Source organism: Spirulina subsalsa PCC 9445, assembly GCF_000314005.1.
Taxonomy (GTDB): domain Bacteria; phylum Cyanobacteriota; class Cyanobacteriia; order Cyanobacteriales; family Spirulinaceae; genus Spirulina_A; species Spirulina_A subsalsa.
Genome location: NZ_JH980292.1, coordinates 4987236 through 5044906 on the forward strand (window position 1 = coordinate 4987236; position 57671 = coordinate 5044906).

51 protein-coding genes and 4 pseudogenes (2 of these 55 cut by a window edge) are annotated in these 57671 nt (G+C 46.9%); 28 read left to right on the forward strand and 27 right to left on the reverse strand.

The features are described from left to right. Nucleotides 1–262, forward strand: the 3' portion of a protein-coding gene (locus SPI9445_RS0122730; RefSeq protein WP_017307099.1) for a SulP family inorganic anion transporter. The gene continues 1448 nt to the left of window position 1, outside the view; only the last 262 of its 1710 coding nucleotides appear in the window; the start codon falls outside the window, past its left edge; its stop codon occupies nucleotides 260–262. Between the two features lie 132 nt (nucleotides 263–394). Here the strand turns inward: SPI9445_RS0122730 and SPI9445_RS0122735 are convergent, their stop codons facing one another. The 9 genes from SPI9445_RS0122735 to SPI9445_RS0122775 all read right to left on the reverse strand — a co-directional run bounded on the left by SPI9445_RS0122735 (nucleotide 395) and on the right by SPI9445_RS0122775 (nucleotide 8815). Then, on the reverse strand, nucleotides 395–1339 hold the full coding sequence (locus tag SPI9445_RS0122735; protein WP_017307100.1) for a F0F1 ATP synthase subunit gamma: 945 nt from the start codon (nucleotides 1337–1339) through the stop codon (nucleotides 395–397). A gap of 138 nt (nucleotides 1340–1477) precedes the next feature. Further along, a complete protein-coding gene (gene atpA / locus SPI9445_RS0122740; RefSeq protein ID WP_017307101.1) occupies nucleotides 1478–2995 on the reverse strand; it encodes a F0F1 ATP synthase subunit alpha in 1518 nt (505 codons plus the stop codon). A gap of 38 nt (nucleotides 2996–3033) precedes the next feature. Then, on the reverse strand, nucleotides 3034–3585 hold the full coding sequence (gene atpH, locus SPI9445_RS0122745; RefSeq protein WP_017307102.1) for an ATP synthase F1 subunit delta: 552 nt from the start codon (nucleotides 3583–3585) through the stop codon (nucleotides 3034–3036). Between the two features lie 4 nt (nucleotides 3586–3589). Continuing rightward, nucleotides 3590–4114: a F0F1 ATP synthase subunit B gene (locus tag SPI9445_RS0122750; RefSeq protein WP_017307103.1), complete on the reverse strand. Its 525-nt coding sequence runs from the start codon at nucleotides 4112–4114 to the stop codon at nucleotides 3590–3592. Nucleotides 4115–4133: 19 nt separating this feature from the next. Further along, nucleotides 4134–4631: a F0F1 ATP synthase subunit B' gene (locus SPI9445_RS0122755; RefSeq protein WP_026080029.1), complete on the reverse strand. Its 498-nt coding sequence runs from the start codon at nucleotides 4629–4631 to the stop codon at nucleotides 4134–4136. Nucleotides 4632–4740: 109 nt separating this feature from the next. Continuing rightward, nucleotides 4741–4986 carry an ATP synthase F0 subunit C gene (gene atpE, locus SPI9445_RS0122760; RefSeq protein WP_017307105.1) on the reverse strand — a complete coding sequence of 82 codons (246 nt, stop codon included), beginning with the start codon at nucleotides 4984–4986 and terminating at the stop codon, nucleotides 4741–4743. A 144-nt stretch (nucleotides 4987–5130) separates the two neighbouring features. After that, entirely contained in the window at nucleotides 5131–5892 is a 762-nt protein-coding gene (gene atpB, locus SPI9445_RS0122765) for a F0F1 ATP synthase subunit A (protein ID WP_017307106.1), read from the reverse strand. Between the two features lie 233 nt (nucleotides 5893–6125). Continuing rightward, nucleotides 6126–6611 (reverse strand): ATP synthase subunit I, encoded by a 486-nt coding sequence (locus SPI9445_RS0122770; protein WP_237748001.1) that lies wholly within the window; start codon nucleotides 6609–6611, stop codon nucleotides 6126–6128. A 251-nt stretch (nucleotides 6612–6862) separates the two neighbouring features. Next, nucleotides 6863–8815: a CHASE2 domain-containing protein gene (locus SPI9445_RS0122775; RefSeq protein WP_017307108.1), complete on the reverse strand. Its 1953-nt coding sequence runs from the start codon at nucleotides 8813–8815 to the stop codon at nucleotides 6863–6865. Nucleotides 8816–8930: 115 nt separating this feature from the next. Between SPI9445_RS0122775 and SPI9445_RS26700 the strand changes: the two genes are divergently transcribed. The 5 genes from SPI9445_RS26700 to SPI9445_RS0122800 all read left to right on the forward strand — a co-directional run bounded on the left by SPI9445_RS26700 (nucleotide 8931) and on the right by SPI9445_RS0122800 (nucleotide 17048). Then, on the forward strand, nucleotides 8931–10340 hold the full coding sequence (locus SPI9445_RS26700) for a folate/biopterin family MFS transporter (protein WP_017307109.1): 1410 nt from the start codon (nucleotides 8931–8933) through the stop codon (nucleotides 10338–10340). A 248-nt stretch (nucleotides 10341–10588) separates the two neighbouring features. Beyond that, nucleotides 10589–11470 carry a hypothetical protein gene (locus tag SPI9445_RS26705; RefSeq protein WP_017307110.1) on the forward strand — a complete coding sequence of 294 codons (882 nt, stop codon included), beginning with the start codon at nucleotides 10589–10591 and terminating at the stop codon, nucleotides 11468–11470. A 282-nt stretch (nucleotides 11471–11752) separates the two neighbouring features. Beyond that, the gene (locus tag SPI9445_RS0122790; RefSeq protein WP_017307111.1) at nucleotides 11753–14029 is read left to right on the forward strand and encodes a GumC family protein; all 2277 of its coding nucleotides are present in this window, start codon (nucleotides 11753–11755) and stop codon (nucleotides 14027–14029) included. 77 nt (nucleotides 14030–14106) lie between these two features. Beyond that, nucleotides 14107–15540 (forward strand): SLBB domain-containing protein, encoded by a 1434-nt coding sequence (locus SPI9445_RS0122795; protein WP_164674582.1) that lies wholly within the window; start codon nucleotides 14107–14109, stop codon nucleotides 15538–15540. A 188-nt stretch (nucleotides 15541–15728) separates the two neighbouring features. Next, nucleotides 15729–17048, forward strand: a complete 1320-nt coding sequence (locus tag SPI9445_RS0122800) for a hybrid sensor histidine kinase/response regulator (protein ID WP_017307113.1) — start codon at nucleotides 15729–15731, stop codon at nucleotides 17046–17048. A gap of 140 nt (nucleotides 17049–17188) precedes the next feature. Here SPI9445_RS0122800 and SPI9445_RS0122805 read toward each other — a convergent pair whose 3' ends face one another. Beyond that, the gene (locus SPI9445_RS0122805) at nucleotides 17189–17461 is read right to left on the reverse strand and encodes a DUF3143 domain-containing protein (protein WP_017307114.1); all 273 of its coding nucleotides are present in this window, start codon (nucleotides 17459–17461) and stop codon (nucleotides 17189–17191) included. Between the two features lie 19 nt (nucleotides 17462–17480). Further along, nucleotides 17481–18026 (reverse strand): J domain-containing protein, encoded by a 546-nt coding sequence (locus SPI9445_RS0122810; protein WP_017307115.1) that lies wholly within the window; start codon nucleotides 18024–18026, stop codon nucleotides 17481–17483. 242 nt (nucleotides 18027–18268) lie between these two features. On the opposite strand from SPI9445_RS0122810, the pseudogene SPI9445_RS26710 reads away from it, so the two are divergent. From SPI9445_RS26710 to SPI9445_RS31760, 4 genes and pseudogenes are all read left to right on the forward strand, one after another. Continuing rightward, a pseudogene (locus SPI9445_RS26710) lies at nucleotides 18269–19042 on the forward strand (RNA-guided endonuclease InsQ/TnpB family protein); the annotation flags it as partial. Nucleotides 19043–19216: 174 nt separating this feature from the next. Beyond that, nucleotides 19217–20821: pseudogene (locus SPI9445_RS26715) on the forward strand (glycoside hydrolase family 57 protein); the annotation flags it as partial. 62 nt (nucleotides 20822–20883) lie between these two features. Beyond that, nucleotides 20884–21744 carry a fructosamine kinase family protein gene (locus tag SPI9445_RS0122825; protein WP_017307118.1) on the forward strand — a complete coding sequence of 287 codons (861 nt, stop codon included), beginning with the start codon at nucleotides 20884–20886 and terminating at the stop codon, nucleotides 21742–21744. Between the two features lie 230 nt (nucleotides 21745–21974). Further along, nucleotides 21975–22970: a DnaJ C-terminal domain-containing protein gene (locus SPI9445_RS31760; RefSeq protein ID WP_017307119.1), complete on the forward strand. Its 996-nt coding sequence runs from the start codon at nucleotides 21975–21977 to the stop codon at nucleotides 22968–22970. A 100-nt stretch (nucleotides 22971–23070) separates the two neighbouring features. On the opposite strand, the gene SPI9445_RS26720 is transcribed toward SPI9445_RS31760, so the two are convergent. Continuing rightward, nucleotides 23071–24054 carry a substrate-binding domain-containing protein gene (locus tag SPI9445_RS26720; RefSeq protein WP_017307120.1) on the reverse strand — a complete coding sequence of 328 codons (984 nt, stop codon included), beginning with the start codon at nucleotides 24052–24054 and terminating at the stop codon, nucleotides 23071–23073. 128 nt (nucleotides 24055–24182) lie between these two features. On the opposite strand from SPI9445_RS26720, the gene SPI9445_RS0122840 reads away from it, so the two are divergent. Both SPI9445_RS0122840 and SPI9445_RS0122845 read left to right on the forward strand, forming a co-directional pair. Continuing rightward, nucleotides 24183–24728, forward strand: coding sequence for a hypothetical protein (locus SPI9445_RS0122840; RefSeq protein ID WP_017307121.1), 546 nt, complete (start codon nucleotides 24183–24185; stop codon nucleotides 24726–24728). A gap of 85 nt (nucleotides 24729–24813) precedes the next feature. Continuing rightward, complete coding sequence (locus SPI9445_RS0122845; protein WP_017307122.1) at nucleotides 24814–25323, forward strand: type IV pilin-like G/H family protein; 510 nt, start codon at nucleotides 24814–24816, stop codon at nucleotides 25321–25323. A 52-nt stretch (nucleotides 25324–25375) separates the two neighbouring features. On the opposite strand, the gene SPI9445_RS0122850 is transcribed toward SPI9445_RS0122845, so the two are convergent. Both SPI9445_RS0122850 and SPI9445_RS0122855 read right to left on the reverse strand, forming a co-directional pair. Further along, on the reverse strand, nucleotides 25376–25819 hold the full coding sequence (locus tag SPI9445_RS0122850) for a DUF488 domain-containing protein (protein ID WP_017307123.1): 444 nt from the start codon (nucleotides 25817–25819) through the stop codon (nucleotides 25376–25378). Between the two features lie 6 nt (nucleotides 25820–25825). Next, the gene (locus tag SPI9445_RS0122855) at nucleotides 25826–26467 is read right to left on the reverse strand and encodes a DUF488 domain-containing protein (protein ID WP_017307124.1); all 642 of its coding nucleotides are present in this window, start codon (nucleotides 26465–26467) and stop codon (nucleotides 25826–25828) included. Between the two features lie 213 nt (nucleotides 26468–26680). On the opposite strand from SPI9445_RS0122855, the gene SPI9445_RS0122860 reads away from it, so the two are divergent. After that, a complete protein-coding gene (locus tag SPI9445_RS0122860) occupies nucleotides 26681–28753 on the forward strand; it encodes an NAD-binding protein (protein ID WP_017307125.1) in 2073 nt (690 codons plus the stop codon). 126 nt (nucleotides 28754–28879) lie between these two features. Here the strand turns inward: SPI9445_RS0122860 and SPI9445_RS0122865 are convergent, their stop codons facing one another. Together SPI9445_RS0122865 and SPI9445_RS0122870 are read right to left on the reverse strand one after the other, a co-directional pair. Further along, a complete protein-coding gene (locus tag SPI9445_RS0122865) occupies nucleotides 28880–29110 on the reverse strand; it encodes a photosystem II protein, Psb35-related (RefSeq protein WP_017307126.1) in 231 nt (76 codons plus the stop codon). A 93-nt stretch (nucleotides 29111–29203) separates the two neighbouring features. Beyond that, a complete protein-coding gene (locus SPI9445_RS0122870) occupies nucleotides 29204–30631 on the reverse strand; it encodes a DUF2079 domain-containing protein (RefSeq protein WP_026080031.1) in 1428 nt (475 codons plus the stop codon). 38 nt (nucleotides 30632–30669) lie between these two features. On the opposite strand from SPI9445_RS0122870, the gene SPI9445_RS0122875 reads away from it, so the two are divergent. From SPI9445_RS0122875 to SPI9445_RS0122890, 4 genes are all read left to right on the forward strand, one after another. Continuing rightward, nucleotides 30670–32157, forward strand: coding sequence for a hypothetical protein (locus SPI9445_RS0122875; RefSeq protein WP_017307128.1), 1488 nt, complete (start codon nucleotides 30670–30672; stop codon nucleotides 32155–32157). Between the two features lie 143 nt (nucleotides 32158–32300). Continuing rightward, the gene (locus tag SPI9445_RS26725; RefSeq protein WP_017307129.1) at nucleotides 32301–32834 is read left to right on the forward strand and encodes an acyltransferase; all 534 of its coding nucleotides are present in this window, start codon (nucleotides 32301–32303) and stop codon (nucleotides 32832–32834) included. 364 nt (nucleotides 32835–33198) lie between these two features. Continuing rightward, a complete protein-coding gene (locus SPI9445_RS0122885) occupies nucleotides 33199–33831 on the forward strand; it encodes a lysophospholipid acyltransferase family protein (protein ID WP_026080032.1) in 633 nt (210 codons plus the stop codon). A gap of 15 nt (nucleotides 33832–33846) precedes the next feature. Beyond that, nucleotides 33847–34140 (forward strand): DUF2288 domain-containing protein, encoded by a 294-nt coding sequence (locus tag SPI9445_RS0122890; protein WP_017307131.1) that lies wholly within the window; start codon nucleotides 33847–33849, stop codon nucleotides 34138–34140. On the opposite strand, the gene SPI9445_RS0122895 is transcribed toward SPI9445_RS0122890, so the two are convergent. The 6 genes from SPI9445_RS0122895 to glpX all read right to left on the reverse strand — a co-directional run bounded on the left by SPI9445_RS0122895 (nucleotide 34103) and on the right by glpX (nucleotide 43502). Next, on the reverse strand, nucleotides 34103–34756 hold the full coding sequence (locus tag SPI9445_RS0122895) for a YdcF family protein (RefSeq protein ID WP_026080033.1): 654 nt from the start codon (nucleotides 34754–34756) through the stop codon (nucleotides 34103–34105). The two genes, SPI9445_RS0122890 and SPI9445_RS0122895, sit on opposite strands and share 38 nt — an antisense overlap. An 88-nt stretch (nucleotides 34757–34844) precedes the next feature. Next, entirely contained in the window at nucleotides 34845–35534 is a 690-nt protein-coding gene (locus SPI9445_RS0122900) for a hypothetical protein (RefSeq protein ID WP_017307133.1), read from the reverse strand. Nucleotides 35535–36053: 519 nt separating this feature from the next. After that, complete coding sequence (locus SPI9445_RS26730; RefSeq protein ID WP_017307134.1) at nucleotides 36054–37610, reverse strand: DUF2130 domain-containing protein; 1557 nt, start codon at nucleotides 37608–37610, stop codon at nucleotides 36054–36056. Between the two features lie 18 nt (nucleotides 37611–37628). After that, the gene (locus tag SPI9445_RS0122910; RefSeq protein ID WP_033374029.1) at nucleotides 37629–40718 is read right to left on the reverse strand and encodes a UPF0182 family protein; all 3090 of its coding nucleotides are present in this window, start codon (nucleotides 40716–40718) and stop codon (nucleotides 37629–37631) included. 205 nt (nucleotides 40719–40923) lie between these two features. Beyond that, nucleotides 40924–42210, reverse strand: a complete 1287-nt coding sequence (locus SPI9445_RS0122915) for a glutamyl-tRNA reductase (protein WP_017307136.1) — start codon at nucleotides 42208–42210, stop codon at nucleotides 40924–40926. A 254-nt stretch (nucleotides 42211–42464) separates the two neighbouring features. Continuing rightward, nucleotides 42465–43502, reverse strand: coding sequence for a class II fructose-bisphosphatase (gene glpX, locus SPI9445_RS0122920; protein ID WP_017307137.1), 1038 nt, complete (start codon nucleotides 43500–43502; stop codon nucleotides 42465–42467). 223 nt (nucleotides 43503–43725) lie between these two features. On the opposite strand from glpX, the gene SPI9445_RS0122925 reads away from it, so the two are divergent. From SPI9445_RS0122925 to SPI9445_RS0122975, 11 genes are all read left to right on the forward strand, one after another. Then, complete coding sequence (locus tag SPI9445_RS0122925; protein ID WP_017307138.1) at nucleotides 43726–44448, forward strand: energy-coupling factor ABC transporter ATP-binding protein; 723 nt, start codon at nucleotides 43726–43728, stop codon at nucleotides 44446–44448. A gap of 74 nt (nucleotides 44449–44522) precedes the next feature. Then, the gene (gene cmr1, locus SPI9445_RS26735; RefSeq protein ID WP_017307139.1) at nucleotides 44523–45698 is read left to right on the forward strand and encodes a type III-B CRISPR module RAMP protein Cmr1; all 1176 of its coding nucleotides are present in this window, start codon (nucleotides 44523–44525) and stop codon (nucleotides 45696–45698) included. Next, nucleotides 45682–46944, forward strand: a complete 1263-nt coding sequence (locus SPI9445_RS0122935; protein ID WP_017307140.1) for an AAA family ATPase — start codon at nucleotides 45682–45684, stop codon at nucleotides 46942–46944. Before cmr1 ends, SPI9445_RS0122935 begins: the two co-directional genes overlap by 17 nt. Nucleotides 46945–46946: 2 nt before the next feature. Further along, nucleotides 46947–47717 (forward strand): hypothetical protein, encoded by a 771-nt coding sequence (locus tag SPI9445_RS0122940; protein ID WP_017307141.1) that lies wholly within the window; start codon nucleotides 46947–46949, stop codon nucleotides 47715–47717. Nucleotides 47718–47832: 115 nt separating this feature from the next. Beyond that, nucleotides 47833–49182, forward strand: a complete 1350-nt coding sequence (locus SPI9445_RS31520) for an RAMP superfamily CRISPR-associated protein (protein WP_237748003.1) — start codon at nucleotides 47833–47835, stop codon at nucleotides 49180–49182. A gap of 31 nt (nucleotides 49183–49213) precedes the next feature. After that, entirely contained in the window at nucleotides 49214–49555 is a 342-nt protein-coding gene (locus SPI9445_RS0122950; RefSeq protein WP_017307143.1) for a nucleotidyltransferase family protein, read from the forward strand. Next, nucleotides 49542–49889, forward strand: a complete 348-nt coding sequence (locus SPI9445_RS0122955) for a HepT-like ribonuclease domain-containing protein (protein ID WP_026080035.1) — start codon at nucleotides 49542–49544, stop codon at nucleotides 49887–49889. The genes SPI9445_RS0122950 and SPI9445_RS0122955 overlap by 14 nt, the downstream gene beginning before the upstream one ends. A gap of 55 nt (nucleotides 49890–49944) precedes the next feature. Then, nucleotides 49945–52758 carry a CRISPR-associated protein Csx11 gene (locus tag SPI9445_RS0122960; RefSeq protein WP_017307145.1) on the forward strand — a complete coding sequence of 938 codons (2814 nt, stop codon included), beginning with the start codon at nucleotides 49945–49947 and terminating at the stop codon, nucleotides 52756–52758. 8 nt (nucleotides 52759–52766) lie between these two features. After that, the gene (gene cmr4 / locus SPI9445_RS0122965) at nucleotides 52767–53810 is read left to right on the forward strand and encodes a type III-B CRISPR module RAMP protein Cmr4 (RefSeq protein ID WP_017307146.1); all 1044 of its coding nucleotides are present in this window, start codon (nucleotides 52767–52769) and stop codon (nucleotides 53808–53810) included. Next, entirely contained in the window at nucleotides 53803–54273 is a 471-nt protein-coding gene (locus tag SPI9445_RS0122970) for a hypothetical protein (RefSeq protein ID WP_017307147.1), read from the forward strand. Before cmr4 ends, SPI9445_RS0122970 begins: the two co-directional genes overlap by 8 nt. Continuing rightward, nucleotides 54270–55130, forward strand: coding sequence for a hypothetical protein (locus SPI9445_RS0122975; RefSeq protein WP_026080036.1), 861 nt, complete (start codon nucleotides 54270–54272; stop codon nucleotides 55128–55130). Before SPI9445_RS0122970 ends, SPI9445_RS0122975 begins: the two co-directional genes overlap by 4 nt. Before the next feature lie 44 nt (nucleotides 55131–55174). Here SPI9445_RS0122975 and SPI9445_RS32300 read toward each other — a convergent pair. The 5 genes and pseudogenes from SPI9445_RS32300 to SPI9445_RS0122995 form a co-directional block, all read right to left on the reverse strand. Then, a pseudogene (locus tag SPI9445_RS32300) lies at nucleotides 55175–55388 on the reverse strand (zinc ribbon domain-containing protein); the annotation flags it as partial. A gap of 17 nt (nucleotides 55389–55405) precedes the next feature. Further along, nucleotides 55406–55639 (reverse strand): annotated as a pseudogene (locus SPI9445_RS30945) (helix-turn-helix domain-containing protein); the annotation flags it as partial. Between the two features lie 364 nt (nucleotides 55640–56003). Next, nucleotides 56004–56468, reverse strand: a complete 465-nt coding sequence (gene aroQ, locus SPI9445_RS0122985; RefSeq protein ID WP_017307149.1) for a type II 3-dehydroquinate dehydratase — start codon at nucleotides 56466–56468, stop codon at nucleotides 56004–56006. A 277-nt stretch (nucleotides 56469–56745) separates the two neighbouring features. Continuing rightward, the gene (locus SPI9445_RS30850; protein ID WP_017307150.1) at nucleotides 56746–56889 is read right to left on the reverse strand and encodes a hypothetical protein; all 144 of its coding nucleotides are present in this window, start codon (nucleotides 56887–56889) and stop codon (nucleotides 56746–56748) included. Nucleotides 56890–57093: 204 nt separating this feature from the next. Next, nucleotides 57094–57671: the final stretch of a competence/damage-inducible protein A gene (locus SPI9445_RS0122995; RefSeq protein WP_017307151.1), read on the reverse strand. It continues 679 nt past the right edge of the window; only the last 578 of its 1257 coding nucleotides appear in the window; the start codon falls outside the window, past its right edge; its stop codon occupies nucleotides 57094–57096.

Genomic DNA, 57671 nt, shown 5'->3' on the forward strand with positions numbered 1-57671 from the left:
TGGGGTAACAGCGGCTTTAGCCATTGAATCCATTGTTCAAGATGCGATCGCCAATCATCGTCAAGTGTGGATAGTGACTAATCCCGGACAAGTGCAGAACCGCATTGAACAACTAGAGTTAAATAAACTCACCAAACCGCGTAAAGCCAAAAAAGAGGTCGGGGCTTCTCCTCTTCCTCTCCCCCAAATCCATCAAATCACCAACCGTTCTCAAGCGTTACAATCTGCTTTTGAATATATTTGTCCCGAGGTATTGGTTTAGCTCATCGTCGGGAAGCGCCGCACTGTACGGTCGGTGTCGGGAGGATGTCACAAGCCCGAAAACCCAAGTAAAAATAGGGTGGAAACTTCCACCCTACTCCGAATCCGGGATCAAACCCGTTGATGGTTCAGACTACAGCGCGTTCGCCCCAGCCACCACTTCCAGCAATTCCTGAGTAATCGCCGCTTGACGCGCTTTGTTATAAGACAAGGTGAGGGTTTTCATTAACTCACTGGCGTTGTCGCTGGCGTTGTTCATCGCCGTCATCCGTGCCGCTAACTCACTGGCCGAGGATTCTTGTAAAGCCCGCAATAACTGGTTATTCAAATACAGGGGCAACAGTGCATCTAAAATCTGAACGGGATCCTGTTCAAAGAGCATATCTTTGGGCAGGGCTTTCACTTCAGAGGCGACGGTTTCCCGCTCAACGCTGAACTCTCCGCCTTTGGTGGTGAGTCGGAAAATTTCATCATCTCTCACTTCTAACCCTTGGGGAGATAAGGGTAAGAGGGTTTGCACCACCGGACGAGAACTGATCAAGGACACGAATTTAGTGTAGATCAATTCAACCCGATCCACCGTTTCCGAGAGGAAGAGGGAGAGTAAATAATCGGCAATTTTCGAGGCTTCGGCGGCGGAGGGGATTTGGTTTAATCCGGTGTAGGTTTGGCTGATGGGGGCTTCCCGACGCTCAAAGTATTGAGTGGCTTTACGTCCCACTAAAATTAATTGATGTTTTACGCCTTCAGCTTGTAATTCCTTCACCCGGGTTTCCGCCCGTTTGATCACGTTGTTATTGTAGCCCCCACACAAACCGCGATCGCCAGAAATGACTAAAATGGCGACGGTTTCCACCTCCCGCTCTTTCAGCAGGGGCAGGTCTACATCTTCAAACCGCAGACGGTTTTGCAGTCCATAGAGAACTTGGGCTAAACAGTCGGCAAAGGGACGAGTCGCCGTAACTTGTTCTTGGGCGCGGCGCACTTTAGCGGCGGCTACCAAGCGCATGGCTTCGGTGATTTTACGAGTATTTTTGACCGACTGAATGCGATCGCGAATAGCTTTTAGATTAGGCATGACAGTAGTTGAGAATGCAGAGTTGAGTAGGCATTAGGAGAGGGATGGGGGAGTTTCAAGCCCTAAACCTGATCTAGAGACTTTCTCATCCTTCCCTCCCTCTCCTCTGTTCGCTCACCTAGGGAACGAGAACGGCCATTAAGCGGACACTAAAAAGGCTTGCTTAAATTCAGCGATCGCCTCTTTCAGCATAGTTTCTGCCGCATCCGTGAGTTTCTTCTCAGACTTGATGATCTCAACGAACTCAGCTTTATTGTTCTTGATGTAGTCGCGGAAACCTTGGGTAAAGCGAGTCACTTGAGCCACCGGAACATCATCCATGTAGCCGTTAATCCCGGCATACACCAGCGCCACCTGTTCATAAACCGCTAAGGGAGAATATTGGGGCTGTTTGAGCAGTTCCCGCAGACGTTGACCCCGTGCTAATTGAGCTTGGGTGGCTGCGTCTAAATCCGAGGCAAATTGAGAGAACGCTTCCAACTCGTCGAACTGCGCCAGTTCTAATTTCAGCTTCCCGGCCACCTGTTTCATGGCCTTAATTTGCGCCGCCGATCCCACCCGGGATACAGAAATCCCGGCGTTGATGGCTGGACGTAAACCGGAGTTGAACAGGTCGGAGGATAAGAAAATCTGACCGTCGGTAATAGAAATTACGTTCGTGGGAATGTAAGCGGAAACGTCCCCAGCTTGGGTTTCAATGATGGGTAGAGCCGTCATGCTACCACCGCCCAGGTCATCACTGAGTTTCGCCGCCCGTTCTAACAGACGAGAGTGGAGATAGAACACATCACCGGGGTAAGCTTCCCGACCGGGGGGACGACGGAGTAACAGGGACATCTGGCGATAAGCTTGGGCTTGTTTGGACAAGTCATCATAAATCACCAAGGTAGCTTTCCCTTGATACATGAAATATTCTGCGATCGCCGCTCCGGTATAAGGTGCCAGATATTGCAGAGTCGCCGGGTCACTGGCGTTGGCTGCCACAATCACGGTGTAATCCAAAGCCCCCCGCTCTTCCAGCGCACCAATCACCTGCGCCACAGTGGAGGCTTTTTGACCAATCGCTACATAAACACAGACCACATCCTCTTCTTTTTGGTTGAGGATAGTATCAATCGCAATAGCTGTTTTCCCGGTTTGACGGTCGCCGATGATTAACTCCCGTTGACCCCGACCCACAGGAATCATGGCATCAATAGCCGTAATCCCAGTTTGCATCGGCTCATAAACCGAACGACGTTCCACAATCCCCGGTGCGCCGGATTCAATTAAACGGCTGTCAGTGGCGGCGATGTCTCCTTTGCCATCAATAGGACGAGCGAGAGCATCCACCACCCGGCCAACCATCGCGTCACCGACAGGAATTTGGGCAATTTTTCCGGTGGCTTTAACGGTACTGCCTTCTTGAATCCCGAAGCCATCCCCCATTAATACAGCCCCCACGTTGTCCTCTTCCAAGTTCAACGCGATGCCCACGGTGCCATCTTCAAACTCCACAAATTCCCCAGCCATGACTTTTTCTAAGCCATAAATCCGGGCAATCCCATCCCCCACTTGGAGAACGGTTCCTACGTTGGACACTTGAACATCTTGGTCGTAGGATTCAATCTGCTGGCGAATAATGTTGCTAATTTCGTCTGGTCTAATGCTAACCATGTTTCTCTATATTGACTGTGTTTTACAAGGGGTTGTCACTAGGCATTCAAAGTCATGCCAATACGCCGCAGTTGTCCGCGCAGACTGGCATCAATAATCTGAGAACCCACTTTGATAATCACGCCCCCTAAAATATCGGGGTCGATTTGGGTTTTCACTTCCACATCCCGGGCTTGGGTCATCCCTCTCACCCGGTCAATCACCGAGCGGATTTGCCCATCACTGAGTCCTCGGGCTGAGGTAACTTCGGCGAGTACGACGTTGTTCAACTTGCGCAACAAGGTCAAGTATTGAGCCACAATCGGCTCTAAAAACACAACGCGCCGCTTGTCCACCAGCAGCATTAGGAAGTTCATTAAGTAGGGGCTGGTGCGATCGCCCATGATCCGCCGCAGAATGGCTTTTTTATCTCCCTCTTGGACTACCGGACTACTGATAAAAAACCGCAACTCCGGGGAGGCCTCTAATAGACCCTCTAGGGAGCGTAAATCCTCACCAAACTCATTGGTTAAACTCTTGGATTGGGCAAGAGCCATCAACGCCTGAGCGTAGGGTTCAGCGATTTCACTGCTCAACAATGTGCTATTCATGGCGTTACCCTCCGATGCGAGCAATAGAACGGTCAATCAACTCACCTTGGATGGAATCATCCAGATGATCTTTGAGGTGGGCTTCAACCTTGGCCAAAGCAAGCGTTGCCACTCGTTGACGCAATTCTGCGATCGCCCGATCCTGTTCTGTACTCAAGTCGGCCGCTGCCGTCTCGCGAATCCGGGCAATTTCCGCCTCACCTTTGGCTAAAATTTCCGTTTTTAAACGCCCGGCCGTTGCTTCGGCATTGGCTCGAATTTTCTTCGCTTCATCTTGCGCTTGGGCGAGATTTTGCTGGGCTTCCGCCAATTGGGTCGCCGCCGTTGTCACCCGTTGTTCTGCCTCTTGAATGGCTTCACTAATTCTGGCTTGGCGTTGGGAAAGAATCGTCCCCAAAAATTGCCGTCCAAAATAAAACAGAACCGCAATGATAATGACTAAGTTAAAGAGATTGGTCTCTAGAATATCGAAATTCAGACCAAAGCCACGCTCTGCTCCTTCCGTGGCTAAATAAAAAACTATGCCCATGCTCCTTCTCTCAATCCTGTTATCTGACTAATTCCGGCCCTAGGAGTTTTTCTAGAATCTGGCGTGACAGAGCATCTACTTGTCCTTCTAACGAGGCAAAGGCTTCCGCTTTTTGCTGTTCAATCTCGCGAGCAGTCGCTTCTCGCTGCTGCTGGACTTGTTGCTGTGCTTCTTGCACCTTGCCCGCTACAATTTTTTGCGCTTCGCTTTGGGCTGAGGCAATAATATCTTGAGACTGGCGGCGAACATCCACCAATTCCTGCTCATACTTCTGCGCCAGTTCTTGGGCTTGGGCTAGGCGATCGCGTGCCGTTTGCTGTTTAGTGCGGATAAACTCCTCCCGCTCATCCAGTGCCTTCCCTAAAGGCTTATAAAATAGGACATTTAGGACTGCCACTAAAACCACGAATTGAATGGCCATCAAGGGCAGGGTGGCATCAAAATCAAACAATCCCCCGCCTTCTTCAGCTACAGTTTCAGCCACTTCTGTAGCCAATAAAACTGTCCAGTGCATCATTTTGATCAAACCTATAGCTTAACGTTCCGAATTTGGGGTAGAGACGTAGTTCACTACGCCTCTACTTTTTTTAGGTTTGACGAAGCCTTAACCCCGTCGAGCGGATGAATTAAGCAAAGGGGTTGGCGAACAATAACACCAGAGCAACCACCAAACCATAAATGGTCAGTGCTTCCATGAAAGCCAAGCTCAACAACAGGGTACCGCGAATTTTGCCTTCAGCTTCGGGTTGACGAGCAATCCCTTCTACCGCTTGTCCGGCTGCATTCCCTTGACCAATTCCAGGCCCAATAGCCGCTAAACCAATCGCTAAAGCAGCAGCAATCACGGAGGCGGCAGCAATTGTCGGATTCATAATCTTTCCTTCCTTTGACTCAATGTTTGAATTGTTGTTTCTATGCAACCAGCCAGACTCTCACGAATTGGCTGTTTAAAAATGGGTGTTTTTGCTCAACTGATTGCTCAACTGATTGATCAACCAACTAACCAGACAACCCGGCTAGTGGTGTTCTTCCCCACCATGACCTTCAATCGCTTCCCCGATATACGCACCAGCGAGGGTGGCGAAAATTAGCGCCTGAATCGCACTCGTAAACAGTCCCAACACCATCACAGGTAAAGGAACAATCAACGGCACCAAGAACACTAACACCGCCACGACCAATTCATCGGCCAAAATGTTACCGAATAGACGGAAGCTTAGGGAAAGAGGTTTGGTAAAATCTTCCAAGATATTGATGGGTAGCAAGATGGGGGTGGGTTCAATATACTTTTTCAAGTAGCCCAGCCCACGCTTACTAAAACCAGCGTAGAAATATGCTAAAGACGTAAGCAGTGCCAAAGCAACGGTTGTATTAATATCGTTGGTTGGAGCCGCTAACTCGCCTCCAGGAATTTCAACAAGCTTCCAAGGCACTAACGCCCCTGACCAGTTAGAAACAAAGATGAACAAGAACAAAGTACCAATAAATGGCACCCAAGGTCGATATTCTTTTTCACCGATTTGATTTTTGGCCAGATCCTGAATGAATTCTAAGGCGTATTCCATCAGGTTTTGGAAGCCCTTCGGAGCCGTTTGCACTTGGATATTACGGGTTCCAGCAAGGGCGGCGACAATTAACAGGGCAATGACAAACCAAGAAGTTAGGAAGACTTGCCCGTGTAATTGGAAATTCCCAATTTCCCAATAAAAGTGCTTGCCGACTTCTAATTCAGCTAGGGGGAAGGTATTGAATAGGCTCAAACCATCTAGAATTTCCATGCGGTGAGTTTTTCCCCAGAACTTCAGTAAACTTAAGACAACAGCAAAACAGCATCAATCCGGTCGCGCTTTCGGCTGACTATCAGCAGAAAAACGCTCACCCAATAATTAGGGGTTAGCCTAATTCTCTAGGTGTTGACCCCGGAGGGGAACACTGTTTCCTTTATTTACATCCCGGAAAAACGGCGCTCACGACGCGGACTTTGGCGAAAACGAGGCTTTCTGTACGGGATTTATCGCTGTGCTGGCAAGAGGGTAGTTTGCAGCACATAGACAACAATGGCGGCTTTGTAGGTCATAAATCCGAGGAAGATCGGGACAATCTGGAATTGATCCAGTTGTGTAGCCACTAACAAAACTCCGATAACCGGAGCCAAGCGGTTTATCCCTAACTTGCGTTTCTGTCCCCCAATTTTCTCTACGTCTTTAGCCAACATTCGGAGATACACCACGCCCACACAAGCCCCAATTAAATAATTCAGTCCTGTGTTGAGGCTGTAAGCTATCCAAACGCAAACAAAAATAAAGGCCGTTAACCCTAATGTCACAAGATACAAGGCGTTTTGCAGCTTGTAATACTCCTCCATTGAATCTCCGGCAGAAGCCGTCAAGTTCTCGTGGGTCGAGTTCTCGTGGGTTGAGTTCTCGTGGGTGGATGCTTCGGTGGAAGTGTCCTCCACGGAAGAGGTAGGTTTTAGTGAGGGTTCAGGAGAGTTCACGGGTTTTTATACGACAGATGTTCTCTAGATTTACGTTCCAGATAAAACCGAGCCATCTGCAATATTATCACGGGGGGGGACGTTGTTAAATAAATGTGAACAGTTGTTGGGACAGGGAGTAGGGAACAGAGGAGAGGTCAATTGAGGAATCTCCCTCTGGCAGGTTGGCTGATGACACGACAAGAGCTAGAAACTTCAACTCAGCAGTAGGGTGCGTTAGATAGTCAAGAGTTTTGGCGATTCACTAGCCACTATTCCCCCTCTCCCCTGCTCCCCTGCTCCCCCTGTTCCCTGTTCCCCTTGACCCGATAGACTTCCACCATTTGCTCTTTCCCCTTCAAAGCCAAAAAGCCCCAAGATTCCACCTCAAAGCGGTTGTCTAAATAGGCTAACGTTTCGGCCGCGATTAAAATTCGGCAGTCGGTGGGCTGACGCTCTTTCTCGCAACTTTCCAGACGGGCGGCCGTGTTCACACTATCCCCCAAAACCCCGTACTCCAAACGGTCTTTCCCCCCCAAAGACCCCACCACAACGGGGCCGGTGAAGATGCCGATACGCATTTGAATCTGGGGGAGATTCTTCTGTCTGCCCCAGTGATTAAAACGGTCTAGGAGTTGGCTAATTTCTAAGGCACAGGCAACAGCCCGTTGTGCATCGAGGGCGATTTCTGTGTGGTGGGTGCGGGTCATGGGAACACCAAAGACGGCCATCACGCCATCTCCAGTAAATTTGTTGACAATACCTTGTTTGGCTAACACTTCATGGGTGATGTCCCCTAGCAACTCATTGAGCCATTCTAATAGTTCTTCGGGGGACATTTTTTCAGAAATGGTGCTAAAGCCTTTAATGTCTAAAAAAAGCATGGTTGCGGTGAGACGAATTCCCGGTAGTTTTCCGGCTTTGAGCAGATGATCTCGCCCCCGCCAAAGGGCTTCGGCAATTTCGGGGGAGGTGTTTTGCCCGAGGAGTTTCATCACGATTTTTTGCCGTCGGTGATCATCATAGGATTGGTAGGTAATGACCAGAGCGAGGGTGAGGATTAAGCCGAAAGCGGGGGTAGCTAGGGGAATCCACCAAGCGAGGAGAAAGCCGCCAAAGCCAGTTCCCATGAGGACTAGACCACTGATGATCAGACTGAGTGCGATCGCCAACGGATGCCGAAAATGCCACCCAATCACCCCCCCCACCGTAGACCAAGCCAATAACCAAGCGATTTCGAGGGGATCTGACCAAAATTGAAACAAGGGACGAATTCCCAGGGCGGCATCAACAATTTGACTCACCATATGCCCATGAATCACCACCCCCGGCATTTTGGTATCCCCAGTCAAGGTGGGACTATAGGGCGTGAAAAAACGATCTTGTAAACTGGGGGCAGCGGAGCCAATTAACACCACTTTATCCTCGACCCATTGGGGGTCAAGGGAACCGGAAAGGGCTTCTGTAAAGGAGATTTCTCGCGCTACAGTTTGGGGGGAGCGATAGGTGAGCAAAATTTGATAGCCCCCATCATCTAGCTTGTGATAGCCCCCAGAATTGGGTTCTAAGGGCTTTAAGACCGCTTCCCCCAGTTGGAGATAGTCGGGATAAAGGGGGCTGTTTTGGGGTTGAATGCCTTCTGGGGCCAAGTAGAGGAGGGCAAGACGTAGGGTAAAGGAAAATAAGACATCACCTTCTAGAGTTTCGGCAAACAGTAGATTGCGACGCACGACATTATCTTGATCAACGGGAATGTTATTAAACCCCACTTGGTCGGGGGGAGAGGACCGAGGGGCGGGTGTTCCGGCTAAATCATCAATATTACGGATGGTGATGACGTTAGGGCGTTGTAGTTCTTGATTCAGGGCCTGATGACCCGGTTCAAGGGGAAAGTCACGATATAAGTCTAAACCAATGGCACGGGGATTATAACCTTGTAGACGTTGTAAAAGACGAGCAATGAGTTGATCGGCAAAGGGCCATTTTTCCTGATTCCGTAAGTCTTGCTCGGTGATGGTAATGATCAGTAAATGGGGATCTGGCTCTTGGACGGGACCCCAGCGCACCATCTGATCATAAAGGGCTTGTTCCGGGGCGTTCAGATATCCGGTTTCCCGGACTCCTAGCAGGGTGAGACTAACACTGAGGACAGTGAGGGTGACAATTTTAAGTCCGGTGAGGTCGGGGACAGAATACTCGATCTGTTGCGCTAACCGGGAGAGCATTGACAATTTCGTTTCCATACTGGCTTGTCCTGTGCTGTTACCTTGCTGTTGCCGCCTACCCACAACGTTCTAGGCGATCGCTATAATGAAAGTTCATAAAAGTTTAGAAATATTCATGATTAGTGCCGACCCCCCTTCTCGATCTCTGAAAACCTTCCTCACCGAGAAACTCTTCTTTGGCAATGAACCCACTCCGGAGTTACTGGCCATCTTAACGGTTTATTTTGTCCAAGGGATTTTAGGACTCTCGCGCTTGGCGGTGAGTTTCTTTCTCAAGGATGAATTACATCTTTCCCCCGCTCAAGTGGGAGCTCTGTTGGGAGTTGCCGCCCTGCCTTGGGTGGTTAAACCCCTGTTTGGCTTTTTATCGGACGGTTTGCCCTTATTTGGCTATCGTCGCCGTTCCTATTTAGTCCTGTCCGGTATTTTAGGAACATTAGCTTGGGTCGCCCTAGCCACTTTGGTCCAAGATGCTTGGACCGCCACTCTTGCCATTTTATTATCTTCAATCTCCATTGCTATTAGTGATGTTATTGCCGACTCAATTGTAGTGGAACGAGTACGGGGGGAATCTATGGCACAATCGGGGTCTTTACAATCCCTGACTTGGGCTGTATCAGCACTGGGGGGGTTAATTACAGCCTATCTCAGTGGTTGGCTATTGCAACAGTTTAATACTCAAACCGTATTTTGGATTACGGCGGCTTTTCCCTTGATTGTCTGTGGGGTGGCGGGGTGGATTGTGGAAACCCCTCTGTTGCCCAGTTTGGACGCTAAACGGCCAGTGATTGGCACTCAGATTAAACAAGTCTGGCAAGCGATGAAACAAAAGGCTATCTGGTTGCCGACGTTGTTTGTCTTTCTCTGGCAAGCCACCCCCAGCAGTGAATCGGCGTTTTTCTTTTTTGTGACCAATGATTTAGGCTTTCAACCGGAATTTCTCGGACGGGTGCGCTTAGTGACGAGTTTGGCGGCCTTGTTGGGGATTTGGCTATACCAACGGTTTTTTAAGGCGGTTCCCTTTCGGGTGATTTTGGGCTGGACTACGGTGTTAGCCTCTGCTTTGGGAATGACGACGTTATTGTTGGTGACTCATACCAATCGAGCGTTAGGAATTGATGATCATTGGTTTAGTTTAGGGGATAGTTTGATTTTGACGGTGATGGGACAGATTGCCTTTATGCCTGTGTTGGTGCTTTCGGCGCGTTTATGTCCTCCGGGGATTGAAGCGACGTTATTTGCTCTATTAATGTCGATTTGGAATTTAGCGGGGTTATTGTCCCATGAGTTGGGCGCGTTATTAACTCAATGGTTAGGGGTGACGGAGACGAATTTTGAGCAGCTTTGGCTGTTGGTGGTGTTAACCAATCTTTCAACGTTGTTACCCTTGCCGTTTTTGGGCTGGTTGCCGGGGGAAGATGAGGATCCCGTGGCGCAATTGTTCCCGCAAGAGGAGGAATCGCAAGTGTCACCCACGGAGAGGGAGTCTGAGCGGCAATTATTATCCGTGAGTCGTGAACAGTAAGAGGTGGGGAATCCGGTATCGGGTGTCGGGAATAGGTAATAGGGAATTGGGAGTAATGTCATTGCGTAGCAAACGCGTAGCGTGACCTAGGAAGGTACGAAGCAATAAGCGTCAGGAGTCGGGAGATTGCCTCTCCCCTGCTCCCCTGCTCCCTACTCGTTGATTCAGTGTGGGAGAATGTCAATAGACTACAATTAGGCCGGCAACAAACCCACCCACAAGGGGATGGGGTTTCTCGGAGGAAGATTATGAAAGTCAAGAAGCCCACCCAAATCATCAGAACCGATAAGCGGACATTGAACCCAAGCACCCAACAGCTTGTTCTGTTTGGCGAAACGGTGAAAGTCTACCGTCGGCCATTGAGTCAAAAACTCAAAGCCGGGGGCGTGCTTGCCCTTTTGAGCGTCATTTTCGGAGCCGTTGACCCCGTTTTGGGTAATCCTTCATCTCCCCCCCTCCAAACCCTTGGAAACGCATCAAAACAGTGGATCACACAGGCTTCTGAACCCCCGTCCACCCCCTTGGACATTGAGCCGGAGATTTTAGAAGAAAGTCCCGTTTTGCAACGATGGTCTGAAGAAATTCCCGATGTCCTCCACGACATCCGCCATGATCCTAGTTTTAAAACCCGTGTCCGTCTAGGTTATAGTCAGTTTCCCTCGACCCGTCATCACAGTGGCTGGAATATTGGGGTGGAGGATGTGTTTTTAGGGAAAACCGGGTTAACTGTTAGTGCTGAGTATCAAGGGACTTTTAAGGGTGATTCCTTGACTGGCGACCAACGCAGGACTTGGGGGGGAGATTTACGATACTATGTTCTCCCCTTGGGGAGTCGGGTCAATATTGCCCCGGTTTTGGGTTATCGGAACATCACCACCGGAGCCTATCAAACTGATGGGGTGAATGTGGGAGCCACACTAAAGTTAATTCCCTCCCGCACGGGGGCGGCGGATCTGTCCTTAACTCAAACCTTTGTCTCTCCCGGCAGTGGCGATGAGGTGGGCATTACCACCCTTTCCGTCGGTTATGCTATTACCCGTCATTTACGCCTCTCAACGGATTTGCAAAAGCAGAATTCTGTGGCGAAAAAAGATAGTCGTGTGGGGATTGTTTTGGAGTGGATGCCTTGACATACTCACCGTCCTAAAGGAGCGGTGATTCTTTGCGCTTCATTGGGATGTGCTGGTGTTCTGATCTCCAACATTCTCGATAAACTCAAGGGAGAAAAGCCGCCCCGAAATGCTTGTCCTGAGACAAGCGGAAGGGAAGGGGCTTCAGACCCAAAATCTTTGATGAACTACAGTTCACGACATTAGCGCGGATTCAGACATAGCGTAAGGTTTCCCAGACAGTCCCGAAAAATTGTGGCAGAATAGCAGCATATTGATCACTGATCATTGCATCTCTACCCTATGGTTTCTAATCTCAACCCTCAGTCATCCTTACCACCCGGCAGTCCAAGTCCTCAATCCCTGCCGAACAAGCTGATATTAGAACCACCTTTTGCCCCTAAAGCTGAGGAAGAATCCTTAAACCTGCGTCAGGCGTTGTCTGTGTTGCGGAGACGGTGGTGGGTGATGTTGCTGGTGAGTGGGGCGGTGAGTTGTGCGGTTGGTTTTAGAGTTCTCAATGAGGTGCCTCTTTATCGTAGTCAATTCCGCTTGTTGATTGAACCGATTGCCAGTGATGAGAGTTTCGACCAATTCAGTCAGCGCTTGATTGGACAGTATGCGGCTGAAATTGACTATGAAACGCAGATTGAGGTGTTGGTGAGTCCGACGGTGATTAATCCGATTTTGGGGGAGATTCAAACTCGTTACCCGGATATGGACTACAACGCTTTGGTGAGTAATTTGGGTATTGGACGGGTGGGGCCGACGAAGATTTTGGAGGTGAGTTATCAAGACTCTAACCCGGAAAAGATTCAGTTTGTGTTGGAGCGAGTTTCGGAAGGGTTTATTGAGTATTCCCAACGGGAACGGAAAACTGGGAATCAAAAGGGGTTGAATTTTGTCGAGGAACAATTACCTGTTTTGCAAAAGCGGGTGAATGATCTACAAATTGAGGTGCAACAGTTCCGCCAGAGACATAATATTTTAGACCCGAATGAACAGGGACAGGCTGCCGCAGGTCGTCTGAATGGGATTCGGGAGGAAATTGTGATGACTCAACGGGATTTACAAGAAACTCAATCGCTGATTGCTCAATTGCAAGAACAGTTAAATGTGGATCTCGGTCAGGCGCTGGTGATGAATGCTTTAAGTGAGGCTCCGCGCTATCAGGCCTTGTTAAGTCAATTACAGGAGATTGAAAGTCAAATTGCTTTAGAGTCGGCGCGGTTTACGCCGAATAGTCCCAATATTCAGGTTTTACAGGATCGGCGCAATAATTTACTGCCTTTGCTTCAGGCTGAAGCTCAAGTGGTGTTGGGTCGTCAGGGGATGCCTGGGGGGGGGCAAAACTTGGCGGCTTCTCCTAATGCGTTGCGATCGCAAACTACCCAGCAACTCATTGATACCCTCAATCGTCGTCAAGTCCTCACGGTGCGACAAGCGGCACTGAGTCAGGCCGAAGCCGCTCAAACGCGACAAGTCCAGAATTTCGCCACCCTCAGCCGTCAGTATGCGGACTTAATGCGGGAGTTAGATGTAGCCACAGAAGGGCTGAAACGCTTCCTCTCGGTACAGGAAGACTTACAAATTGAAGCCGCCCGACGGACGATTTCTTGGGAACTGCTCAATGCCCCCCAAATCCCCCTTTATCCTATTGCGCCTAATGTGCCTCGGGGGTTAACGATTGGTTTAGTGGCTGGAGTGTTGGCTGGGGCTGGAGCCGCCCTGATTGCGGAAAAACTGGACGTGCGCTTTCACTCCCCGGAAGATTTACGGGATGCGGTGGGTTTACCGATTTTGGGGGTTATTCCCTACCGCAAGGAAATTAAAGATAGCCGGGTGAAAGATCGACCCCTGCCCCGTTTGGGGGGCAGTCGTTACCGGGCTTCTCCCTTCTTGGAGTCTTTCCGCAGTCTCAACGCGAATTTATCTTTTTTTACCCCGGACAAACCCTTACAGGTTTTAGTGATAAGTTCATCTGTTCCACTTGAAGGTAAATCTACTACCTCGATTAATCTCGCTCAAGCGGCCGCGGCAATGGGGCAACGGGTGTTATTAGTGGATGCGGATTTGCGTCGCCCTCAAGTCCATGTGATGACGGATTTGCCTAATGTGTGGGGGCTATCCCATGCTATCTCGATGGATATTGAAGTGGAGGATATTATTCAACCGTTTCCCAGTAACAATGGGGGGACTGGTGGGGAGGATAATTTGTATGTTTTAACCTCGGGTCAAATTCCCCCGGATCCCACCCGATTACTCTCTTCCCAAAAAATGCGATCGCTCATTGACTATTTCCGTCAATCTTTCGACTTAGTGATTTTTGACACGCCCCCCATGTTAGGGTTAGCCGATGCCAAATTCCTCGCCGCTCAAGCGGATGTGATGTTGATGGTGGTTCGGTTAGGCTGGACAGACCGGGCGATTTTTAAACAAGTGATTGATGGGCTGAAAGTCTCCCAAACCTCGGCACTCGGTCTGATTGCTAACGGGGCTAAAGACTTTAGTTCCGGTTCTTATTATTACTATCATCGTTATTTTGCCACCGAAGAGGGGGCATCTCCCATAGACTCATGAACAGCAAGATTCATCTAGTGAGCAATCCATGCTTGAACGTCCGGTTGCTCCTTCCGGGGTCACTATTTCTGTCCTTGGTGCTTTCCCTACCCGTCCGGGGGCAAATCCCGACGTTTACGCCTCTGGATTTAGACCTTCCCACCCCCGAGGAAGCCCCCCTTGCTCCCCCTCCTTGGGATGGAGGAGAGCCCTTGGAGATAGCCCCTCCCCCAGTACCCCCCACCCTGACCCCTTCCGCCCCGCCCCCGAATCGACCCTATACTCTCGGAGCAGGCGATCGCGTCCGCCTCGATATTTTCAACATACCGGAGTATAGTGGGGAGTATCCAGTATTAATTGATGGCACCCTCAACCTCCCCCTGATCGGCACTGTTCCCGTGGCTGACCTCACCCTCCAACAGGCCGCCGACCTTCTTTCTCAACGTTACGCTCCCTATTTAACCCGTCCCATCGTCACCCTCGGTTTACTGCGGCCCCGTCCCGTGCGGTTAGCCATTGCTGGAGAAGTACAACGACCGGGTTCCTATACCGTCACCGTTGATGAAGGCCGCCAGTTTCCCACGGTCACGGAATTAATCGCCCTCGCCGAAGGGATTACTCTCTCGGCCGATGTGCGCCAAGTGAGAATCCGCCGCACCTATCAGGGGATAGAACAGACCTACACGGTGGATCTTTGGGAACTCTTACAAGCGGGGGAATTAGGGCAAGATATTCCCCTGCGGGATGGGGATGCCTTAATTATCCCTACGGCTATGGCGATTAATCCCCAAGAATTGAGGCAACTGGCTGATGCGAGTTTTGCCCCCGATGCCCCCAGTTCCATTCAGATTGCGATTGTGGGGGAAGTGGTACGACCGGGAACCCATACCCTGCGCGTCGATGCGGTAGGAGTCCTCCCCAGCGTCACCACGGCGATTAAAGAAGCGGGAGGAATTACAACTCTGGCCAATGTGCGCAATATTGAACTCCGTCGTACCCCCCGCAATGGTCAAGAGGAAAGCATTCAGGTGGATTTATGGGAGTTACTGCAAAGCGGGGACTTGAGTCAGGATGTGTTGTTACAACCGGGCGATCGCATTATAGTCACCCAAGCCCCGGAAATTGACAGCGCCACCATTGGTACCCTCACCTCCGCCACCTTCTCCCCCAACACTGTGCGGGTCAATGTCGTGGGGGAAGTCAACCGAGGTGGCACCCTTGAATTACCCCCCAATACCCCCTTAAATCAAGCCATTTTAGCGGCCGGAGGGTTTAATAATCGAGCGCGTCAGAGTCGGGTGGAATTAGTGCGACTGAACCCCAACGGTACTGTTTCCCGCCAAGAGTTCGCGGTGGATTTAACTCAAGGCATTGATACAGAGAATAATCCGGTTCTGCTCAATAATGATGTGGTCGTGGTGAATCGTTCTTTCCTCGCCCGCACTACCGACACCCTGACCTCTGTTCTAGCGCCTGTGGGGGGGTTTGTCTCGTTTATCAACTTCTTCCGCATTTTCGGGTTCTTGAATTAAGGCTTGTTGCATAAAAAGAGCGACCCGCTCCCCTACAGACTGAGATTGTAGGGATTTTTGTGATTCTCAGCAAGAGAATGTCAAAATAGATCAATGTACTTTAGGCGAACCGCAGAATTAATTACTATTCACCCCCAAGTACAGATTATCTAATACTCACGCGATCCACCCCCAATAGACAAATTGGTATGGACAACCTCACACCCCCCAGACTCAATAATCCGTTGAGTCGCATTTTAATTGTGGATGATAGCCTAGATCATCTTCAGAGTTTAGGAAATTTGCTATCAGAACAAGGGTATCATGTTGAGCAGGCCGTGAGTGGGGAAATAGCCTTAGAAATCCTGCGGGATCATGTCCCCCATTTGATTTTATTAGACCTGATGATGCCTAAGCGGGAGGGTTACGAGGTTTATCATCGTCTCAAGGATAACCCAGAAACGGCAGATATTCCGGTAATTTTCCTCAGTCGGGAAGATGAACTGGTGGATTCCCAGCGAACGTTTGCGATGGGAGGGGTAGATTATATCGCTAAACCCTACCATCCGGTGGAAGTTTTGGTTAGGGTCGCCAATCAATTGAAGATTCAACGCTTACAACGACAATTACAGCACCGCAATGAGCAGTTACAACGGGAAATTGAGGAAGTGATCGAAACGCAAGCGGAATTACAGCGTTTAAATCAGCAGCTAGAACACCAAGTCGCTCAACGCACGTTACAACTGCGCGATCGCAATGCCAAACTCCTAGAACTACAAACCCAGTTAGAACAATCCCTGATCACTGAACAATCCCTCAGTACCTTAAAATCCCAACTGATTAACACTATCTCCCATCAATTCCGTACCCCTCTAACGGTGATTAGTTCTTCCGCCAGTTTAATTCGTCGGATGTTGCCGAAAACCGAACAACTGGACTGTGAACCGTTTTTTCAGAAAATTGATCAAAGCGTCAATAACATTACTCAAATGTTGGACGATGTGATCACTATGGCGAAAATTAACGCCAATGATCTTAAAGCGGATCCCCAACCTTGTAATATTCTGACCTCTTGTCAGAATTTAATGCACCATTGGCAACTCCCCCCCCACAGTCTCCATCAACTCCGTTGTGTCAAGGAGGGGAATTTACCCCAATGGATGTGTTTAGACCCTATTTTGCTGCAAAAACTGCTCATTCAACTGCTCTCCAATGCCATCCGCTATTCTCCCCAAGGGGGGGAGATTGTCCTGAAACTTAAGGGAGAACCGGATATCGTTCATTTATCGGTGCAGGATTGTGGGATTGGGATTCCCTCCAAGGAACAAGACAAAATCGGTGAGTTATTTTATCGCGCCAGTAATGCCAACTCTATTCCCGGAACTCCTGGCACAGGTTTAGGATTAGCGATTGTTAAGTGGATTGTCGAACAACATGATGGCACTTTGACTATTGAAAGTGAATGCGATCGCGGAACGACTATCACGGTTAGTTTCCCCATTGTCCTTAATCCCACTTGTGGGGAATAAGGTGTCGGGAATGGGGAATCGGGAAAAGGCAATAGGGCATAGGGAATCGGGAGTCGGGAGTCGGGAGTCGGGAATCGGGGAAGAGGTAATAAGGAATAATTATCAATTTTCCCCTGCTCCCCTGCTCCCCTGCTCCCCAATCAAGGCCCCGAAAAAATCGCTGCTTCCACATCCGAACGACTCAGAGAATACTTAAACGAACGGACAATATCTTTCATGCCCTCTCCGGCATTGAGATAACGCACCGATAATTCCTCAATTTCTAAACATAACTCAGCCTTCCAAGTGGGTCGTTCCACATACCAACAATTGAGTTCTTTCGGATCTTGCTGACACCCCAAATTAATGAGCCATTGCTCAATTTCCGGGAGAGGGTGATTGTAGAGTGGGGTGTCAGCAGTGGGAAGAGCCATAGGAAAAGATAGAGAAACTTCACGAAGACAAGAACAAGAAACAGACAAAGGGTTGAGGGCGAATTTGGCCAATCTCTGGCGAGACTAGGGTAGAGTCCCCCTGAGTGAGTCCGAGTGCGATCGCCAACAACAAACAGGCCAAAAACGTCACCCCAAGGATAAACAGAGCGAAGATTTCCCCTGACGAAAGCGGTCGATCATGAGGGTCAAGATAAGCAGAACCACTCCAAGGGGAAGACGAAGCCGTATCCAAATCCGGGGGAGCCTGAAGGACATTCACCCGAGAATACCCAATTTTAGCATCGTACAGCATCCGACGCTCCGGGCTAGATAAAGTCGCATAGGCCTCATTGAGTTGTTGGAACTTCTGAGTTGCCACATCCCCCGGCAATTCCGTTGTATCCGGGTGATATTGTTTGCTCAACTCCCGATAAGCGCGGCGAATTTCCACCGGAGAGGCGCAAGGATCCACCCCCAGCCAACCATAATAAGTCGTGGCTAATCGTGTTTGAGCCGAAATCATCCGTTTTTGGGCAAATTGATTCACTGTTTGCGCCTCCAGCATGGCAAATCACGAGCCGTGATGTCAGTTATTTTAGCGAATCCGCACCAGTGGCCAAGCCTTCTCCCTGAACAGGATATCAACGTTAAAGAGATCAAAAAGACTTGCATTTTTCTGCTTGTGAGTCGAAATTTTTACGAAAATAGCACGGGAGTCTGAAAGCCCCGTCAATTTATTGCGGGGATGAAAGACGACACGAGCGGCTTTAGCCGCCTTCCTTGCGTCAGATATGCTAGTCTAAACCCATGATTGTACTAGAGTTCAAAGCACGGGTAAAACCCGCCCAGGCTGCCGCCATTGACGAGGCGATACGGACGGCTCAGTTTGTCCGTAACAAGGCCGTGCGCCATTGGATGGACAACCGGGGAGTGGGTAAATGTGACCTTAGCCAACACTTTGCAGAGTTGGCTGAGGGGTTTCCCTTTGCCAAAAAGCTCAATTCCATGGCTCGTCAAGCAGCAGCCGAACGAGCTTGGAGTTCAATCAGTCGGTTCTACAACAACTGCAAAAAGAAAGTCAAGCCCGCAGGATTCCCCAGATTCAAGAAGCATTCCCGCTCGGTGGAGTACAAAACCTCTGGGTGGAAGTTGCTTGAACCGAAGCGCATCAAGTTTACCGATGGCTTCGGAATCGGGGAATTGCGGTTGATTGGAACCTACGATCTGGCACGCTATGACAAATCCCTAATTAAGCGAGTTCGCTTAGTCCGTCGCGCCGATGGCTACTACGTTCAGTTCTGCATCCAGGTTGATGTTCAGGTGCAGAGTGAGCCGATTCAAAAAACCGTGGGCCTTGATCTAGGGTTAGGGTATTTTATCGCTGCCAGTGATGGCAGTGTGGTAGAAGCACCATCGTTCTATCGTAAGTCTGAACATCGGTTGAACCGAGCCAATCGGCAGAAGTCCAGAAAGTATCGCAAGGGGGCAAAACCCCAGTCAAGGAACTATCACAAGGCTAGGAATCGATACGCCCGCAAGCATTTAAGGGTAAGTAGGCAGCGTAATGAGTGGGTGAATCAACATCCTGCGCCTTGGACTAACTACCGTGGGACACACGGGAAGTTATACGCTTGGGGAGATTGGGCCTCTGGTTGGGTTGGAGAAATCCTGCTCAGTTAAGTCTGGTCGATGAACCAAGAATCCCCGTCGCGTGATTCGCGGGGAGTGTCAACGGATCCTCATTCTCTATCCTCCATGTCCCACCCTCTCTATGTCGCCTTCATCTGGCATCAACATCAACCCTTTTATAGCCCCTGTTCCAGTCGCAAAAATTATGTCGTCCCCTCGGTGCGACAACACGCCACCAAAGACTATTTAGACCTCATTTTACGCCTAGAAGCCTATCCCCAACTCCATCAAACGGTTAACCTTGTCCCTTCTCTCATTTTGCAGCTAGAAGCTTATATTAACGGCGAGGCTAAAGATGAAGATTTAGCCTTTTCCCTCAGTGATGAACGCTATTTTAGTGAAGCCGATCAGCGCTATGTGTTGAGCAATTTTTTCCGAGGCTATGCCCCCCATATTATCGCCCCCCATCCTCGCTATCAGGAGTTATATGAGCAATGGCACACCGAGGGGGAGGATTGGTGTTTAACCCATTGGCAGACCCAAGATTATGGGGATCTGATGGCCTGGCATGATTTAGCTTGGATTGATCCCCTGTTTTGGGATGATCCAGAGATTGCCCGATGGTTGAAACAGGGGCGGAATTTTACATTAGGCGATCGCCAAGCCATTTGGCAAAAACAACGGGAGATCATGAGGCAAATTCTGCCCAAACACCACCAAATGCAGGAACAGGGACAGTTAGAAATCATCACCTCTCCCTATGCTCACCCCATGTTACCCCTCTTAGCCGATACCAACGCTGCACAAGTAACACAGCCGGATCTAGCCCTGCCTTCTCCAGCCTTCGGGTGGCCGCAAGATATGGGGCGACATTTACGGAAAGCTTGGGCGATTTATAGCGATCGCTTTGGTCGTCCTCCCTTGGGATTATGGCCTCCAGAACAAGCTGTTAGTCCGGCTATTTTACCCCCCATCGCTCAACAGGGTTTTCAGTGGCTCTGCTCTGATGAAGCCGTGTTAGGCTGGACGTTAAACCACTTTTTCCACCGGGATGACCAAGGCCGCCTGACCAACCCAGAACTTTTGTATCGTCCCTACCGAATTACAACCCCCCACGGTGACTTAGCGATGGTCTTTCGGGATCATACCCTGTCCGATCGGATTGGGTTTGATTATGGTGGAATGCCCCCAGAAACGGGAGCGAGGGATTTAGTGCAACGATTAGAGGCGATCGCACAACAACAGCAAAACCAGTCTACCCCAGACCCTTGGTTAGTCACCATCGCCCTAGACGGAGAGAACTGTTGGGAATATTACCCCCAAGATGGCGGCCCCTTCCTCAACCATCTTTACGCACAGTTAAGCCAGCATCCCCAGTTCAAATTAGTCACCGTCAGCGAATTTCTCCAACAATTCCCCCCCACCGTCACCCTTGAGGCTGAACAACTACACAGTGGCTCCTGGGTTGATGGGAACTTTACCACTTGGATCGGCCACCCCGCCAAAAATCGCGCCTGGGAACTACTCCAGGCCGCCCGTCAAACCCTCGCCAATCACCCGGAAGCCACCCCAGAAACCCATCCAGAGGCTTGGGAAGCTCTCGACGCGGCCGAGGGATCCGATTGGTTTTGGTGGCTGGGTAAAGGCAACGCCGCCCCCTATGAGGAACTATTTGAGCAAGTCTTTCTTGACCATCTCAAGATGATGTATCAGGCTCTCAATGAACCCATGTTGCTAGAGTAGAATCCGGTAACTGTATCTGATAGTGTGTGTCAACCAATATCTCTAGACTCATGTGGAATCAAATCGCCGAGCAAATTAGCCAAACCACCGGACTCCCTTTTTCTCTCGAAACTCGCCGTTCTGTCTCTGGAGGCTGTATTAATCAAGGATATGCGATCGCCGATGGTCAACGAACTTATTTTGTAAAGATCAATACCGCTTCTCAAGTGGAAATGTTTGCGGCCGAAGCCTTGGGACTCAAGCAAATGTATGAAACCCAAAGTATTCGGGTTCCCCAACCCCTGACTTGGGGAGTGGCAGGGAATTCTAGTTATATTGTGATGGAATGGCTAGAATTTGGGCGAGGGGATCACTCGTCTTGGGAAAAAATGGGGCAGAATTTGGCCGCTATGCACCGTTACCAAAGGGCGACAAGATTTGGCTGGGACTGTAACAATACGATTGGTTCTACCCCTCAAGTCAATGATTGGACTGAAAACTGGGCGGAATTTTTCACGGAACACCGTATAGGGTTTCAATTGCGTTTAGCCAAACGACGAGGGGGAGGGTTTCCTGATATTGGTGTGGTTCTAGATGCTGTGCGGGAGTGCCTAGAAGATTGGCAACCTCAGCCTTCCTTAGTCCATGGGGATTTATGGTCTGGGAATGCGGCTTGTACGGTGCAGGGTGAACCCGTTATCTTGGATCCGGCGACTTATTGGGGCGATCGCGAAGTTGATATTGCCATGACTGAACTCTTTGGAGGGTTTCCCGCACCTTTCTATCGCGGTTACAATCAGACCTGGCCCCTAGATGTAGGCTATCAACAACGCAAAACCCTATACAATCTCTATCACATCCTGAACCATTTTAATTTATTCGGTGGGGGCTACGGGTCCCAAGCCAATCGAATGATTCAACAGATTTTGTAGTAGGGAGCAGGGGAGCAGGGGAGAGGCAATCTCCCGACACCCGACAACCCGACACCCGACACCCGATTCCCGACTCCCGATATAAGGGTGCGGGAATTGCGACTTGCACCACTCCAAGAACCGAACGGGATGAGTTCTAATCTTTGCTACAGTGTTAACTGGGTCCTATCCCTAGGCATCCACTAAATCCTAACTAAAATCCACAATCAAACACGAGGAGATGATGGTTAATGGCCTCAACTGACTTCAAAGATTACTACGCCATTCTAGGAGTGGGTAAAACTGCCGGTGCTGAGGAAATTAAAAAGGCTTTTCGCAAATTAGCCTTAAAATATCATCCTGACCGGAATCCGGGAGATAAGGCCGCAGAAGCTCGCTTTAAGGAAGTCAGTGAAGCTTACGAGGTTCTCTCCGACCCAGAAAAACGGCAAAAATATGACCAATTTGGGCAATATTGGCGACAAGCAGGCTCTCAGCCGGGGGGGGGATTTGGTCGGAGTCCGGTGGATTTTGGGGGGTTTGATTTTGGGCGCTATGGCAGTTTTGAAGAGTTTATCAATGACTTGCTGGGAGGATTAGGGGGAAACACGAACACCCGCACCCGCACCTATCGCAGCACTAACGGACGCAGTACCTATCAAAGTCCGGGGGGGTTTGGGACGGGGTTTAATACGACCACCCAAAGCACAGGAGGCGATCGCGAGGCAACCATTCGTCTGACCTTCACCGAAGCATTCCGAGGCATTCAGAAGCGTCTCAATGTGGGATCGGAAATTATTGATGTGCGGATTCCCCCCGGTGCAAAACCCGGGAGTCGGGTGAGAGTACGCGGGAAAGGCAACATGAGCGCCTATTCTCAACAACGGGGAGATTTATATTTAAATGTTGACCTAGAACCCCATAATTTCTTCGCTTTTGACGGGGATAATTTAGTCTGTGAAGTGCCGATTACCCCCGATGAGGCAGTTTTAGGGGCAGATATTCAAGTTCCTACACCGGATGGTTTAGTCACCATGAAAGTTCCGGCTGGCATTCGGGGGGGTCAAACGCTACGCTTACGGGGTAAGGGATGGGTGAGTCTCAAAGGAGGACGGACAGATCAATTGGTGAAAATTGCGATCGCCACTCCCCCTAATCCTACCTCAGTTGAACGGGAATACTACGAGAAAATCCGCAAAAGTCGCACCTACAACCCCCGTCAACATTTAAAAACCGTTCATTTATGAACCTAATCGTTCTAGTCTTTCCTAGAGTAATAAGATCAATTCTTGAGAGGACCGGGAGATGATGAGATCAAGAATGGTTCTCAATTGAGGGTCAATGGCGTTAAATGCCTGTGCCTTCATCTTCCCAAGACCAACGATAAACCCCCTCATATTGACTCACTGTTTCTGATGTGACAATATCAATGGGGATTTCCATTAAGGAGGGGACGGTTTTTCCTTGGTGGAGATCCATTAAAACTTTAACCCCTTGCTGTCCTTCCTGATAGGGGTCTTGCTGGACTACACCTAGCACAAAACCCTCTTTTAAGCCTTGAATTGCAGCCGGACTGAGATCCCACCCCACAATTACTGTTTTGTCTGTTTGACGTTGAAAACGGACTTGGGCGATCGCACTAATCAACGCTGGCTCTCCTGTAGCAAAAATAGCATCCAGTTGAGGAAAATTGGTTAACAATTCTTCGGCGGCCTGTTTGGCGATCGCCTTTTCATTGTTGCCATCCGCCACAGCGACGATTTGATGCTGATTTTCCGTGACTCGCTCTGTAAAGGCTTGTTGCCTCTGGTTTTGAGTCCAAGATTCAAAAGCACCAATCACACCGATTTGAGCCGCTTGTAAACCTTGTTCTCTCGCCCAGTGATTAAAAAATCCCGCCATTTGACGGCTTCCTCCAATATTATCCACCCCAATCTGAACGACGACTCCCGGATGTTCTAGAACCCCATCCACGGCAATGACAGGGATATTTGCTAGTTCTGCGGATGTAATAGCGGCTTGGAGTAACTCTGATTCAATTGAGACTACAATAATCCCATCCACCTGATTGGCCACGAATTCTTGAATATAATCTCGTTGCAGTTGGGGATCTCCGTTGGGATTTTTGATCAGCAACTCAATATTATTATCCTCTGCTGCTTGTTTAGCCCCTTCAAGCATTTGATTAAAAAATAAAGCCTGTAAATTGTTGGTTACTAAGCCGATTCTCAGCGTTGGGGGGGGATTTCCCGTCCATTGATTCAGGGTTTGACAACAAACTAAGCCGAGAACAACAAAAAACAGTAGAATAGTTCGAGTCGTCCGTTTCATGGTTTTCCACGAGTTAGGAATGGGGAGGGCGCGATCGCTCCATTGGCATTATCAAAACATGGCGAGGGACAACTTCGCACTTTAGGCCGGGGAGTGTTAATGAGCTTGCATTCTTTTTGTTACATATCATGAATCCAAAATCTTTAATCTTGATCGGTTTTCTGCTCTTCACTCTCCCTGTATCCCTTCAATCCTGTAAAGCACCTGCGGATTCAACCCGTGAGTCTAACCCTTTAGAAGATGGCTTTGATCTCATGGAGAATGAAACGTTAGGAGGATGGTTAAAGGTGGGTTTACCCGCTTCCGCTATTGTAGAACAACTGGGTGAACCCCCTCAAAAAGGTGAGGCGGTCTTGTGGGGTGCTATCGGCACTTATGTCCAACAATGGGACTATCCGGGTCAGGGGATTAATCTACAAATGGAGTCGGAAGAACCCGACGGAGAACAACGAGTTTTACACTTAACTCTATCGTCACCGAGTAGCCTACAAACCCGTCAAAACATCGGTATTGGTAGTTCTCGGACCTCAGTAGAACAAGCTTATCAAGAGTATGGACAAGTTACCCCAGAAAACCCCAATACTTTTATTGCAGGAACAGTCTATGGGGGGATTATTTTTGAGTTTGAAGAAGATCAAGTGACCCATATTTTCATTGGTGCGGCGGCGGAATAGTCATCAGAGTACAACCGGAATCGAGGGCATAGGAACTGTAGAGTGATTTAATGATTCTCAAGGGTTTACTGGGTATTTTTAGCGCATGACTTCTGTTCGATCTTCCTTCCTCTCCCGTCTCCCCTCTCAAGGGGTGCTGTCTTGGCGTAAACTGCTGTGGCTGAGTTCTTTGGTATTTTTAGCCAGTTGTCAGTTGAATGTCCAAATCCCCCCCCTCGATAGCGGCGATCGCGCTCAATTTTTTCTCAAAACAGTTGCCAAAGGTCAAGAAGGCTACTACAAAGCGAATGGAGAGTTTGCCACCTCCCTAGAAAAGCTTTCTCTCAACCTGAATCTTGATACTCCCGACTATCGTTATGATCTCGTCTCCTATGGAGAACCTGCCGAAAGTTTGATTATGACGGCAACGGCAAAACAGGACGGACTCGAAAGTTATGCCGGAGTCATTTATATCCAAAATAATGAAACTGAAGTTAACGCGGTGGTCAATTTGTGTAAAACTAGCACTCCTTCCAAGACTCCCCCCCAACTCTCTCCCCAACCTCAACCCGGTCAAGAGTTAAAATGTCCCGATGGATCCGTATCTGTGAATTGAACGACTCAAGCAAAGCCGAAACGTTCAGCCAGAATGTCCTCTCGTCCGATTTCTAGAGATGATGAATTAAAACATTGCCCCATTGTTTTTCTAAATACTCGGCAACTAAGCGACGGTGACAGTGATGAGGTTCGGGTTCACTACAAAGTAAACAAGCCTGATTGAGCAATTCTGGGGTCACTTTTTGCTCAATTTTACGTTTTTTAATCAGGGCATTAAATTGAGTTTCGTAAGTGTCCCAGTCTCCTTTTTGCTTTTTGTATTGATCTAATATATCTTGGGTTGGGGCAAGGTCTAAGATGTGTGTATATTCAATATTGCCAATGGTTTTAAGGAAATATTCGAGGTCTTTTCGTTTAGCAAATCCAGCCAATTGGGAGACATTATTTAAGCGGGTGTCTATGATGCGTTGAACCCCCGCTTTTTGCAAGGTGGTAAAAAATTGTTCGGCTGTTTTTTTGGTAAAGCCAATGGTATACAAGTTAAGTTTTTTCATGGTCAACTAGGCAAGTTCTGGGTCAATGTAGGCAATTTTATTTCCCTGTTTTTCGTAGGCTTCTTGCAGGCATTTCTCCGGGTCAGGAGGGGGTTGTAAGGCATCAAAAAGGGAGAGTTGTTGGGGTTGGTTCGGGGGGTAAAAGATGTGTCCAAAGCCTTGGATTTGCAGGAGGCGTTTTTCTAGGTCGGTGTGGGATTCTAGGTCGCCGTTGGTTAAGATGTGTTGTATGTTGAGGTGGGGGTTTAATTGTTTGATTTGCCGACAAACGAGGATAGTTCTATGGCAGGTGATGGGGTCTTTTTCGGCACAAAGTAGACTAATTCGATAGGTCTGTAATCCGGTTTGTAAGCGTTGAAGGCCTTGCTGAAACAGTTCGGTTTGAGCGATGCGTTGATAAAGGGCTTTGCCGTTATTGTAGCAGCTTAGGTCTTTGGGTCGGGCTCCGAGTTCTTGACCGAGGAAAACATAGTGGAGGTGATGGGATTTGAGGGCGTTTTTAAGGTCGTTTTGGTTGAAGTGGGGAAGATAGCGACTGTAGGGGTGCGATCGCACGTCAGCAACGGCCTGAATCTGATGGCGCTGGAGTAGTCCAATGAAGGTTTCTAAACTGTGGTTTGAGTGTCCTAGGGTATACAGGGTTTCCATGATGGTCTAGGGAGAATCCGGGATATGATCTGAATGTTCTCAGAAGACCCACACCATAAGCAAGGGTGGATGTCTTCTCAAACGCCTTTTCGGGAAGGGTTGTCAGAATATTGGATTCCAATCGTTGACGGGGGGAGCGCTCATAACCCTAACCTTGGATTATGTTAATTCATAGATTGTTCCCGACAGCCAATAAACAGGCCACGATGAATCATGAATAATCCAGCTTGGGCAGATAAATCTACGACCCATCAACAGTTTTTAGTCATTGGTTTGGGCAGTTTGGGGCAACATTGTGTGATGGCCTTAAAGGAATTTGGGGTGCGTGTGGTAGCGGTGGAAATTGCTCCCCCCTCGCTGTGGGAATTTAGCCAATTGCCGGAGGTGTTGGATGGGTTCATTTTGGGGGATAGTTGCCAAGATGACATTCTACAAGGGGCTGGCATTCAGGAAACGAGGGCGGCGTTAATTGTGACGAGTAATGAACGAGTGAATGCGGAAACGGCTTTAGCCATTCGCCAACTGAATCGAGAAACTCGTTTAGTAGTTCGTTCAGGTAAGGAAAATCTCAATCAATTATTAAGTGAAACTCTAGGGAATTTTGTAGCCTTTGAAGCAACCGAATTGCCTGCTGTGGCTTTTGCGATCGCTGCACTGGGGACAGATACCTTGGGGTTTTTCAATCTAGAGGGACAATGGTTGCGGGTGGTGAAACAACAAACATCCTCAACTCATCCCTGGTGCCAGACTCGCCAACTGGAGGAATTGAACAGTCGGGTGCGTCGGGTGTTACTCCATGGTCAGGGTTCTCATGCTTTGACTCCCCCCTTTTATCAGTGGCACCCGGATCAAATGATTGGCGACAATGATCGGATTGTCTATGTGGAAACGGCAGATCAGTTTCTGTTGCAACAACGTCAAAAGACGGCTTCTTTGGCTGTAGGCCGGGCTAATCGTCTCAAACGACAACGCTGGTCTGAGTTTTTTGCTCAACTGCCGAGTCGATTCAGGGTGAGGACGATTCGACAATCTGTGGCTCAATCCCTAGGGCAGTTTTGGCAACTGAGTTTAGGGCAACAAATTCGCCGGGTGGCTTTGTTGTGTGGTTGTATTATCGGGGTTTTGTTGGTGATGGGAACGTTTTTATTTCATCGCTACTACCCAGAAACAACATTCCTCACGGCCTTTTATGGTACAGCAGTATTGTTGCTGGGAGGCTATGCGGATTTGTTTGGGGAGTTTAGTGTTATCCCGAATTTGCCTTGGTGGTTACAGTTGTTTGCTTTGAGTTTAACGGTGATCGGCACGGGTTTTGTTGGGGTGCTGTATGCCTTGCTGACGGAAACGTTGCTCTCTTCTAAGTTCCAATTGATTCGCCAACGCCCCCCGATTCCTAGCCAAAATCATGTGATTGTTATTGGTTTGGGGCGGATTGGCAAACAAGTGATCCAACTGCTGGAGGCGTTTCAAGAACCTGTGGTGGGGATTCGGTTAGCGGGGGAAGATGACCCAACGATTTTACCCCATTTGCCTTTAATTACGGCTCCGTTGGCGATCGCACTCACCCAAGGGAATGTCACCACGGCGAAAAGTGTAGTTGTGGCGACGGAAGATGAAATGATGAATCTAGAAGCGGCTTTGATGGTGCGATCGCTCAATCCTCAAAGTCATTTAGCCATCCGGATCTATGGTCAACAATTGAGTCAACATCTGGCTAATCTGCTCCCCGATGCCCAAGTTTTTTGCACCTATGCTGTGATGGCGGAAGCGTTTGCTGGGGCGGCTTTTGGGGAGAAGATTCTCAGTTTATTCCGCCTGCACAATCAAACGATTTTGGTCACAGAATACACCATAGAACCAGAAGATACCCTCGTTCATCGTTTACTGGCCACTGTGGCCTATGGGTATGGTGTGGTGCCGTTGCTGCATCAGAAAAAGGGTGAGGAACCTTGTTTTATGCCCAGTGACGAGATCCGTTTACAATTGGGCGATCGCCTTATTGTGTTGGCGACCATAGAAAGCTTGCGTCGGGTGGAATTAGGGCATTTAATGCCCCCGGAGTGGCAGGTTTACCTCACCAGTCTCCGCAGTCCGGAGGCGGCCTTTGAGGGGGCGAATTTAATCACCCGCATGACTGGATATTCTCTCGCTGAAGCGCGATCGCTGATGCACCATCTCCCCGCCCTCCTCCCTTGTCCCCTCTATCATCATCAAGGTCAGCGTTTAGTTCGTGCCTTGAGGCGTTGTCAAGTCCGGGCTGAGTTGAGAAGGGAGATCGGGAATTAATCCTTGTTCACTCATATTCGAGGGAAAAAAACTCCCACCCTCTCAGGAAGAGGATGGGAATGTTGCGAAAGTTAATTAACCCGATTGTTTTAGAGAGATGTTGTTGTCTGGTCGGAGTGACTAGGATTAGGAGTCTACGCGCACTCGCACCGCGTAAGCGTCCAAACTGTAAGCGGGGGTGCGATCGCCGTAGTCGGTGTCACGACCTGTAAAGGATTTGGCTAAGGTGTCAAAGGCGCTAGAGTTCCAATTCCGTTGGTGGATGGGTTTGCTTTGTTCCCCTCGGAAGTAAGCTTGAGTCCCTAAAACGGCGGCGGCGACCCAACCCACGATTAAGACGGCTAATAAAATTGCCATAGTATTTGACCTCCTGTTAAATTTTTGTGTACTTTTGTTAACTTATCTGTAAACAAATGTAACAATTTTTAACAAATGTGTCAAGGGTATGGGTCAAATTCCTGTTTTGTCCCCCAGACGCTGGAATAGAAGGACTTCATCCTGAGAGAAGGTGAGGGAGAGGTGGGGGGCGTTTTGGCAGTATTCGCGCAAACGGGCGATCGCCTCGGGAGAAGATCCGAAGTCAGGATGACGTTGATCGAGTAGAATCGCGTCGAATTGATCCATCTCTTGGGGGGTTAATTCCCCTCGGGGGAGTTGGACCAGGGGACGATGGGTAAGGTGGGGAAGAATGCCGGAGGGGGCGATTACAGACGCTTGAGGGGGGATGAGTGCGATCGCCTGACGGTTGGCCTGCCAAGTGTCAATCTTCCTTAAATACACGCTGCCAAAGTAGCTATATTTGGCTAAACACAGGAATCCAACCACAGACCAGACTAAAATAAATTTACGATTTTTCACCCAAAGTTGATGATGAGCAAGGGCAAAAATTAAGGTCAACAGGAGAAACGGTAACAGAGGGACTGAATACTGTTGAACTAAATTGCGTTGATTAAAATTATCTGAGAGTAAATTAATCCCCAAGGTGGGGAGAGTGGCTACAAGGGGGGAGAGATTCGGCCATCGTATCCCCCAGAAAACCGGGACAAACAACAGCAGGAAATATTCTAAGCTGCTGAAGGAGAGCAAATGGCCCCAGACGAGGTGAGGTTTCAGGAAGACATTCAGGGCAATTTCAAGGACAGAATCCCCTAAGTAACTGTAGCGCCCCACCGCCGCCGCTTCCATGCCGCTAAATTGAGGAATAATCCATTGTGTGGTGGCTAAAAACCAAGCTATCCCCCCACTGACGGCCAAAATGCCATAGAGGGGGCGTTTTTCAACACACAGCGCCCAAAATCCCAGCGCGGCAACGGTGAGGGAAAGTACCGCTTTACAACTGAGGATGACGAGGAGACAGCAGATAAAACCCAGAATATCAGGCCATCGGGGTGGACGGCGCGAACGCACAATCCCAATCGCCCCCAATAAAGCAGGAAAGGCCAAAACTTCCGGATGGAAATCATAGAGATTGACATTGAAAACGAGGGGGTATAAATAATAAACTCCCACCATTAACAAACTATCTCCCTTTGAAAGTCCCTCCTGTCGTGCCAACTGCCACACTAATCCTCCACTCCCGGCCAAAGCGAGTGCCTGTACCCCAAACAGCCAATACACGGAAGGATAGACTTTATAAAATAAGGCCAGAGGGTAGAGAATCAAGGCCACATGATCCCCCAATAGGTGATAATCTCCTGCAAAGGACACCACGGGGGGAAGTCCCACACTCAGGAGATACACTAATTGATCAAACCATCCTAAATCATAAGCATTGGACTGGAAGAGCAGATGACGGATTACACTACAAGCGAAGAAAAGGAAGAAACTCCCCCCCATAAGTCCCCAGAGAATAGGCTGTTGTGTTGGTTTATCTTTCATCAGAATTTAAAATCGTTACTCTAGTTTCTGTGATTATCATGACCATTTTTTTTGCTTCTGTGTGGTTTAAATTTAAAAAATGGCTACAGACTCCACAGGGTAACGATTTTAGCTTAGTTTTTCTCACAGGGGCGATCGCCTTTCTCACCTTTTTATCTCCCGACAAAATTAATGTCGGTGACGGTTTTGGCTGGGATGGCAGTCGTTACGCAGAACTTGCACAAAATTTTTATCAACGATTTGCTCAAGGAATTGATAGCTATTATATCAGTCGTATTTTTCCATCCTTTCTCATCTTTCACAGCCTACAATTGTTCGGACTAGAACATAGCAACAGCAATATTATTCATGGTTTTGGCATCCTCAACGTTTTACTCATTACCCTAAGTATTTATTTTTGGTGCTTAATCGCCCAGCAATTAAAAATTAGTTCTCAGGGCAAATGGATCGGCTTCATTGCTTTTATTCTAAACTGTTTTATTTTAAAAATAACCCCCTATTACCCCGTTTTAACTGACGTTGCCGCCTATTGTATTAGCATGGCGATGTTTTACGCTTATCTAAGTCGCCGAACCTTCTGGTTGATGGGCTTAATTGTTCTTGGTACATTTAGCTGGTCAAACTTATATTATTTTGGAGCAATTTTACTCCTCTTTCCGGCATCAGAACCCCCTCATCCTAACCCACCAACAGCCACCAAACCCGCCCTTTTAACCGCCGGAGCGTTAACCGTTGCAGGAGTCGTTTATATGGTCATCTTAGCCCACTCTGGGCGAGAAATTAGAGCCGAATGGCAGATTGCCCCGCTCCTCCATTCAACGGTTTATCTCAGCATTACACTGTCCGCCAGTTATCTCTTTTTGGGGCTATTTTACTTATTTAAATCTTCGGCATTTTTTAACCTAAAAAGTTGGGTTAGTCCCTTTAACTCCATCACCTTGGCGGGGAAAGTCTCCTTTTTGATTTTTTTAAACACACTTGCCCAATCTTTAGTCACAGAACCGGGGAATACTTTGTCCTTTGGCTTACTCCTGGAATTCGTTGTCTGGACCAGTATGATTCAACCGGCTACTTTTTTTGTTTCCCATGTCATGTACTTTGGTTTAATCGTCTGGTTTTTGGTCTTTTATTGGTCAAAAATTAGTAACCTGATTAATCAACAGGGTTTAGGGTTGAGTCTATGTGTGTTCATTGGCATTATTTTAAGTCTAGCTAGTGAGTCTCGCTATTTGGTTAATATTACGCCTCTAGTCTTTCCCTTGGTGATTAAAGTATTAGACCAACAACAATGGACAATGAAGCAACTGGTAGGATTTTCTTTAGCGTCTTTGTTATTTTCTAAAGTCTGGCTGACCATTGGAGAATTATCAGGAGACTATGGGGATTTTCCCATGCAGCGTTATTTTATGAATGTCGGGCCTTGGATGTATCATCCGATGTATTTAGTGCAAGGGGTTGCTGTTGCTTTAGCGGGGGTGGGGTTGTATTATTTTTATGTTAGGAAATCCAACCATTATCTGCCTTAATGTTCTTGCTTTATGGGGGGACTAGGTGGGTGAGGGAAATTATGAAATCTCTCTAGTATCATTTTTAAAGGTTGGGTTACGTTTTCCTGTGCTTAACCTACGGATAGGATAAAATAAATCGCTAATTCTGGTTAACTCTCACTATGGATTATTTTGTGCATTCCCATGCTTTGGTGGAAACAGAAGCTATCGGAAAAGATACTAAAATCTGGGCTTTTACTCATATTCTCTGGGATGTTACGATTGGAGAAAATTGTAATATTTGTGATCATGTTTTTATCGAATGTGGTGTTAAAATAGGAAATGGTGTCACCATAAAAACTCATGTTTCGCTCTGGACGGGGGTCATCATTGAGGACTATTGTTTTATCGGTCCGAATGTGGCTTTTGTCAATGATCTTTATCCCCGTTCTCATCGAAATCCTGCCATGCAGGAGCGTTATTTTAGCCATCAAGATGATGGCTGGTATCGGGATAAAACCCTGATTAAAGAGGGGGCATCTTTGGGGGCAAATTCAACGATTTTATGTGGGGTGACGGTGGGAGAATATGCTATGGTAGCGGCGGGGGCGGTGGTGACTCGTGATGTTAAACCCTTTGAGTTAGTGGGAGGAATTCCGGCTAAACATTGGGGATGGGTTGATCGGGAAGGGAGGAAACAGGATTATAGGGAATAGGGAATAGGGAATAGGGAATAGGTGATAGGTGATAGGGAATAGGTGATAGGTAATAGCGAATAGGGAATAGGGAATAAGGAATAGGTGATAGGTGATAGGTAATAGCGAATAGGGAATAGCGAATAGGGAATAGGGAATAGACATCTCCCCCTCTCCCCTGCTCCCCTGCTCCCTGTTCCCTGTTCCCTAGCCCCACGAGTAGAGTTATTTATTGAACCTCCCATCGCTGAAAGCGAGGGATTCCCATATAGACTCTTATCTAGATCGAAGTCCCCGACAGAACGCCATTACTGGGCTGTTTGACCACGGGCGCACCGACCGCAGTTAATCCACGCTGTTTTACTATTAATAAACCTTAAATAAAATGAGTGAGAAACGAGAACCTTTTAGTAGTTTAATGCTGTACCACCTGTTTAAATGGTCGGTAGTTAGTCCGATGCTTCATGTCTATTTCCGAGGACAAATTACGGGGGCGGAACAGGTGCCAAGGGAGGGGGGATTTGTGGCCGTGAGTAATCATGCCAGTTTATTAGATCCTCCAATTCTGTCTAATTGTGTGGGTCGTCCGGTGGCTTTTATGGCGAAGGAGGAACTGTTCAAAATTCCCGTTTTAAACCAAGCCATTCGTCTTTATGGAGCCTATCCCGTTAAACGGAGTTCAGCCGACCGTAGCGCGATTAAAGCGGCCTTAGAGTGCTTAAAAGAAGGTTGGGGGGTGGGGATTTTTCTAGAAGGAACTCGCACGCAGGATGGCACGATTGAGAATCCTAAATTGGGGGCGGCGATGATTGCGGCGAAAGCACAGGTTCCTCTGTTGCCTGTGAGTTTGTGGGGAACGGATAAGATTGGGTCTGGGGTGCCTCGTGCGGTTCCGGTGACGGTGCGGATTGGTGCGCCAATGGATCCCCCTCCTTCGACGAAACGGGAGGATTTGCAGGCGGTGACGGAAAAGTGTACGGCTATAATTAACGAGATGCACGCCCTAGGTCGGTTATGACCTAGTTTCAGTTTCATGCCAGACGATTTAAAAACAACGTTAACGGATAGTATTGACGAGGCCTCTTGGGAGTGGTTGCTTCCCCATGTCAAACGGGATGCGGTGTTGATGGTGTCGGATGATTTGGATTTGGTGGAGGTGGGTTATGCGATCGCCTCGGATCAAGTCCAGTTAGTCCAAACTTGGATCGAAAGCCAGTTAATCCATAAACCCTTTGCCGAACAAATCAGCAACTGGAATGGTCAACCCCAAATCCGTTTTCAGGCGTTGATTATTCAGCCGTTTGTTCTGGTTCAACCCATTCCCTAAGCGGTTCTACGTCGAGGTTCTGGGCTAATTCTTCCCCGGTAGACCCGGTAAATAACCAGAATACGGCTCTGGCTCCATCTCGGATGGATTTACTCCAAGGTTCTGGTTCTTCGTTGGTGTGGACGGGGAGGGGACGGATGGCAATGCCTCGACTGCCAAAGACGATTTCACCAATAATCCGCGCTCGTCTCATGTGGTTGTCGGAGGTGATTAAATACACACTATCCACCCCGGCCGCCTGCAAGTCATCCACGAGGGAGGTAAAGTTAGTGACGGTATCTTGGGCGGCATAGTCTAAATGGAGGCGATCGCGTTCTACCCCAGCCCGGTCAAAAATCATCTGGACATAGTGCTTAGGACTACCAGAAGACACCCAAATCTCTAAATCTGGGTGATTCCTCGCTAAACGGGCGGCAAAGGCTTCCCGGGTTTCTAACCCTCCCAAGACAAACAACGCTTGCGGGGGGCGCTGGGCGGCTTGGTATCGGTGTTGGAGGTACAATCCGATCAAGGCGATCGCAACGGCCATAAATAAAGGCCACCTAACCCGCTTCTTGGCTGATTGGCGTGGTTTGGTCTTCGACTTTTGCCAACGAGAATCAAGCTTTAAGAACATCAATTCACATCAAAATTCAACGGGACTGGCCGGATTTGAACCGGCGACCTAGCGCTTCAGATTCGTGTGAGTTTCCCCACTCTCTGGACTATTCCTTCACCCGCAACTCACGCGTTCCGGGGGTAGCCGTTCTGCTGTAGGAGGTGTTTATTTTATAGAGCATACTGGAAGGAACATAAGGCGACAACTGCTCAAAAAAAGCCTGACCCTTTTTCGTCCCTATTCGCAAACGATAACAGCCTGTCCGCTTATTTTGAGAACTTAATCCCCACTGAATCCCCCAATGTTCCAGAAAATACTTGACAATTGTCTCATTTTCTGCTTTGGGTAAATTTGTATTGAGATAAACCTCTAAAGCGTGGATTTTACCCTGCCGTTTTTTAAAGGTTTTACTCCCACAATCGAGAAACCAAATTGCCACCCCTTGGGGGGTTAACTCCTCCAAAAACTCGCGAGTGATCACTTTTCGCGCAGAACCTTGATATAGCTTCTGCACAAGAATCCGAGTGAGGGGAATTAACGGCGGTTGGAGTCTCAGGTAGGATACCCCTTGGGAATTGACACTAGGACAACAGGGAATAGATTGTCCTGTAATCCGTTCTAACCAGTCTTGTTTAAAGCGCAAATAGTCTAACTCTAATTCGCGTTGATGGTAGGCCGCAATATAGAAATTATGGCCATTTCGTTGGCCGCGACCTAACAACATTCCGGCTAAAACCCCTCGTTTTTCTTTTTTAGTGAGGGTTAGTGTTTTCCCGATGCTCTGGTGATGAGACATAAATAGTCCATCAATCAACTCTCTACAACCAGTCTCTGCACCTTCCACTAGGCAAGGGTTTACCCCCTAATCTAGTGGCTTGGCTCAAGATTACCCTATGCGGAGGTGGGAGGTTTCCCCAAAGGCTTCGCACTTAGGCTTCCTTGAATTTGACTACATTCATTCATGAAGTTACCCTCATGATGCCCGACTGTTCAGGAGGCGCTTGCTCTATCCAACTGAGCCACAGCCCCAAATTGATCAACTTAGGCGATCGCACGTTTCCCACTAGAGGAACTCGATTGACCACCAAGCCAGATTGATTCTACCAAATCCTAGGGAAAATGGGGAATAGGGAACGGGGAACAGGAGAGGGGGAGCAGGGGAGAGGGGGAGAGGGGGCATTAAGACTTATTACCTATTACCTATTCCCGACTCCCTAGGGCGCAAGCATTGCGCCCCTACACCGATTCCCGATTCCCGATTCTTGCCCATCACCTATCACCTATTCCCTATTCCCTATTCCTCGTTCCCTGTTCCCTACAATAAAAGAAACTTAGGGGGGGTGCTATCCGTTAATTGCTCCGTTAAGTCAAAATTCGTGCCACCAATTGCCGCCAAACTGCCAATAATTGACGTTAAACCATTGCTGATTTTATCCAAATAATCCCGGCGAGCTTTCCAGCGTTGTTTCATGTAGTTTTCTTCTTTGCGTAGGTCTTCACTAAAAGCGTGATAGGCTTCTTGCAGCATGGTCATCACGGTTTTAAATTCATCACTGCGAATATAGTCCACTACCCGTTCTTGTACCGTTTTCATGTGTTCTTGGGTTCTTTTCTCTTGGTGCGCTTGAATCAAAATCTGGCGCAAGAGGGTAGACACTACGGGCAGTTCGTGATAGCGACAAACAAAAACATCTTCTATCTGCCCAAAACTGTCCATATTGTCTGGCATGGCTGTAGTGACAATAATCTTTAAATCGGCTTTTTCACTGACGGCATCTTGGCGCAGTTTTTGAATCCATTTATCCTGCCAATGTTTGGCTTTTTTAGACTCATAAATAATTTTGCCTGTTGCTGACCCAAAATCATTGACAACGATTTGGGTCAAATCTGCACCATAAGCCCCTGTTTCAATTTCTTTAATTTGATCACGGGGAAACAAATTGCGTAAGGTTTCCTCAATAACAGCCTCAAACGCCTCCCCTTGAATCTGCATAGAACCTTGATCAGCCCGTTGTTTGAGCGCCTCGATTTGGTCTTTGAGTTGCTGCTCTTTTTCCTTAGCTTCAGCAAGGGCGATATCTTTTTCTGCGATCGCACTCTGTAACTGTTGGCTAAACTGCTCTTGGAACTGTTGCCGTAACGTTTGCTTGGTTTCTGCGATCGCCTGTTGTCGCACCTCCAGTATCTGTTCCTCTAATTCACCCTTCAGATTGTCCAGTTCAATCTTGGCTTTTAACAGTTCCTTCCGTTCCTTGCGCTGTTCCTCCAAGCTGGCGGCGAGTAATTGGGCGTTTTCCCGTTCCCGTTGCAGTGCCTCGGCCGTTTGTGCCGCTTCTGCCTTCAGTTTGGTCTGAATTTGCTCATTTTCTAGAGCCAGTTTTTCCCTTTCGGCTAACACTTGGCGGGATAATTGCGCTTCTAACTCTTGCTCCATTGTTTGCTTGGTTTGTGCGATCGCCTCCTGTCGGACTTGACTGATTTGGCGTTCCATCTGCTCCTTAAGCTCATCGAGTTCTGCTTTCGCGTCCAGCAGCGTTTTCCGCTCTTTCCGTTGTTCGGCGAGTTTTTCCTCTAGTACCTTGGCCCGTTCTCGTTCCTCTAGCAATTCCTGAGCATTTTGTTCCGCTTCCGCGTTCAATTTAGCCTGCAATTTCGCCGTTGCCGTCTCTAGTTTCGCCTTCTCTTGGGCTAACTGTGCGGTCAGTTCTTGCTGGAGATCCTGCTTGAGATCCGTTGTCAGGCGATCGCGTATTTCCAGCGTCAGTTTTTGGCGTAACTCCTTCTCAATCGTCTCCCGCAAAATCGTTTCTACCTCAAATTCTGCCCCACATTCAGGACATTTAATCTGGCGAGGCTCGACCTGTTTTTTCATAGTAACTTCATCCTTTTATTACGGTTCCACCGTCTCTAGTAACTGTTCCTCATAACCTTCTAAGGAGCGAATAATCGCCTCCTCCTCCTCTTCTAATGCTGCCGGGTTAAAAATCCCAGCTAAAGCCTGCTCTAACGTCGGGGCCATGACAATGGTATTTTCATAAACCACAATCACCCGAACCAATGTCGGCACACTATTCTGTTCTGCCTCTAAATACAACGGCTCAACATAGAGCAGGGAATCCTCCAAAGGAATCACTAACAAATTCCCCTTAACCACATTAGAACCTTGAATATCCCACAAAGAAATCTGTTGAGAAATGCGGGGATCTTGGTTAATTAACGCCTCAATTTGGGACACCCCAAACACTAACCGTTGTTTCGGGAACTGGTACAATAACAACTTACCGTATTGTTCCCCATCAGACCGCGCCGCTAACCAAGCAATTAAATTCGGACGGGCTACCGGGGTGTAGGGATGGAGTAGAATAAACTCCTCGGTTTGTTCTTGGGGCAAGCGCATAATCAGATGATAAGGCTCTACAGGTAAGGGCTCCTCCCCGTAAATTTCTTTGGGAATTTGCCATTGATCCTCCCGGTTATAAAATACCGTCGGATCCGTCATGTGATAGGTTAATAAACTTTCTGATTGAATCCTAAAAAAGTCCGTCGGGTAACGAATATGATTAAACAATTCTGGGGGCATTTCTTCCATCGGCTTAAACAAAGTCGGAAAGACTTTCCCCCAGGTTTGAATAATGGGGTCATCCAAATCCACCACATAAAAATTCACCGTCCCGTTATAGGCATCAATCACCACTTTAACCGGATTGCGAATATAATTAAAATTCTCCCCGTCGGGGTCAGAATAGGGATAATAGGAACTGGTGGTATAAGCATCTACAATCCAGTATAAATAACTGCCTAATTCCCTCGCCTTTGGATCTCCAATATCGGCATTGACTAAATAGGGATCATGATCATAGGTTAAAAATGGCGCAAGGCGACGAATGCGCTCATTAATATTCCGCCGAAATAATAGTTTTGTTTCTGGTTTAAAGTTTTGGGTAAATAGCATTTGCCAATCTTTTAAATATTGGGCAAAGGCTAACCGTGTCCAAGGTGCGCCAATTCCAATTCCCCCCATGCCATCATAAACATTTAACACATTATCCTGACCACTGGGGTAGTCTAACTCTTTAACACGAGTTGAAGTCATGACATAAGTATTGGTCAATTCTCCGTAATAGATGCGAGGATGACCGATGGGAATACTCCCCTGAATAATTTCATCGGATAAACGCAAAGTACCGCCCTCTTCTTCTGTGGCGATATCTTGGACAAAATACACAGGTAAACCGCCCTCGCCAACGCGATTCACGGGGGATAAGGTAAAGCCATAACCGTGGGTATAAACCAGATGTTTATTGACCCAAGTTTGGGCGGCGGCGGGTACTTTTTCATAGTCTAATTCTCGGGGAGAAATAACAATCTGTTGTTTCTGTTCCCGGAATTCTGAGGGAGTATCCGTCCGGCGAATTTGCATTGAGTAGCGGTCAATATCCGCGTCTTTGAAGGTATAGTAAAGGCGGATTTCTTGGAGTTGTCGGTTCGCTTTGAGAATCGGTCGAGTATCCCAGAGGCGGATGTTTTCAATGGTCAGTTGATTGTCTTCGAGTTGACTGGGGGAAAAGGTGGGTTGAGGGTCGAAGGTTTCGGCCTCAATACGGTCTAAGGCAAAGGCGGCACGGGTGGCGGCAATACTACGCTCTAGATAGGGGGTTTCTCGTTCGAGTTCGTTGGGCTGAACAATGATGCGCTGGACGGTGGTGGAGGCGAGGGCTCCAAGGAGGACAGCGAGGCCATAGAAGAGGACGAGGAGGAGGGAAAGGGGGACAATTGAGCAGGTTTGGCGGCCGGGGATGGGGCAGGCGATGCTGTGGAGGGAGGGTCGGAAACGGGCTTTATAGAGTAACCAGAGGGCAACAACGGCGGCGAGTAGGCTGAGGGCGATTTCAAGGGGGAGTTGTACGTTGGTGTCAGTGTAGCTCGCTCCGTAGTTAACGCCCCGTTTGGAATAAAGAAGGTCAAAACAGGCTAGGCCGTGAGTAAAGGCGAGGGTGATAAGGAAAAGCCCGCCGAGGGTTTCCAGATGGCGCAGTTGGGGGCGAGAGAAGCCGATAAAGCGCCCTTGGGAGAGACTATCCCCGGAGAGGAGGTAGAGGAGGGTGCAGGTAATGAGACTATAGAGACAGAGGCCTTCTAGACAAAAATAGAGCAGTTTCCACAGGGGGAACTGGAAGATGTAAAAGCTAATGTCGAGGTGGAAGAGGGGATCTTGACTTTCAAAGGGGGTGGGGTTAAAAAAGGCGAGGATGCGGGTCCAGTTGGCGGAGAGGATAAAGCCGAAGTAGAGACTCAGAAAGAGTGCGATCGCCTTAAACAACCCATTCGCCGCAAACAGCACACCACACACCACACCCAGCAACACCACAATCTCCACATAAAAGAAGGGTGTCCCCCATTCAATGCCCCCCAACAGGTGGAAAATCGACTGAATTTTAAAGGGAGGGGGAATAGAAGGCGTGCTTCGGCTCCAACTGGGGGCAAGGGGGCTATAGGTGAGTAGGGTTTCCCCGTAGTGCAGCAGGAGAAAGCCCAAGAGCAAACTTAACCCCAACACAAGGGGCAACAGGTGACTGAGTTTAATCTGGGAGGGGTAGGCCGTCGAGGGAGGGGGAGGAGGGGGAGCCGTTGCGGTTTGTCGATTGAGCAGAATGGCCTCTTTCAGGGAGAGGGGCGCAGTGCTGGCATAGCTAGACGGCGCAACTTTGGCGGATTTTCCCCGTTGCGCTCGTTGGACACTTTCCGGAGGCTGAGGATGTTGGAATCTCCCCACCTGATGCAGGTTTAGGAACAGGAACATGGCTGCTCCCCCTGTACCAAACAGCCACAGCCCCCCCTGACTGATGACTTGTAAGCCAAAGACCTCTAGATACTGCATTTCTGCAAACCAGAGGGTTTCTGCTAACGCCCGGGCTGCTAGTTCAAAGAGCAACCAAAGCCCTAGCAAAAGGAGGATCGGTTTTAGAAGCGTTTTCCTCATGGTTTAGGGGGGCAATGGGTAATAGGTAGGGCCTGCTGAATAAGTCCGAGAGTTGGGGAGTCGGGAGTCGGGAAAATACGGTTGTGTCCAATCGTGAATAGTCCATAAATAGTGTTATCCAATTTGCGGAACGCTATATCTGGGACTTGCCAAAATGCATACAAGCCTAACTTGTTAAGGTTGCCTATTCCCCATTCCCTATTCCCTAACTATACTGTTCCTCTTGTTCGAGATTAAACAACATTTGTAGGGACTGAATAGCTCGGCGACGGGCTTCTATGTCCTGTTGGGCGCGTAGTTGCACCATCGGATCATGTAATATTTTATTCACAATGCCTCGGGTGAGTGCTTCGATAACTTCTTGATGCTTCTCGGCAAACTCACTGCCCAAACGGGATAGGGCTTTTTCCAGTTCTTGTTCCCGAATCCCTTCAATTTTGTTGCGTAAACTGCTAATGGTGGGAACAGTTTCCAGAGACTGCCACCACACCTCAAAGGCGGCCACTTCTTCCTCAATTAATCCTTCCGCTTCCTGAGCCATTTGACGGCGCTGGATGGTGTTCTGAGCCACTACAGCCTTTAAATCATCCACATTGTAGGATTGGATGTTACCTAAGTCCTTCACGTTGCTATGGACGTTTAGGGGTACGGAGATGTCAATTAACATCAGGGGCTGGTTTGAGGTTAAACAGGTGCTGAGGTTTTGCGCGTCTAAAATGGGTTCGGTGGCCGAGGTGCTGGTGAAGGTAATATCAGATTGTGCGATCGCCTCGAACATCTCCTCTAAAGGACGCAAGGTTAAACTAGCATCCGGGAACTGTTGGGCTAAATCCTTGGAACGCTTGAGAGAACGGTTAACAATGGTAATCTCAGAGGCCCCTTTCGCCAACAGGTGTTTCACCAATAACTGGGACATTTTCCCTGCCCCCACAATCACCACCCGCGCTGAGGACAGATTCTCACTTTTCATCTGGGCTAACTCCACAGCGGCCGAAGAAATGGACACCGCCCCGGTGCCAATACTGGTTTCACTGCGTACCCGTTTCCCGGCCGTCATGGCTTGCTTGAACAAACGATCTAATAATCGACCTAAACCGTTGTATTTTTGGGCGTTTTTATGGGTGGTTTTCACTTGGGCTAAAATTTGCCCTTCTCCCAACACTAAACTATCTAAACCCGCCGCTACTCGCATCAGATGGCGTAAAGCGTCTTGGTGAAGCAGGGTAAACAGGTGTCGGCGCAGTTGATAGAGGGGAATATTGCTAATTTCTGACAAGAATTGAATAATTTCCCGCACCCCCGGTTCACTTTCGCTTGTCACCACATAAATCTCTAAACGGTTACAAGTGCTGAGGATGGCCACCTCTTCAATATGGGGGTAGGCCTTGATATGCGCGATCGCCTCTTCTAACTTCGCTTCAGGAATGCTCAATTTTTCCCGGACAGCAACGGGTGCTGTTTTGTGACTCAGCCCAACTACTGCAATATTCATAAATAATGTTTTAAAGGGTTTTATTTGTCTGTGCTAGATAATATTTTGAAGGTTTGTCTGTTTCTGTAACCTATTCTTAAACAATCTTGACAAATCGATAAGATGTTCAAGAGCCGATACAGCCCAGATAAAAGGTTTATCATAGGATCTTTATATCCCCCCTAGCCCCCCTTTGAAAGGGGGGAACCATTTTCAGTTCCCCTTCCAAAGGGGGATTCAGGAGGATTCAAGGGGATTTAGGCGGGTAAATCTCCCTAACGGAGTTGGATATTTTTAGGATTGTCGAACATATGCACCGTATCCACAAAGCGAGCAGTTTTAGACTGGCTGGAGATAACCAAGCTTTGTGTCCGTGCGCCACCGTGGAAGAAGCGCACCCCATCCATCAGAGTTCCGGGAGTAATCCCAGAAGCGGCAAACAGCACCGTTTGACCACAAGCTAACTCTTCAGCGTTGTATACTTTATCAGGATCCGTGATCCCCATTTCTTGCAGACGGGCTAGATTCCCCTCTTTGCTTTCCCCAATTAACCCAGTTTTCACCACGGCGGGATCATAGATTAACTGACCTTGGAAGTGACCGCCTAAACAACGCATCGCTGCCGCAGAGATAACCCCTTCGGGTGCCGCACCAATCCCCATTAGCGCGTGGATATTGCTCCCAGAGAAGGCACAACATAAAGCCGCAGAAACGTCACCATCACTGATTAAACGCACCCGCGCCCCTGCTTGGCGAATTTCGTTGATTAACTCTTTGTGACGAGGACGATCCATCACCACCACTACTAATTCCTCAACGGAACGATTCATACAGTCGGAGAGGATTTTTAAGTTCTCGGTGGCGGATTTGTTGATATCCACATGACCTTTAGCGACGGGGGGAGCCGCTAATTTCTTCATGTAGAAGTCGGGCGCTGCAAACAGACCGCCTTTTTCGGAAATCGCTAACACGGCCATTGACCCATTTTGACCATAGGCCACTAAGTTGGTACCTTCACAGGGGTCTACAGCGATGTCAATTTCAATTAATTCTTCAGGGTTACAGTAACTGTGAGCATCTTCACGAGTACAGATACCCACTTCTTCCCCAATGTAAAGCATGGGGGCTTCATCCCGTTCTCCTTCCCCGATCACAATGCGACCACGCATATGGATCTGGTTCATGCGTTCGCGCATCGCTTCTACAGCCACATGGTCGGCGGTGTTTTTCTCGCCTTTCCCCATCCATTTGGCAGATGCGATCGCCGCCTTCTCAACAACTTCTATAATTTCTAATCCCAGTGTACTATCCACAAAATTTATCCTCTTTTAACAGCTTTTTTGACGGGTGTATGGTTGATCCACTCAAAAAAGCAGTCTATCAGAAGGGGGGATCAAGTACCAATTATTGTGATCGGTGAGGGGTAGGCAAGGAGGAAGTTTAGGTTGTCGCTGGGGTGGGTTCTTGGGTGGTGATGGTTGTTGTGCGGCAGTGGAGGATAATAGGAAGACGTGATACAGGATTTTGATAGGGTTAATGTCTGCGGTTTTAGAAGTGGTTGATTTGTGTTTTGCCTATCCCCAACGTCCTGTTACCCTAGCGGGGGTTAATTTGACGATTCAAGGGGGGGAACGGGTGGGGTTAGTGGGGCCGAATGGGGCGGGGAAAACGACGCTGTTTTTGTGTATTTGTGGGGTGCTGGGGGCTACGTCGGGGGAGATCCAGTTGTTTGAAAAGCCCATTCAACGGGGGGAGTTTCGCCCAGAAATTGGCTTTGTTTTCCAAAATCCCGATGATCAGTTGTTTTGTCCTTCGGTGTGGGATGATGTGGCCTTTGGGGTGGAAAATATGGGGGTGCGGGGGGAGGAGTTAGGGCAACGGGTGACGAATGCTTTGGCCACAACGGGGGTGTCTCATTTAGCGGATAGGGTGCCGCACCAACTCTCCGGGGGGGAAAAGTGTATGGTTGCGATCGCCTCTATTTTAGCCATGCAGCCTCAACTCATCCTCTACGATGAACCTAGTGCCAATTTAGACCTAGCTGCACGTCGTCGTTTGATTCAGTTTTTACAACGTTCTCAGGAAACGATTCTCCTCTCCTCTCATGATTTGGAGTTGTTGCTGGAAGTGTGCGATCGCGTGATTCTGCTCAATCAAGGTCAAGTCTTGGCCGATGGTATCCCCCCAGTGATTTTAGGCGATCGCACCCTCATGAGCCAAAACAGCCTAGAAGTCCCCGCTTCCCTGGCCTCGGACTAGAACCCCTTCCTCTTGGTTAACATTAGAGCAGGAAACCCCAAACATGGCTACTCTGTGGGAGGATTAATTGATTGATGGAGATTAAGATTCAGACGTTAACACCCCTCTGGACTGGTGGGGTTGATGGGAAGTGCGATCGCCTCTACGAAACCGGAATTCTCGGCAGTCTACGCTGGTGGATGGAAGTGCTGGTGCGGGGTGTGGGAGGAGAGGTGTGTGATTCAACAGCAGAAGGCGATCGTAATAGCCTAGACATGAAAAAATATCGTGAATCTAAAGCAACAGATCAGCGTCAAAAATTGCGCGATGGTGGATTGACTTGTGATGTTTCCCATATCTTCGGAGCAACAGGCTGGAAACGGCAATTTCGACTCAGTATTACAGATGTTCAGGAAACTCTGAAATGGGACAAGCCTTTAAAAATAACACCCCAAGATCGCACTCGTGGCTGGTTTCTCAATCCGGGCTGGTTAGGAGAGTTTACCCTTAATTTTCATGGAAACTCAAACACTTTAGCCAAACTCTATACTCTATTAAAATTTTTAGAAGTTTATGGTAGTTTGGGTGCAAGACCCCAGCTAGGTTATGGAGCTTTTCGTATCATCAACATTAAAAATGTACCACACATTGAAGCATCTTGTTTTGACTATCCAAGGAGTGATCAAACAAAAATCACAGAATTTCCTGATCTAAGAACATTTACCTTCTTTAAACTTCGCTTTACACCTAAAAATTTAAATTGGTGGCATACTGTTCCCGGAATTAAGGAACTGCGAACGAATCGTCAAAGTTGGGGAGAATTGGAGAAAATAGCAAGGAATGGAATGATTCCTACAACTCCTGCCCTCAAAAATTACCTCCGTTATGGGTGTAACTGGTCTAATCCCCCTTTACTTCATTGGCTTTTTGGTACAATCCGAAAAGATGAAAGGCTACGCGGTAAAGTCGCATTTAGTTGGGCTTATCGTTTAGAGAATACAGATGAATGGGAAATTCGAGGTTGGATGTATTTACCCCAAGACAAAGAGGGAAAAGTTTTTCGCCGTGATATCATTAATGTATTTCAAGAGAACCTTAGTCAAACGCGAAATTGCTTACAAGCACTAGGCTTAACTGCTACAGATTATCGGACGGCTCAACTTAATATATTCCCCACACCAAATCCTTGGCAACCTCATTCAATTTCAGAGATGCAATCTTTTTTGTCCAGTATAGTTCACGAGGAAACAAATCATGATCAAGAGTATTGATATTAAAGGATTTCGAGGAATTGAGTCTGGTGCTATCAATAAATTCAGACAATTCAATATTTTTGTCGGGGCAAATAATTCTGGAAAGTCTGCCGTGATGGAAGCTATTTATTTAGCAAGTACAGTCAATCAAGAAGTTGGATTAGTGAGACAAGTAGATGAGGTTACGCTATCCAATACGGTACTGCTTGCTGAACAAGATTTGTTAAATAATAATCCGTTAAATCTAATTGTAAGTAAACATAGTGATTCAACAGGTTTACTCAATTTTAGTAGAGAAAAAGATGCTATTGTTAGTATCAATGTAAAAGATTCAAAAGCAGTATTGCAAAAGTTCGATTTAGATTGGAGCGAAAAAAAATTACCCAGTGAAAAATTGCCAAATGATCGTCTTTTTTTGTTTGGTTTTGATATCAAAAAAAATCAAAACAATTTAACTGATGAACATTTAGATGAGGACTTTTTTAAACTATTTTGGCAGCATACAAAAAAATTAGCAAATAAAACTAGAACTGTATTTTGGTGGTATCCAGATTTAACTTATTATTATAAGGGTAGTGCAGTTTGGTCAATAGAAGGTCAACCGCCTGCCGCAAAACATACCTTGTTTTGTGACACATCAATGGTGCAAAGTTACATCCCTATTGATTTTTACCGTCAAGTCCTTAACGAAGTTCCGGGCTGGACACAACGAATTGCCAAACATTTCGGCACAATTTTTGAAATCACAGACCCTTTTACAGTTCAATTTGTCCCAATTACGGGTTATCCTGATCGTTTACAAGGTTGGATTGCTCGTGAAGACAAACCCGCTCTTTCCATTGATGCCTTTGGCGATGGTGCAAGGGCAGCATTTAAGCTTTTAGTCCCCCTCGTTGTCATGGCAGAAATGGCAACAGAAGAAGAACCCGGACTCTTATTATGGGAAGAACCGGAAGCCTTCCAAAATCCTCAAACCTTGGGCAATCTTTTAAGAGAAGTAGTCAAAATGATTCAGGATAAACCCATTCAAGTTTTCATTTCTACTCATAATTTAGAATTCCTTGCGTACATTACCCAAATGATGGAAAATAAACACCTAAATTCTGAAAAAACAATGGCTTTTCATTTAAGCTTATCTGATGGTCAACTAAGATCATCTTGGTTTGATCAAGATACTTTATTAACATGGCTTGATTCAGGTATTGATCCTCGTGCGTGGAAAGACTTTATTCCACCCTTTCAATTTCAGCTACAGGAAAAATAAATATGGCGATCCTAGTTTTTGGAGAAGGATCTACAGAAAAAGGTGTGTGTAACGTCTTGAAAAAAAAGAATATTATTCAATTTGATGATTACACTTCTGCTGGGGGAAATACTCGTGAAATCAATAGAACAGTGAGCAACATCATCAGACCTCGCTTGGAAGGCGGGGAATTTCTTAATTGTGTGATTTTGTACGACTTAGATCGTCACAAAAATAAAACAGAAGGCAGCATTTTACAAAGTATTTTTGCAGATACAGGATTCTTAAAAAAAATTGATTCTTTTGAAGGTTTTGATGTAGGCAGCATGAGGGAACAAAGTTCTCGTCATAGTAACGTACATACGCTTTCAGTTCCCGAGATAAACTTTAAGATAGCCATACACATTGCTAACAAAAGATATAAAGAAAGCTTTGAAAAATCTGCAATTGATGATTATGTGCTAGAATTGGGACTCTTACCAAAAACAGTTATAAATCTATTGAATAGTATCAACCCACCCTCACCACAACCCAAAAAAGTTAATATTTCATCTGACAAGATTTTTGATAAGGTGACTCAAGAAATTCCTGATTTACTGAAATCTAACGCTAATGACATAGAGGATTTAACTTCAGCAAAGGACTATGTTCGTTTCTATGCCGCCGTTTTGAAGTTAGACACCTCTCCACCCATTTTTGCGGAGAAAGTAATGAATAATGCTGATGAGAACGATATTCGGGAAGTATTTGCTGCGCTGATTGCAGCCTTTGAATTGGTCAGTTCTCCACAATAACAATTGTTGAAATCAATAGGAAACAAAATATGGAAAAAATAGAAAAATATCGGCAAATAATCCAACCAGTTTACTGAATTTGCGGTGGTATAGTTTTAGTTTTTCTAAGAGGTGTATGATGCAATATGATTATTATGCTTGTCAACAAGAATGTTTAAGTGAAGACGATTGTTTACCGACTCTTGAGGAAGCTGTTGTAGAATTAGAACGAGCTAAGAGCCGAAGAGATCGAGATGCACGCCAAGAAGCAGAACCTAAGGTAGAAAGTTCTGCTAAAAAGGCTGTAGAGATTGAACCACACTTATCTTATTTATGGTATGAGAGTCAGTCAAATAACTGTAAAAATAATATTCGTGATGTTTGGCAAAAAAATCTTACTACTCAACAAATTCCTGAATTTTTTCAATTTACACCTAATCCTAAAGACCTTGAGCAATTACCTCAACTTAGCTTTATATTGAAAGTTCCTTTTGTCCTTAAAAAGCCATATCTCAGCAAGGATGATCGCGCTTTTCATATCCTTGATAACCCCGTTCACAAGGACAAGGTGTTTCAAACGCCAATGGTAGCCCCCAGCAGTTGGAAAGGAGCGTTACAAAGTGCAATGATTCAACAGTTTGTTGAATGGTCGTGTAGTTTAGATGAACGGGATAGTCGTATTTATCTAAAACAGTTTGTCGCCACACGTATTAGTTTAGCTCGAATTTTTGGAACAGAGAAAAATGTTCAGACAAAGGATGAAAATTTTCAAAGTTATTTAGATCATCTGGGTAATGATCATTTATCACGGTGGTATCGGCGTTACATTCAGCGAAAAATTTCTTCAACTGGATTTTTTTCGGGGCGACTTTACTTTTATCCGACATTCTTTGATAGAATTAGTTTGGAGGTCATTAACCCGCACGATCGCAAAAAAGGAACGGGCAAGAATCCGATTTTGATTGAGTCAGTTCCTATTGGTGCAACAGGTGAGTTTGTTATTCTCTATGTTCCGTTTGGTAAAGTGGATGAAATCCAAGTTGCTCAGGATTTAGAGTTGGTTGCGAAAGGGGTAGAGGCGATGCTCAGAGTGTATGGTTTTGGAGCAAAAACCAGTAGCGGTTTTGGTGTTGTTGATATTAAGGAAAAAATAGGGTTTGCAATTAGAGCAGATTGGCCAGAATTAAAGAAAATACAAATTTCATCTGAACAAGCAGAGTTTTTGAATAGTGATGGGAGTTTAAAGCAAGATTTTCTAAACGATGATGGAACTTTGAAAAGTGAGTCACAATATAAAAAGTTTCTGCAAAGGCAAAATCAACCACACAATCCTACACTTTACAAAAAAGTTAAAAAATGGTACAAAGAAAATCAGGAGAGATTTGAATCCAGTTCAGACTTAATAACTTCACAGACTTTTAATAACTTGAGTCAATTGAGCGATCGCGCTAACCAAATAATACAAAATTTAGGCAAAAGCCAGTAAACCAAATTGATAGCAATTGTTGAAAGAGATTATGGTAAAAACACAGATAAAAACAGCCTCAAAATTAGCACTACCTCTACCAATAGATGCTATAGAAACCTTTTGTCAACGCTGGCAAATTGCTCAATTATCAGTTTTTGGATCTATTTTGCGTGATGATTTTAATACGGATAGCGATGTAGACTTTTTATATGTTCTTAAACCGAATATTCAATGGAGATTAGTTGATTTAATGGGTGCTGAAGAGGAATTAGAGAAATTACTTGGTCGCAAGGTTGATTTAGTCAATAGGTCTAGTGTTGAGCAGAGTCATAATTGGCTAAGAAAACAAAATATTCTTTCATCATCTCAGGTTATTTATGACAGCAAATAGAGATTTAGAGTCCATACTTGATATATACTATTACAGTCAAAATACAATTTCTTTTGTATCGGGGATGACGAAAGCTGAATTTGTGGAAGATCAAAAAACAATTGCAGCAGTGATGTACGCGATCGCTGTTATGGGGGAAGCTACTAAGAGATTATCCAACGAATTTCGAGAACAACATTCCTATTTACCTTGGAAGCAACTCGCTGGGTTACGCGATCGCTTGGTACATGCTTACAAAAATATTGATCTGGATATATTATGGGATGTCGTTTCGGTTGAAATTCCAGCGTTACTGGTTAATTTAGAACCTTTGTTGCCCAAACAGGAAGAATAATTATGAGCGATCGCGCCCAACAAATAGCAAAGGATCTACATAATGGAGTTCAAGAATGAACCAACTTGATATACTAGCAAATAATCGTGATGCGATTTTATTGGGTGAGGCAATTGGTTGGTTACATGATTACCGCAAATGCTCTGATGAGCAATTGAAAGTACAAGCAGCTAATTTAACTGGACAACAGGGTTTAGCTCGAAACGTACTCACTATCCGTGTTTCTAGCTTAAGTAGTATTACTATTAATTTACTAGGGAACATTTGCCCATTTCCGAAAATTATTCATCGACAATCGGATACAAATTGTGATATTCTGCCTGATTATTTAACTCGCTGTCATAATACAGCCCACTTCGACAAACAAGAACCAGATGGCGGAGAACAAAACTATCCGGGTGTAACAGTTAGTTCCTCATTTGGTTTTGAGCAAAATATCCCTAATCATCTAACTACTCAACTTTGGGGTTTACCCTGGACAGCATTAGCTAGTTATTCTCAAAATGATCGACCAAATTTTACTCAAAAAATTAGTGAATTATTTATCCAAGTTGGTGCAGATACACGCCGTCCTATTAATGAAATCAGTTTATGGGATTGGGGAACACTGGTAGGCGCACTTTATAAAGCTGCTGTTGCTGGTACATTATTGTCAAGCAGTATTCCGCAAGCTAGGGATCTGCGCTGGCGGTTATTAAGTGTTAGAGTTGAAGGACTTGGTTATATCACAAAGGTTTCTAGACTTCCTGATTTATTAAGCCGACAAAAATTGCTTAAAGATTCTTTTGATAAAGTACGCGATTTAGTAGAAATAGAATATCCACTAGGAAATGAAGTTTATCGAGATGAAAGCAGAAGTATTTTTGTGGTATATGATTTACCAAATCTTTTGAATTTAAGCAATCAAATGGGTGAAAATCTTCGTGATTTGATTCTGCAAAAATTCACGCAAGGTACATTAAAAAATGATGCAAGTTTAAAACTAGGTGGAGAACTACAACCAATCATAGAACTGGATCAGACTTCTTGGTGGGGGCAAGATCCTGACTGGCAAACTAGAAATCCACCTTTAAATGAAATTCCTCCCATTGGTCAAATTCTTCAAAAATTTATTGTTTCACCACCATTACCTGAAGAAATCAAACAGTCCTGGCCTCAAAATGAAATAGATCAACACAAAGCTGCTGATATTTGCACAGTTTGCGGAATGCGACCACAAGGAAAATCCGAGAAGCTTGCATCGCGTAAAGTCTGTGATATTTGTGAAAGACGACGACTTGATCGATCTCAACTTTGGGCTACTCAACAAGCTGAAGATACAATCTGGATTGATGAGGTTGCTGATACAAATGCAAAGCTTGCACTAATTATTGGTCGGTTTGATTTAGAGGATTGGTTGAGTGGTCAATTAGTCGAGTCTCTCATTCTTAATCCTGTTGGCTCAGGTTCAACCACTTCGGTTAAAAACCCCTCTTTTAGTCGAATTCGCCGTATTTGGGAAACAACCCGCCAATTTTGGCAAGATGTACAAAATGACTTAAAGCTATCACTATCTGATAGTCGCCGTCGTTTGATTCTCTATCTTGATCAAATACCTAACTTGGGGCTATTCCATGTTTATGAGTTGGAATTAGGTAAAACCACATTAAGTGTAGCTTGGTATCCACCACAGCCCGATGGAACTGGAGGATATTTGATTTCAACTGATAATCTTAGTTATGTTGCCCGACAGCTTGAAGCCGAAAGAGAAATCTTTACTGACTCGGCGACTGCTGCAATTTTTGTAGAAGATTATATTCAGTCTCAATTTATTACTTGTGATCGCTCAATTACATTACGCGATAGTGATTCAGTACGTGATCGCAACCAAAATCTACCAACAAATCTGCGAATTATCAGAACCGAACATCAAGATGTTGCCTACTCTACTGCTATTCCTATATTGACTGAACCGAGTACATTTATGGCTCTTGTTCCAGCAGATAAATCTCTTGATGTAGTTAAGGCGATAAAAACAAAGTATGAACGCGAAATGGGCAAAGTCCGCAATCGTCTACCCTTATATCTCGGTGTTGTCTACTTTGATCGTCGTACTCCCCTCCGGTCTGCTTTAGACGCTGGACGACAAATGTTGAGCTATAAATCTAGAAGTCAAAAATTATGGCAGGTTATTCAGGCTTCATGCCCATTACCCACGGAAGCAACAGAGGATAAGAAAATTGAAGTAACACTAACCCATGAACACAGTACCATTACTTGGTCTGTTCCTAGTTATATGGGTGATGGTACAACTGAAGATGTCTGGTATCCTTACGTATTTCTAGAAACTAATGGTGATGATAACAAGGTAAATGGACGATCACGCAAAATCAAAAGTCAGCGACCTGGTACAATTGAACCCTGTTGGTTAGTTCATGCTGGTGATTTAAAACAAGGCGATAAAATTTATTTCACCCCCTCCACCTTTGACTTTGAATACCTCGACAGCACCGCCCGCCGCTTTGAAATTCACTACGACGAAAACGGTCGCCGCCCCCGTTCCACCCGTCCCTTCTACCTCGAAGACCTAGACCGTATCCAAACCCTTTGGGAAATTCTCAAAAACCTCAAAACCTCCCAACGCCATCAAGTTATTTACACCATCGAAGCAACTCGCGAAATGTGGCATGGTGAAAATTTACAACAATCATGGACAGATGACACATTTAAGCAATTTGTCAAAGATACCCTCAGTAATGCAGCATGGCCCAAAACAAAACTCTGGCACACTATCCCGGAAACAGAACGTCAGCAACTCATTGATGCGGGAGTGCGGGGCAAACTGGCAGATATAGCAGACTTGTATATGGAAATCCTCAAGGAGCGATAAAACCACCAATGGCAACCTACAAACGACAACGTTATTTATTTATGACCCTCGACCCCGTACATATCGGTACTGGGGGCTATCGCTTGGGGCGAGTCGATAACAGCATTGTCCGCGAACCCGGTACAAAAATCCCCAAAATCCCCGGCACAAGTTTACACGGTGCAGCCCGCTCCTATGCAGCACAGTTATATGAAACCCCCGAAGCCGCAGGACAAAGCCATAATAAAGTTACAGGAAACATCGCTGATAATCCTGTCTGCTACACCTTTGGCTATATCAAAGGTCAAGATATTTATTCCGGCGTTGTCAATATTTTTGATGCTCATATCCTTCTGTTTCCTGTTCATTCAATGGTTGGCCCCGTTTGGGTGAGTACGGTAGAGCGTTTAGAAGAAGCGGGCTTTACAGTTGAGCCACCACAAACTGACTGGAAAAAAGAAAAAGTTTTGCTAAATTGGGAACGCACCGATCCTTTAAACTTAGGTTGGTTAATGTTAGAAATTTTACCAGATAAAGTAAAAATTGAACCTCCTAAAAAGTCCAAATGGCAAGATCAAGAACGCTATAAGGCAATCAAAAAAATTGTGATTGTCCAAGATGCTCTGTTTAGCCAAATTGTGAATAGCAATTTAGAAGTCCGCACCTCGGTAGCCATTGACCCAGAAACAGGTGCAGCCGATGAAGGAGCTTTATTCACCTACGAAGCCATCCCCCGCGCTACATTCCTCACCGCAGAAGTCGTTTTAGATGATTATGGCTCTGGTCAAGAGCAGGACGAAAATAAACAAAATGATGATAAGCAAGAAGAAAATAACAAGCCCAAAAAACGCCAGCGTCCATTTCCCAAAGAGAAAAAGTTTAAGAGTAGTAAAAATTTACCTGGAGGGGCTTGGACTTGTCCCTTATGTGTGGTGAAAGCAGGGTTTAGGATGATTGAGTGGTTGGGAGTTGGTGGTATGGGAACGCGAGGCTTTGGACGGATGGCTATGATTGGTGATCCAATAACGGTAGGTTTATCAGACCTTTTTGATCAGGAGAAAAATCATGATTAATACAGAAAATAATTTAGACTGGCTTGCGGCAAAACACGCTCAGGACATGATAGAAAACTCAAAACACAAGGAAGCAAAATCGGTGGAAAACACGGTTACTAAAACCTTGGGTGTTTTACAAGAAGATGGGGTTTACGCTTGTTTTCTATACCTATTAGCTAAAGAAAAACCGTCCGATGAAGAGAGGAAGAAAAATATCAAATCTACTGGAGAAGTTCTAGTAAAGTATATGTGGGAATTGTTAGATAGTTTGAAAATTGGATGGGATAAGCCTAGCAGCGATCAGGCTGAAGATATACTAAAACACATTACAGATAATAAAACAATCAATTTAGAAAAGCTATTACTCACCAAAGAAACCCTAGAGCAAATGTTAATTTATGCTCGTTATGGGGCAAAAGCTCGACAGGTTGAAGAAAAATCAACCAATTCTCAAGAAGAAGAACAGGAGGAAACTCCGTGACTTGGATAGTCTATCGCGTTGTCTTTAAGCTGAAATCTCCTCTGCATATTGGTTGTGGAAAAGTGGGGAATGTACAGCGTACTCGCCCCTACGTCACCGGACGCAACTTTTGGGGTGCGCTGACGATGCGCCTAACCCGTGATGCAACGGATGGTCCGGCTACTGATTCTAGTCAGTATCAAGGCTATGGTGAAAGAGTTCATCAAGAGTTAGCTTTTACTTACTTTTATCCCGCCATTCAAGAAAATCAAGACTATCCAATTCAATGGCCGTGGGAAAAAGAAAGCCTGTTTCGTCGTCGGTTTTTGAGTAGTTACGCCAGCACTGCTTTAGTCTATCCCCAACAAGCAGCCGAGGAGGGTTTATTACACGAGGTTGAGTTTATTTCACCTCGGACATTAGATGACGGGAAACAGGTTTATTTAGTGGGTTATATGTTTCAAAAAGAAGGGTCTGATCTGCCTTGGCAATCGGCTTGTAATCGTCTACAAATGGGTGGAGAACGGGGGTATGGTTGGGGGGATATTCGCTTAATTGAGATTAAAAAGATTACGGATGAACATGATGGCTATAGTCATCATTTGTTTGATTCAGAACACTATACTTGGCGAGGAGAAGAGAATTTTATAGTGATTGAAGTTTCAGAAAATAGCCCCCTGTTAGCCCATACCAAAACAGAAAATGTATCAGCACAGGGGGAAATTGAGCCGTTGGTGGGGCGGGAGTGGCAAGAAGACCACAAAGCTGGGGAGTCTGTGGCTTTTTCGGGGATGTGCTGGACTCCGGGGACGGTGGTTAATAGCTTGATGTCGTTTAAAATTAGTTCTTTAGGGGTTTGGACTCAATATCGGATTTAGGTGGCCTCATGGGAAATGACCGTGACATACTCCCGACGCTGATGCTACGCATACAGCGCGGGCTTCTCAGTGACCCCTGGTATCCCATCGGGCGTTGCCTGAGCTTTAAGAACGGGATGCCCCACCGCTCTGTATTTGATGTTAATTGCCGCGTTGTGGTCACGGTCTAGTTTCCAATCCACAGTGAGGGCAAGAGTGCCATCTATCCTGGATGGTTTTTGGAACCTTCTGCCCACAACCAGAGCAATTCTGGGTTGTACCGTTCGGATTCACCGCTTTTTAGAATTGACCAAATCGCGCTTTTGAGAGTAGAAATTTGGTCTGTCTTGCAGTTCTGGAAGGTAACAGATCAAAAGGCAAGCGTTAACATCACAGCGATTTTGCTCCCACCAGTTGAACCGCTCCGCCAAGCGATAGTTGTACTGCCTGCGGCAAAGTTCAAGCCAGTTATCCACTGTGGCTTGCTGCTGTCGAGTTAATCGTAGTCGGTACTGGTAGGATGTTCGCATGGTATCATTGTAATGCAAATACGGATATAGCTAGTCCTAATGAGACGTGAACTCTGGGCTATTGTCCTATCTGGATTACAGGCGACCCTTTTTTGCACGACTCAGGTAGGTTGGCTATAGTCTTGCAATACATAAAAAGTTTTTCCGTTCGGATTTCGGATATAGAGAAGCAGCATTTAGATGAGTATTGTCGTCTTACGGAGCGAACCCAAAGCGATGTTTTGAGGCAATAAATTAGAAGTTTGTCTGTCGATGGGGTATTGAACCCCATGCTCCAAGGAGCCGCTGGCGCGAACGACAGACCCGCAATTCTTCCCGACGCTCACCCTAACGTGTAGAGCGCGGGGCTGCTTGCGGTTAAAGCTCAAGGGCTACTGGCTTCGTCCCTTAAATGCTGGACTAAGGCTTGTAAACCTAAACAATAACTCTGGACTCCAAAGCCGCTAATTTGACCGATGGCAACGGGGGCAATGTAGGAGTGATGGCGGAATTCTTCGCGACGGTAAATGTTGCTTAAATGAACTTCTACGGTGGGCAGTTGAACGGCTAATAAAGCATCCCGTAGGGCGACGCTGGTATGAGTATAAGCCCCCGGATTGATGAGGATGCCGGAATATTGACCGAGGGCGGATTGAATGGCATCAACTAAAGACCCTTCATGATTGGATTGATAGGGGGTGATGGTGACATCTAATGCTTTGGCTTGTTGTTGCAATAATTCATTGATTTTGGCTAGGGTCAGTTGGCCGTAAATGCCGGGTTCTCGTTGACCTAATAAGTTCAAGTTCGGTCCGTGCAGAATTAAGAGGCTTAAGGGGGATTCTGTCATTACGAAAAGGGGTAATTTGGCGCGAAACCGAAATAGGTCGCTGGAAACGGCCAAGAAAAATAGCAGTCCTACCAACCAGTTAGGGGCTTCGCCCTATCTTTGAGGATTGCTATAGCCGATGGAAACGGCTTGATTTTGAACACAAGATTTTGAACACAAGTCCGATGGTCTTGGTGTTGAAAGGACTTCCAATATCTAGGCAGTCCAACGCGTTCAACCCCAAATAGGGGGTTAGGGGGGCCTAGGTAGTTTTATCTCGTGTTAGTTTTACCTCGTGTTATCTGTGCCGAGGTCGCTGAGGTTCGTTAACAGGAATGGGAATTAACTCAGGTTCTGGTTCTGCTTCGGGGCCTAATAAAGATTCGATGAGGCGGCGCGCCCACTCTCTAATCTTTTCTAAAACCTTTTCTACATAGTCCATTGAAAAGAATGCTCCTGTAAGACTAACTTATCATTAGCTACTCCCGCCAGTTGGATGGTCGGGATTCTGAAAAGAATCTGAACAATTACATCTGAAGAATTACGACAGAGGGCAATTGATAGACTCCTTACCGAGCTTAGTCTGCTTATCTTCTAGCATAACACAGCAAAAAAAAAATCGAACCCCATCCCTAGGAGATTAGACCTAGGAGGGGGAATCAAGTAGTTTGCGACGGAGACGGTCAAGGGCGTTACAGGCACTCATGTAGCGAATGGTGGCGCGATCGCGTTCTTGACCAAAACGATACTCAAAGATATCCACCGTTTGATCTGGGGCAGCTAACCCAATATACACTAACCCCACAGGTTTATGATCACTTCCTCCCCCGGGGCCTGCAATGCCTGTAATGCTTAAACTCCAGTCGCTGCCTAGTTGTTTCTGTACTCCTAGGGCCATTTGTTTGGCGACGGGTTCACTGACAGCCCCCAACTGGGTCAATAATTCAGGACTCACACCTAAAAGCTGGGTTTTGACGGTGTTGGCGTAGCTAATTACGCCCCCCTGAAAGTAGTCGGAACTGCCTGCCACTTGGGTTAACATTTCCCCTAGACCGCCTCCGGTGCAGGATTCGGCCACAGAGAGGGTTTGCTGGCGATCGCGCAATAATTCCCCCACCACCGTGGCTAAAGTTTGCTCATCGTGACCAAAATAGTCCCATCCGGCAATGGCTTGAATTTGGGCGGCAATGGGTTCAATGAGTTGAAGGGCTTCCCCTTCCGAGG

What these genes read in the sequence shown, in the direction of transcription:
- SPI9445_RS0122860 (WP_017307125.1), top strand. Translation starts at nt 26,681, where the DNA reads ATGAATAATCCAGCTTGGGCAGATAAATCTACGACCCATCAACAGTTT.
- cmr4 (WP_017307146.1), top strand. Translation starts at nt 52,767, where the DNA reads ATGGCAACCTACAAACGACAACGTTATTTATTTATGACCCTCGACCCC.
- SPI9445_RS26720 (WP_017307120.1), bottom strand. Translation starts at nt 24,054, where the DNA reads ATGAAACGGACGACTCGAACTATTCTACTGTTTTTTGTTGTTCTCGGC.
- SPI9445_RS26725 (WP_017307129.1), top strand. Translation starts at nt 32,301, where the DNA reads ATGGATTATTTTGTGCATTCCCATGCTTTGGTGGAAACAGAAGCTATC.
- aroQ (WP_017307149.1), bottom strand. Translation starts at nt 56,468, where the DNA reads ATGACAGAATCCCCCTTAAGCCTCTTAATTCTGCACGGACCGAACTTG.
- SPI9445_RS26730 (WP_017307134.1), bottom strand. Translation starts at nt 37,610, where the DNA reads ATGAAAAAACAGGTCGAGCCTCGCCAGATTAAATGTCCTGAATGTGGG.
- cmr1 (WP_017307139.1), top strand. Translation starts at nt 44,523, where the DNA reads ATGGAGATTAAGATTCAGACGTTAACACCCCTCTGGACTGGTGGGGTT.
- SPI9445_RS0122755 (WP_026080029.1), bottom strand. Translation starts at nt 4,631, where the DNA reads ATGATGCACTGGACAGTTTTATTGGCTACAGAAGTGGCTGAAACTGTA.
- SPI9445_RS0122875 (WP_017307128.1), top strand. Translation starts at nt 30,670, where the DNA reads ATGACCATTTTTTTTGCTTCTGTGTGGTTTAAATTTAAAAAATGGCTA.
- SPI9445_RS0122955 (WP_026080035.1), top strand. Translation starts at nt 49,542, where the DNA reads ATGACAGCAAATAGAGATTTAGAGTCCATACTTGATATATACTATTAC.
- SPI9445_RS0122950 (WP_017307143.1), top strand. Translation starts at nt 49,214, where the DNA reads ATGGTAAAAACACAGATAAAAACAGCCTCAAAATTAGCACTACCTCTA.
- SPI9445_RS0122935 (WP_017307140.1), top strand. Translation starts at nt 45,682, where the DNA reads ATGATCAAGAGTATTGATATTAAAGGATTTCGAGGAATTGAGTCTGGT.
- SPI9445_RS0122910 (WP_033374029.1), bottom strand. Translation starts at nt 40,718, where the DNA reads ATGAGGAAAACGCTTCTAAAACCGATCCTCCTTTTGCTAGGGCTTTGG.
- atpB (WP_017307106.1), bottom strand. Translation starts at nt 5,892, where the DNA reads ATGGAAATTCTAGATGGTTTGAGCCTATTCAATACCTTCCCCCTAGCT.
- atpH (WP_017307102.1), bottom strand. Translation starts at nt 3,585, where the DNA reads ATGAATAGCACATTGTTGAGCAGTGAAATCGCTGAACCCTACGCTCAG.
- SPI9445_RS0122750 (WP_017307103.1), bottom strand. Translation starts at nt 4,114, where the DNA reads ATGGGCATAGTTTTTTATTTAGCCACGGAAGGAGCAGAGCGTGGCTTT.
- SPI9445_RS0122825 (WP_017307118.1), top strand. Translation starts at nt 20,884, where the DNA reads ATGTGGAATCAAATCGCCGAGCAAATTAGCCAAACCACCGGACTCCCT.
- SPI9445_RS31760 (WP_017307119.1), top strand. Translation starts at nt 21,975, where the DNA reads ATGGCCTCAACTGACTTCAAAGATTACTACGCCATTCTAGGAGTGGGT.
- SPI9445_RS0122915 (WP_017307136.1), bottom strand. Translation starts at nt 42,210, where the DNA reads ATGAATATTGCAGTAGTTGGGCTGAGTCACAAAACAGCACCCGTTGCT.
- SPI9445_RS26705 (WP_017307110.1), top strand. Translation starts at nt 10,589, where the DNA reads ATGAAAGTCAAGAAGCCCACCCAAATCATCAGAACCGATAAGCGGACA.
- SPI9445_RS0122790 (WP_017307111.1), top strand. Translation starts at nt 11,753, where the DNA reads ATGGTTTCTAATCTCAACCCTCAGTCATCCTTACCACCCGGCAGTCCA.
- SPI9445_RS0122775 (WP_017307108.1), bottom strand. Translation starts at nt 8,815, where the DNA reads ATGCTCTCCCGGTTAGCGCAACAGATCGAGTATTCTGTCCCCGACCTC.
- SPI9445_RS0122800 (WP_017307113.1), top strand. Translation starts at nt 15,729, where the DNA reads ATGGACAACCTCACACCCCCCAGACTCAATAATCCGTTGAGTCGCATT.
- SPI9445_RS30850 (WP_017307150.1), bottom strand. Translation starts at nt 56,889, where the DNA reads ATGGACTATGTAGAAAAGGTTTTAGAAAAGATTAGAGAGTGGGCGCGC.
- SPI9445_RS0122850 (WP_017307123.1), bottom strand. Translation starts at nt 25,819, where the DNA reads ATGAAAAAACTTAACTTGTATACCATTGGCTTTACCAAAAAAACAGCC.
- SPI9445_RS0122925 (WP_017307138.1), top strand. Translation starts at nt 43,726, where the DNA reads ATGTCTGCGGTTTTAGAAGTGGTTGATTTGTGTTTTGCCTATCCCCAA.
- SPI9445_RS0122960 (WP_017307145.1), top strand. Translation starts at nt 49,945, where the DNA reads ATGAACCAACTTGATATACTAGCAAATAATCGTGATGCGATTTTATTG.
- SPI9445_RS0122870 (WP_026080031.1), bottom strand. Translation starts at nt 30,631, where the DNA reads ATGAAAGATAAACCAACACAACAGCCTATTCTCTGGGGACTTATGGGG.
- atpA (WP_017307101.1), bottom strand. Translation starts at nt 2,995, where the DNA reads ATGGTTAGCATTAGACCAGACGAAATTAGCAACATTATTCGCCAGCAG.
- SPI9445_RS0122890 (WP_017307131.1), top strand. Translation starts at nt 33,847, where the DNA reads ATGCCAGACGATTTAAAAACAACGTTAACGGATAGTATTGACGAGGCC.
- SPI9445_RS0122845 (WP_017307122.1), top strand. Translation starts at nt 24,814, where the DNA reads ATGACTTCTGTTCGATCTTCCTTCCTCTCCCGTCTCCCCTCTCAAGGG.
- SPI9445_RS0122855 (WP_017307124.1), bottom strand. Translation starts at nt 26,467, where the DNA reads ATGGAAACCCTGTATACCCTAGGACACTCAAACCACAGTTTAGAAACC.
- SPI9445_RS0122885 (WP_026080032.1), top strand. Translation starts at nt 33,199, where the DNA reads ATGAGTGAGAAACGAGAACCTTTTAGTAGTTTAATGCTGTACCACCTG.
- SPI9445_RS26700 (WP_017307109.1), top strand. Translation starts at nt 8,931, where the DNA reads ATGATTAGTGCCGACCCCCCTTCTCGATCTCTGAAAACCTTCCTCACC.
- SPI9445_RS0122805 (WP_017307114.1), bottom strand. Translation starts at nt 17,461, where the DNA reads ATGGCTCTTCCCACTGCTGACACCCCACTCTACAATCACCCTCTCCCG.
- atpE (WP_017307105.1), bottom strand. Translation starts at nt 4,986, where the DNA reads ATGAATCCGACAATTGCTGCCGCCTCCGTGATTGCTGCTGCTTTAGCG.
- SPI9445_RS0122900 (WP_017307133.1), bottom strand. Translation starts at nt 35,534, where the DNA reads ATGTCTCATCACCAGAGCATCGGGAAAACACTAACCCTCACTAAAAAA.
- SPI9445_RS0122865 (WP_017307126.1), bottom strand. Translation starts at nt 29,110, where the DNA reads ATGGCAATTTTATTAGCCGTCTTAATCGTGGGTTGGGTCGCCGCCGCC.
- SPI9445_RS0122840 (WP_017307121.1), top strand. Translation starts at nt 24,183, where the DNA reads ATGAATCCAAAATCTTTAATCTTGATCGGTTTTCTGCTCTTCACTCTC.
- SPI9445_RS0122970 (WP_017307147.1), top strand. Translation starts at nt 53,803, where the DNA reads ATGATTAATACAGAAAATAATTTAGACTGGCTTGCGGCAAAACACGCT.
- SPI9445_RS0122940 (WP_017307141.1), top strand. Translation starts at nt 46,947, where the DNA reads ATGGCGATCCTAGTTTTTGGAGAAGGATCTACAGAAAAAGGTGTGTGT.
- SPI9445_RS0122895 (WP_026080033.1), bottom strand. Translation starts at nt 34,756, where the DNA reads ATGTTCTTAAAGCTTGATTCTCGTTGGCAAAAGTCGAAGACCAAACCA.
- SPI9445_RS0122810 (WP_017307115.1), bottom strand. Translation starts at nt 18,026, where the DNA reads ATGCTGGAGGCGCAAACAGTGAATCAATTTGCCCAAAAACGGATGATT.
- SPI9445_RS0122735 (WP_017307100.1), bottom strand. Translation starts at nt 1,339, where the DNA reads ATGCCTAATCTAAAAGCTATTCGCGATCGCATTCAGTCGGTCAAAAAT.
- SPI9445_RS31520 (WP_237748003.1), top strand. Translation starts at nt 47,833, where the DNA reads ATGATGCAATATGATTATTATGCTTGTCAACAAGAATGTTTAAGTGAA.